We start from the raw sequence: 56090 nt of genomic DNA on the forward strand, positions 1-56090 counted from the left end.
CAATCCGAACAAGAAGAACGTTAGGGAGGGGGTCCGACAATTTAGCGCCGGTGACCTTGGAAGCAGCGAAATTCAAGTTTCCATCGCCTCTGGCATTTTTCTACGCCGGACAGAACAATGAGCCCATGATGTTCGAACACGCAGACGGCAGCCCGATCCTGAACCTGACCGAGGATCAAATCTGGAAACTCATCGAAGGGACCAAACACGGCAGACTCGTCGTCACCGTGGCTGGGGAACCGGACATTTTTCCGGTGAATTATGCGGTCAGCGACCGTAAGCTCTACCTGCGCACGGCGCCCGGCAACAAACTCGCCGAACTGACCATCAATTCCAAGGTGCTATTCGAAACCGACGGCATCCTCTCCGACGAGGCGTGGTCGGTGGTGGTCCGCGGCACGGCCCGCGCCCTCGAGCAGTCATCGGAGATTGCGGCCGCGGAGACGCTGGGGCTCAAACCGTGGGTGCCGACGCTGAAGGACTTCTACGTCGAAATTGAGCCTACGTCGGTCAGCGGCCGCCACTTCCAGTTTGGCGAACACCCCGAGCGGGAAATCTAGGCCAAACGGCCTCCGCTGCCCTGTTGCCCGGCCCCCGCCGAACTCTTCCGGCTCCCTTCCGCCGAACCCGCCGACGCCGCTCCAGCTAGCGCGGCCTAGACTTAAACCATGGCGGACAGTCTGACCCCGGAGCGGCGCAGCTGGAACATGTCACGCATCCGGGGCAAGAACACCAAGCCCGAGTTGCTGGTCCGCCGTATGCTCCACGCCAAGGGCTACCGCTACCGGTTGCACGGCACGGCCCGAGGCGGCAGGCTCCCCGGAAACCCCGATCTGGTCTTTGCCGGCCGCCAGAAGGTCATCTTCGTCAATGGCTGCTTCTGGCATTTCCACGGCTGCCGGGTCGGGCAGCATGCGCCGAAATCCAACACCGAGTTCTGGGAGACCAAGCGGACCCGCACCCGGAACCGCGACGCCGAACAGCACCGCCAGCTCGAGGGCTCGGGCTGGCAGGTGCTCACCGTCTGGGAATGCGAGCTCAAAGACCTATCCGCCCTCGAGCAGCAGCTCGACACTTTCCTGGGCGCACCCCGGCGTGCCCCGCGACGCGAAAATAATTCGTACGCCACATCCGAAATATGATCACGGATCCCGGTAATCTCAGCAGCACCGGCGGGGCAGCCTACGTATAGTCACCGAATTGCCTCGCCGCCGACCCGAGACAGACTGGTCCACCTGGGCTAAAATCGAAACTCGGGGACTAGGACTCTATAGGTCAGTACGTGGGGGTACTACAAACTCCGCAGGAGAAGCACGATGCCACATTTGTTGTTGTCCACCGAGACCCGCACGCGGCACGCTGCCCGGAGCCCCGAGACATCAGACGATCTGGAGCCTCTGCGCAGGCAGGTGTCCGCCATCATCGACGCCATCCTCTCGGAAACCAAACCCGAAGAGGCCCTCGTCCGTGAACAGCTCCGCCGGCATGTAGCCAACAATCCCGGCCAGCCCGAGAAGGCGCTGCTGAACCACCTGCTCTCCATCTCCACGACCGTGCAGGACGACACCGCTTAGGTTCCCCAGAGTCGGCAGTCAGCGGCTGATCGAAGCCTGCCGCACCACTTCGCCCCACGACTGTTGTGCCAGGTCCGCCACGGAGGCCAGGATTTCCGCCGGCGGCAGGGACAGATCCAGCGGGAATTCCACCACGTCGATGTCCGTGTTGAGGATCCGCCGAAGTTTGATCTCCCCCGAACCCGGGTAGACCAGCCACGCCGTCGGCACCCGCAGCGAAGTGCAGTACGCCAGCATCCGGTAGTGGTCGCCGGAGAGGGAGGCGCCGACGTCGGACGCCGCTTTGTACTTCGCGTCGTACACCACCACGGGCCGGCCGCCGAGCAAATGCACCGCGCCCGGTTGCACCATGATCCGGTCGGAATCCCGCACCGCCTCATTGAGCATCGAGTTGTAGCGCAGCCGTGTCTCCCCCGGGTAGGCCGCCATGGCCTCCCGCAGCGCGGTGCCGACGAAGTCCTCGAAGACCTTGGACATGTCCACCACAAACGACGCCGAGTGCTGCTTGCCGTCGCCGGCCTCGGCCGAGGCGTTGCGCAGGATTACCTCGGCGAGCCGCAGGGCCGCGTGGTACCGCACGTTCATCCGGCTGGCCCGCCACTGCGGCAGCGGCGCGCCGGACTGCAGGCCCGTCACGGCGTCGAGCTTGCCCTTCAGCCGACGCAGCCGGCTGAGCACATCGGCCCGCACCCCCGGCACCTGCGACATCCGTTCGAGGGCAGCACGCAGGATGCGGTTTTCCGGGATGTCCTCGGTGAACTCGTCGTAGGACACCTCGAGCGGCACCAGCATCCCGGGCCGCCGCGAGATCTGGTCCGAGATCCGGATCCGGCCTTTAACGGTGCGCAAGGACTCGTCGACGTTCAGGTAGCCCTGCAGCACGCCGCGGCTGAGAGCCCGGTCCGCCAGCTGTGCCAGCGACTCGGCCAGGGCGCTCCACAGGTCGGTGTCCTCGACGGCGGCGACGGCGTCGTCCCGGAAACCCTGGTTCTCCGTGTAACCGAGCAGGAACAGCAGCCGCCCGAGCCCCAGCCGTTCCTTGGGCCGGACTTCCAGCTGCACCGTGGGGGTCCGCACGGACCCGACCTTGCCCACCGGTTCGATCCGGAACAGGCCCATGCCCAGCGGCGAGGCCTTGGCCAGGCCGCTGCCGTTGATGTAGGCGGCGCTGCCGGCGTCGATCCGTTCCACCACTCCCCCGGACAACTCGTCCAGGACGATGTGCCGGACGGCGCCGTCGGGGGCGGGACTAGACGCGCGCAAGGCGGGCCAACAGCTGCTCCAGGCCGAACCGCTCCTCCAGCTGCGCCCGGTTCAGCTGGCCGTGGTAGTGCTCCTCGAGCAGCGGCATCAGCTCGTACTTCCATATCCGGCGCAGTCCGGTGGGGGTCTGGGCTGCTTTCTTCATGAAGTAGGACGGCCCGATCATCAGGTCCCGGTCCCACTCGTCGATGGCGTTGTTCAGTTCATCGAGCAGCAGCGCCGGCGTGGTGTCCAGCTCGCGGGACTGCAGGAAGCGCAGCAGCGTCCCCTTCACCGGCTCGGTCTTGGGGTGCAGTTCGATAAAGGAGAACCGGCGGCGAATGGCGGCATCCATCATCGCGATGGAACGGTCGGCGGTGTTCATGGTGCCGATGATGTACAGGTTGTCCGGCAGCGAGAACGGCTCGGTGGGGCTGTACTGCAGGTAGATCCGGTCGTCGCGGTATTCGAGCAGGAAGTACAGCTCGCCGAAGACCTTCGCCAGGTTGGCCCGGTTCATCTCGTCGATGATCAGGAAGTACGGCTTGCTCTCGTTGCCGGGCTTCGCGGCCTCCTCGGCCAGCCGGCGCAGCGGTCCGGCGACCAATTTGAAGGACACCTGGCCCTCGTCGGTCTTGTCCGGGCGGTAGCCCTCGAAGAAGTCCTCGTAGGCGTAGGAGGGGTGGAACTGGACGAGTTTGACCCGTTCGTCGCCGGTGTCGCCCGCCAATTCGGCCGCGAGGTGCTTGGCCAGGTAGGTCTTTCCGGTGCCGGGAGGACCGTAGAGGACCAGCTGGCGGTTTTCCGCCAGCAGCTCGGCGATTTCCTGCAAGGGCTCAAGATCCATGTGCAGGGACGCGGCGAACTCGGCCGTCAGCGGCCGGAAACCCTCGCAGGGAGGTTCGACGACGGCGTCCGGCTCGGCGGCGTCGTCCGCTTCGGCCTCCGCTTCGGCCGGGAGCAGCGTGTCCAGCGACTGGATCACCCTGGTGACGTCCACGATCAGCCCGGAGCTGGCCAGCTGGCGCTGCACGTGCCTGGGCAGCTCCGCCGTGGAGTGGACCTCATCGAACCAGCGGACCTTGCGGCGCAGCCGGCGGTTGTCCTCATGGTGCTCGGGCTCGCCGAGCACCACGCCCACGCGGACGGCCCCGGAGTGCTGGTACAGCGTGAGGTCCCCCGGTTTCATCACGGTCAGGAACGCGAAGATGGCGGTTTTGGTGTCCTCACGCTCCACATAACTCAAGTGCTTGTAGTCCTCGTCCACGGCGTGCTGCACCAGGCCGGCGGTCACGCCCGGGTCCAGCAGGCGGAGGTGCTCGACGTCGAGCGTCACGGCTTCCTCGCCCTGCCACGCGGCGAGCAGCTCGGCATTGTCGTGGTGGCTGCGCAGCAGCCAGGCGCGGCGGCCGGGGTCGCCCACCTTCCGCCACTGGCTGACCAGCTGCCGGGAGTACCAGTCGATCCGCTGCCCGGCCTGTTCATCCAGGTGCAGCCGGATGCGGTGGATGTCCGCGGAGACTTCCTCGTCGGAATCCCCCTTGGCGCCGCCGACCAGGGAAGCGAAGGCGTCGCGGATTTCCTGGCGTTCGACGTCGGCAACTACGGGTTCGAAATAGCTGGGCCAGACCAGGAACTCGATGCTGCGCCGGATCGCCGGCTGGTCCTCGGGCGTGCCCGCGGTCAGGCTGTGGAAGGCGAGCGGGTCCTTGATGGCGGCCTGGACGACGCCCGCCGGCCGCTGCGCAACGTGCTGGACGAACCGGCACAGCCACTTCAGGTGGTCCCAGATGGTCCAGTTGAATTCGGCGGTGCGGTCCCGGATCACGCCGTGGTCTGTCATCCCGGCGTAGAGCTCCTCCGGCAACTCCAGCGGCGGCTCCAGCCAGGAGGCGGCCTCGGCCACGCGTGCCCGCTTGACCTTGAGCGACTTAACTTCATGCGCGAGCGGCAGCGATTGCAGGAACAACAGTTCCACGGCCAGCTGCTTTGCCCCGCGGGTCGCGCCCTCGAGGTTCTCCCGGAGGTTGGTCATCATGGGAGCCTTGGGGTCGGGGACGCCCCGCTCGAGGCGCTCCAGCAGTTCCGCGGCCGCGGGAACTGACCACGTCCGGGTGCGGCCGTCCAGCGGCGAGGCCTTCCCCAGCAGCCCCGGTCCCAGCACGAACCAGGCCGCGTCTTCGATCTCTTTGGAGACGCCGAGGGCACGGTGCATGGCAGGCTTTTTGGTTGGGGTCATACCCCCAATTTACAGGCTTAAGCTGAACGCCCGCATCATGCGGGGCCCGTGGGCTACCGGAGAGTAGGTTTCTGCCGGAACGCCCGGAGTGCGCCGGCGAGGCGGCCGGAAGGCGCTTACTTCGCGGCCGGCCGGCGCTTGACGCCGAAAGTGAAGTAGGTGCCCGGGCCGACGAAGTTGATGAGGGTGGCGGCCCGCCACAGGGCCTTGCTGCCGCGGATTTCCTCCGCCGGACGCCGCGAAATGTCGCGCTGGGCGGCGACCAGGAGGGAGAGCTGGACGACGGCGGCCGTGATGGTGCCGAACTTCGCCATCGGCGAGAGTTCTTTCCAGGTTTTCTTCCGTGCCCGCGTCTTGCTTCGCTTGGCCATGAGCCCTGCTCCTTGCTTCGAGTATCTAGACCTGTTCAGGCATCCCCCGGGCCTGATCAGTCTAGGACCGATCCCGGCGTCGAGGTAGGGCCTAGCGGGTCTGGCGGGCGGCCGTGAACGGAGCCAGCTTGGCCTTCTGCTCGGGGGTCAGTCGCACCACGCGCCCGGTGGCCTCATCCACAAACGCCAAGTGGCTGCTGGCCTTAACGCAGTCCTCGCCCGTCACGGGGTCCTGCACGAGGTAGTGGATGTCGAAGCTGGCGCCCTTGACCGCACCGACCCACAGCTGCACGACGGCGGGCACATTGCGGTACTCCAGCGTCCGGACGTAGCGGATCTTGTGTTCCACGACGAGCGCCAGCGTCCCTTCCGGGACCTCGTTGAACAGAGACACCTCGGGTTCGACGCCTGGCAGGCCGGCCCCACGGGGCGGCCCGAACGCGGCGATTCGGGCCTCCTCCAGGATCCGGACGAGCTGGACGTTGTTGATGTGGCCGTAGGCGTCCATGTCGCCCCAGCGCATCGGCACCTTGACCTCGAGGCGCGGCGGTTCCGTGGTCCTGGCGTTCTGTCCCCCCGCCGGGGCGGTCCCGGCGGCGCTCAGCTGTGCACCGCCGTCGGCTCGTCCAGGACGGACGCTTCGGCGTCTTCCCCGGCGAACTGGGACATGTACAGGCGGTAGTAGGCGCCCTGCAGTTCCAGGAGCTCCGTGTGCCGTCCCTGCTCGACGATCCGGCCGGCCTCCATCACCAGGATGGTGTCGGCGTCCCGGATGGTGGAGAGCCGGTGGGCGATCACAAAGCTGGTCCGCTCGGTGCGCAGCGCGGCCATGGCTTTCTGGACCAGGACCTCGGTGCGGGTATCCACCGAGCTGGTGGCTTCGTCCAGGATCAGCAGCGAGGGGTTCGCGACGAAGGCCCGGGCGATGGTGATCAGCTGCTTTTCGCCCGCGCTGACGTTGTTGCCCTCCTCGTCGATGACGGTGTCGTAGCCGTCGGGCAGGGCCCGGACAAAGCGGTCCACGAAGGTGGCCTTCGCCGCGGCCATGATCTGTTCCTCGGTGGCGTCGAGCTTGCCGTAGCGGATGTTCTCGTAGATGGTGCCGCCGAACAGCCAGGCGTCCTGCAGGACCATGCCCACCTTGGACCGCAGTTCCGCGCGGCTGAGCTTGGTGATGTCGACGCCGTCGAGGGTGATGCTCCCGGCGTTGAGCTCGTAAAAGCGCATCACGAGGTTCACCAGGGTGGTCTTCCCGGCCCCGGTCGGCCCGACGATCGCCACGGTGTGGCCGGGCTCGGCGGTGAAGGACAGGTCCTCGATCAGCGGCTTGTCCGGGCTGTAGCTGAACGTGACGTGCCGGAACTCCACGTGCCCGTCGGTCTTGGCCGGGAGGTGCTCGGTGGCGGTCTCGGGGTCCTGCTCGTCGGCGTCGAGGAACTCGAAGACCCGCTCGGCGGAGGCCACGCCGGACTGGAGCATGTTGGCCATGCCGGCCATCTGCCCCAGCGGCTGGGTGAATTCGCGCGAGTACTGGATGAACGCCGTGGCGTCGCCCAGGCTCATCCCGCCCGAGGCCACGCGCAGGCCGCCGACGACGGCGATGCCCACGTAGCTGAGGTAGGAGACGAACTGCATGACCGGCATGATCATGCCGGAGACGAACTGGGCGCCGAAGCTGGCCTTGTAGAGTTCCTCGTTGCGCTCGTCGAAGCGGGCCAGCATGTCGGCGTCGCGGCCGAACACGCGGACCAGGTCGTGGCCGGAGAAGGACTCTTCGATCTGGCCGTTGAGCTCGCCGGTGTTCTTCCACTGCGCGGCGAAGAGCTTCTGGCTGCGAGCGCCGATGATGCCGGCGGCCACGCCGGAGAGCGGCAGGGCGATCAGTGCGATCAGGGCCAGCTGCCAGGACACGATGAACATCATGATCACGATGCCGATCACCGTCAGGGCGGAGTTGACCAACTGCGCGAACGCCTGCTGCAGCGCCTGCTGGATGTTGTCGACGTCGTTGGTGACGCGGGAGAGGATGTCTCCGCGCTGGCGGGTGTCAAAGTAGCCCAGCGGGAGCTTGTTGAGCTTCTTCTCGGTGTCGTCGCGGAGCCGGCGGACCACCCGCATGACCAGCACGTTCAGGACGTACCCCTGCAGCCAGAGGAAGATGTTGGCGACGAAGTACATCACCAGCACCACGCTGATCAGGAACGCGAGCTTCTGGAAGTCGATGCCCACCCCGGGGACCACGTCCATCCGGGCCAGCATGTCGGCGAAGTTGTCCTGGCCCTGGGCGCGCAGCCCGGCGATGAACTGGTCCTTCGTGGCGCCGGCCGGCAGCTGCTTGCCGACGACGCCGCCGAAGATCACGTCCATGGCCTGGCCGAGGATGCGCGGCGCGATCACGTTCAGGACGACGGCGACCGTGACCATGGCCAGCACGGCGATGATGCCGGCACGCTCGGGCTTGAGCAGGCCCATGAGCCGTTTCGCCGAGGGCCAGAAGTGCTGGGCCTTTTTGGCCGGAACGGCGCCGAACATGCCGCCGTCGGCCTCACCCGGGGTGAATTCCTCTTCGTAGAAGTCCTCCTCGGGAGCCTCCGTGGTTTCTGGGGCGTCCGTGGGTGCTTTGGGGCTGAGCTTTTCGTTGGTGCTCATGCGATGGCCTCCGCGGTCAGCTGGGATTCGACGATTTCCTGGTAGGTGCTGGAGCTCTCCAGGAGCTCCTCGTGGGTGCCGCGGTCCACGATCCGGCCGTTGTCCAACACGAGGATCTGGTCGGCGTCGGCGATGGTGGAGACGCGCTGGCCCACGATGATCACCGTGGCGTCCGCGGTTTTGGCCTTGAGCGCCTTCCGCAGCCGGGCGTCGGTGGCGACGTCCAGGGCGGAGAAGGAGTCGTCGAAGAGGAAGACCTTGGGTTCGGTGACGAGGGCGCGGGCGATACACAGCCGTTGGCGCTGGCCGCCGGAGACGTTGGTGCCGCCTTGGGCGATGCGGGCGCCGAGCCCGTTTTTCTTCTCAAGGACGAAGTCGGCGGCCTGGGCGACGGTGAGGGCGTCCCAGAGTTCCTCGTCGGTGGCCTCGGGCTTGCCGAAGCGCAGGTTGTGCTCGATGGTGCCGGAGAACAGGTAGGGCCGTTGCGGCACCATCGCGACGCGTCCGGTGATCTCGGCGCGGTCCAGCTTGGTGACCGGGACGCCGTCGAGCAGCACCTCGCCGGAGGCGGCGTCGAAGAGCCGTGGCAACAGGGCCAGCAGGGTGGTCTTGCCTGAGCCGGTGGACCCGATGATCGCCACGGTCTGGCCCGGCTCGGCGGTAAAGCTGATGTCGCTGAGCACCGGCGCCTCGGCGCCCGGGTAGGCGAAGGAGACGTTGCGGAACTCCACCCGGCCGGCCTTGGCGGCGGGGGCCACCGGGGCGGCGGGTTCGTGGATGGAGGGTTCGACGTCGAGCACCTCTCCGATCCGGTCCGCGCAGACCGAGGCGCGCGGAATCATCATCGCCATAAACGTGCCCATCATGACGGCCATCAGGATCTGCAGCAGGTACTGCAGGAACGCCGTCAGCGAGCCCACCTGCATGTCCCCGGCGTCGACCCGCTGGCCGCCGAACCACAGCACCGCGGCCGTTGAGACGTGCAGGATCATGCCGATCGCCGGGAACATCAGCACGAACAGCGAGCCGATCTTCAGCGACACGTCGGTGAGCTCCTGGTTGGCGGCGCCGAAACGCTGCGCCTCGTGCGGTTCGCGGACAAAGGCGCGGACCACCCGGATGCCGATGATCTGCTCGCGGAGGATGCCGTTCAGCCGGTCGATTTTCGCCTGCATGGAGCGGAAGAGCGGCATCAGGCGGACCACGAGGTAGCCGACCACGACCACCAGGAGCGGGACGGAGACCCACACCAGCCAGGACAGGTTGAGGTCCTCGCGCAGGGCCATAACGATGCCGCCGATGCACATGATGGGCGTGGCGACCATAAAGTTCAGCGCCATCAGCATCAGCATCTGGACCTGCTGGACGTCGTTGGTGCCGCGGGTGATCAGCGTCGGGGCGCCGAAGACGTTGACGTCCCGGGCGGAGAAGCTGCTGACCTTGCGGAACACACCCCGGCGCAGGTCCCGGCCGAACGCCATTGCCGCCTTGGACCCAAAGTAGACGCCGGCGATCGCGGTGACCACCTGGATGAGGGCGACGCCGAGCATCAGCGCGCCGGTGCGCCAGATGTAGTCCGTGTCGCCGCGGGAGACCCCCTCATCGATGATCTGAGCATTGAGGCTGGGCAGGTACAGGGCCGCAATGGTGGAGGCCAGCTGGAAAACGATGACGGCCGCAATATACGGCAGATACGGCTGGGAATAGCGCCGTATGAGGGTGACAAGCATGCCCGGGGGTCCTTAGGAACGGTTTACGAAAACGCTGAAGAAAAATAAGGAAAGTAGTAGCAGCCGGGGCTGACAGCCTTAGCTGTCCCACTCTACGAAATCCGGTGCCTGGGTGAAACCTCCGGCACCGAATGTCATCGCGGTGGCGGGGTGGGAACTGGTGGTGACAACGGCCCCGCGGCCTCCCGGTTGGGGAGGCCGCGGGGCCGGAGTGCTGGCTCGCTGCTACTCGCCGCGGTGCCGGCCGTGCGTGGCGATGTAGTCGGCCGCCGCGCGCTGCAGCTTGCGTTCCTTGGCGAGCTGGCGCTTGAGCGAGGTGAGCTGCTCGGCCACCCGGGCCTGTTCGGCAGCAATCGCGCGCTGCTCGGCGGCCTGCTGGTGGACGGCACGCAGCGCCTCGGCCAGCTGAACCTGCTGCTCGGCGAGGAGCCGCTGGGTCTCGAGCAGCAGCGGCATAACGTCGGCGTGGCCGGCGCGGGCCTCGGCCACCATGGTCCGGGCACGGAGCCGGGCGCCTTCACGCTCGGCCCGGGCATCACTGTCGCGCTGGCGGCTCAGGACCTCGATGAACTCGCGGTCGAGGTCCACAATGCCGGAGGCCGGGGCGGGTTCCGCCGTGGGGTCCTCGGCGCGTCCCCCAGCTGCGGGGCCGCCGGCGGCAGCACCGGCGTCGGACCCTGAACCCGTGAGCGACGCGGCGGCGGCGTCCGGCTGGACGTCCACGGTGCGCCGCAGCGGCTTTTCCTTGATGAACAGCACGGCAACCAGGGCGACGACGCCGATCACCGCCGAGATCAGGAAGATCTCCGCCGTCGCGTCACCGTAGGCGGCGCGCATGATGTCCCGGATCTGCGGCGGCAGGTCCTTGAGGTCCATGCTGCCGCCGGCGGATCCCCCTGCGACGGGGATGCCGGCCGCGGCCAGGCCCTCGGTGGCCAGTTCTTTGACCCGGTTGCCCAGGACGGCGCCCAGGACCGAGACGCCGATGGCGCCGCCGACGGAGCGGAAGAAAGCGACAGAGGCGCTGGCGGTGCCGATGTCGGTGGCCCGGACGGTGTTCTGCACGGCCAGCACGAGGTTCTGCATCAGCAGGCCCAGGCCCAGGCCCAGGACGGCCGTGTAGATCCCGGCCAGCCACAGTTCGGTGGTGTGGTCGATCGTGCCGGCGAGGCCGAGGCCGCCGATCAGCAGGATGGAGCCGGCGATCAGGTAGCGCTTCCATTTGCCGGTGCGGCTGATCAGCTGGCCGGAGAGTACCGAGCCGATGAGGTTGCCGGCGATCATCGGCAGCGTCAGCAGGCCTGCCTCGGTGGGGCTGGCGCCCCGGGCCACCTGGAAGTACTGGCCGAGGAAGGTGGAGGAACCGAACATGGCCACGCCCACGGCCACCGAGGCCAGGATGGCGAGCGCCGTGGTGCGCTCGGAGATGATCTTGAGCGGGATGATGGGCTGCGCGACCCGGGATTCCACCAGGACCAGCAGGGCCAACAGTGCGACGCCGCCGCCGACCATCGCGGCCGACTGCCAGGACCACCAGTCGTAGTAGTCCGGGTTGCCGGCGAAGGACACCCAGATCAGCAGCAGGCTGACGCCGGAGGTCAGCAGGATGGAGCCGAGCCAGTCGATCTTGGCGGGGCGCCGGACGTGCGGCAGCTTCAGGGTGATCTGGAGCAGGATGAGGGCGATGATGGCCAGCGGTACGCAGACGAAGAAGGTCCAGCGCCAGCCGAGCGGGCTGTCGACGATAAAGCCGCCCAGGAGCGGCCCGCCGGCGGTGCCGACGGCCATCACGGCGCCCATGTAGCCGGAGTATTTGCCGCGGTCGCGGGGCGGGATGATGGAGCCGATGATGGCCATGGCCAGCGCGGTAAGCCCGCCCATGGCGACGCCCTGGATCACGCGGGCGGTGAGCAGCAGCGGGATGGTTTCGGAGAGCCCGGCCATAACCGATCCGGCGACGAAGATCACGATGCTCAGCTGCACCAGGAACTTCTTGTCGAACAGATCCGCCAGCTTGCCCCAGATCGGGGTGGTGGCGGCGTTGGCCAGCAGCGCGGCCGTGATGACCCAGGCGAAGTCGGTCTGGGTGCCTTTGAGCTCCGACATGATGGTCGGCAGCGCGTTGGCCACGATGGTGCTGCTGATGATCGCGGTGAAGAACGCCGCCAGCAGGCCGGTCAGGGCCTCCATGATCTGGCGGTGGTTCATGGCCACCTGGGGTGCGGGGTGTGGGGTCGGTGCCGGGGCTGGCCCGGCGGCGGCAGCGTGGCTGGCCATGGAATTACTCCTCAACAAAGGTGGTCGTGTCGGTGGATCCGGCCGTCTTTGCCCGGGCTGAACTCCGAAGGGATTCAGCTAGTTTTTTCAGGATGAGCGCCGTCTCCTCGACGTCGTCCTCGCTCCAGTCCTGCAGGAAACCCTGAAGGGTGGCGGCCCGCTGCGCCTCGATGGAGCGGAGCTTTTCCACCCCGGACGGCGAGAGCGCGATCAGCTGCGCCCGGCCGTCCTCGGGATCCGGCCGGCGCAGGACGTAGCCCTGGCCCGCGAGCTCGGCAAGGTGCCGGCTGAGCACGGGGGCACTGACGCCGAGCCGTTCCGCCAGCTGCGTGGCGCGGGTTTCGCCCTCCCCCACAAAGCGGAGCACGCCCTGCAGCGCCACCCCGGTATCGTCGCCGCGCAGATTGGCTGCGGCGACGCACCGGACGGCGCGCTGGAGATCGAAGATGTGGTGGACCAGTTTGGCTGCCGTGGTCGATGCGACTGACATGTGCGGGCGCCCCTTACTTGTTTGCCTGAAGCAACAATATCCTAAATTGATTGCTTTGGGAAACTAAGAACCCCGGCTGAGGGCGCGAACCAACACGTGAGGCCCCAGATCTCAGTGGATTTGGGGCCTCAGGTGTTTATTCGCGCTATTTGGGTGGGCTAGAGGTCGAGGTGTGTGGGGGCGAACATCTTGAGCAGGGTTTCGACGACGACGACGTTCGGCCCGTCGGCCGCGAAGCCCGCCCTGAGCGCGTCCCCGACATCCTCGGGGGCCACCCGGACCGCCGGGACGCCGAAGGCCTCGGCCAGTTTCACGAAATCGGGCCGGGCCAGCTCGGTGGCCGTGGCCTTGCCGAAGGCGCCCACCATGTATTCGCGCAGGATGCCGTAGCCGCCGTCGTCGACGATCAGCCAGGTGACCGGGACATTGTGCTGCTTGGCCGTGGCGAGCTCGGAGATGGAGTACATCGCCGAGCCGTCGCCGGAGACGGCCAGCACCCGGGCTGACCCGCCGGGCGCCCCGGTGGTTTCCAGCCCGACGGCGCCGCCGATGGCCGCCGGGAAGCCGAAGCCGAGGCCGCCGGCGCCCTGGGCCGAGTGGAACTGGCCCTCGCGGGCGTCCCAGCAGCTCCAGGCCCAGTAGGCAGAGATGGTCATGTCCCAGAAGGTTTGCATCGGCGCGGGGACGGCATCGCGGATGTCGGCCATGAACTTCAGCTCTTTGCCGAGGTCCTGGGATTCCAGCCGTGCCTTGACCTTTGCCAGGGTCTCCTTGACCAGCTCCTCGGGTGCGGTTCCATGCCAGTCGGCGCGTTCCCCGTGCGGCTCCACCAGGGCGGCGTCGAGGGCGGCGAGCGCCTGGCCGGCGTCGGCCCGGATGCCGAGGCCCGGGCGGTTGGATTCGAGGACGCGCGGTTCGGCGTCGATCTGGATGATCCGGCCGCGCGGTTCGAAGGTGAAGTAGTTGGAGGTCACTTCGCCGAGCGAGGAGCCGATGACGATCAGCACGTCGGCGTCCTCGAGCAGCTCGGTCATGTACTGGTCTTCGATCCAGGACTGCAGCGAGAGCTCATGGTTCCAAGGGAACGCGCCGTTGCCGCCGGGGGTGCAAATCACCGGCGCCCGGAGCTTCTCCGCAATGGAGAGCAGCGACTTCTCGGCGCGGCCGCGGCGGGTGCCGCCGCCGGCGATGATCGCGGGCCGGCTTGCCTCGGAGAGCCACGTCACGGCTTCGCGGACCAGCTCGATGCGCGGCGGGTTGTCCGCGGCTTCGGCGAGCGCGTCCTCCACCGGCGGGACCATGATGGGATCCAGCAACACGTTCTGCGGGATTTCGATCCACACGGGGCCCTGCGGCGAGGAAATCGCCTCGGTCCAGGCGTCCTGGATGGCCGAGGGGATCCCGGAGGCGTGCTGGATCAGCCGCTGGCTCTTGGTGACGTTCGCGGCCGAGGCCTTCTGGTCATCGAGCTGGTGCAGCATGCCCTTGCGGCGGGCACCGAGGCCCTCAAGCGGGATCTGGCTGGCCACAACCACCATCGGTACGCCGGTGGCGTAGGCCTCCTGCAGCCCGGCCAGGGAGGTCAGCGCGCCGGGGCCGGTGGAGAGGAAGAGGACGCCGACCTCGCCGGTGGCGCGGGAGTAGCCGTCCGCGGCGAAGGCCGAGTTGTTTTCCACCCGCGAGGAGACGAAGTGCAGGTTCCCGCGGCCCATCGCGTCGAAGAGGCCCAGGGCATGCTGGCCGGGGATGCCGAAGACGGTCTTGGCGCCGAGCGCCTCCAGGGTTTCGACAACGAGGTCGCCGCCGTTGCGCACGCCGGTCATCGGGAGGCTCCGGTCTCGACGGGCCGGGACTCCGGCGCAGGCACAGCAGGCGCGGCGAACCCGGCCGGGCGGCGGGCCTCCCGGCCGAGGGCCTGGGCGGCATAGCCGGTGGGCGCGCCGGTCCGGTCGCCGTCGACGGCGCGGTCGGCCATCAGGGTGACGAGCTCGTAGGCGACGTGGCTCGCGGCCACACCGGTGATCTCGGCGTGGTCGTACGCCGGGGCGACCTCGACGACGTCGGCCCCCACGAGGTTCATGCCGCGGAGGCCGCGGATGATTTCCAGCAGTTCGCGGCTGGTGATGCCGCCGGCCTCCGGGGTGCCGGTGCCGGGGGCGTGCGCGGGATCGAGGACGTCGATGTCGACCGAGATGTAGAGCGGGCGGTTGCCGATCCGGTCGCGGACCTTGGCGACGGTTTCCAGCACACCCTGGTAGTAGACATCGGCGGAGGTGACGATGCCGAAGCCGAAGCGGTGGTCGTCGTCGAGGTCCTTTTTGCCGTAGAGCGGGCCGCGGGTGCCGATGTGGCTGATCGCATCGGTGTCCAGGATGCCTTCCTCGACGGCGCGGCGGAACGGCGTGCCGTGGGTGTATTCGGCGCCGAAGTAGGTGTCCCAGGTGTCCAGGTGGGCGTCGAAGTGGAGCATGGCGACGGGCTGGCCGGCGCGTTCGGCGGCGGCTCGCAGCAGCGGCAGGGCGATCGTGTGGTCCCCGCCCAGGGTGACGAGTTTGCTGCCGGCGGAGGTCAGGTCCAGCGCGTTCTGCTGGATGGTTTCGATCGCCTCGTGGATGTTGAACGGGTTGACCGCCATGTCCCCGGCGTCGGCCACCTGGATGTTCTCGAAGGGGCTGACGTCCCAGGCCGGGTTGTACGGCCGCAGCAGTCGGCTGGCCTCGCGGACGTGGTTGGCGCCGAAGCGCGCGCCGGGGCGGTAGGAGACACCGGAGTCGAAGGGCACCCCGACAACGGTGACGTCCGCCTTCGCGACCTGGTCCAGCCGCGGCAGACGGGCAAAGGTGGCAGTGCCGGCGTAGCGCGGGATGCGGGAGGAATCGATGGGCCCAAGGTTGCCATTGGCTTCGATGCGCAGCTCTTCCACGAGAGGCGTCTCCTTCGAGGATTGTCCGACGGGTGTGACTGCCATCATACACTCAAAAGTTGCCTATAGCGCATCAGATGTTTACTTTGCCACCTCGACGGCGGCCCGGGGACTGCGTTCCTGCCCAGTTACCATCCCCCGCAACCGGCCAGCGGCCCGGAGAACCGCGGGAATCCGGGGATCCCTAGCCGAGGGCGGGCGGTGCCGCGCCTGGTAACTGGGCTGGAACGCAGGCCTGACCGACGGTGGGGACACCCCGACCACCCGAAAGTAATCCAGATAGCCCACGTGACTGGTTTCCCGGCCGCTCACAAGCCATTGAACTGGCCTGATGGAACACCTGGAATACCTGGCCCGGCTGGGCGGCGTCGCCCGGACCGGGCAGCTGCTCGCAGCCGGCTACTCCAGGACGGACGTTGCCCGGCTGGCCGCGACCGTCCGCCAGCCGAAGCGGGGTGTCTTCGTCCTGCCGGGATGCCCGCCCGAGTTCGAGGCCGCACTCCGGAATAACGCCCGGGTCAGCTGCGCCAGCGCCGCCGGGCACTATGGACTCTGGCTTCGGGAGCCGCCGGCACAGCACCATCTGGCCTGCAACCACGGCCACGGCCGCGGCTTCATCCGGCACCGGACGGTCCGGTTTGACGCCCACCCGGCGCTGCCCGTGGCCGCCGTCGAGGATGTGGTGCTGCATGCCCTGGGGTGCCTGGCGCCGCCGGCCGCGGCGGCCATCACCACCTCAGCCATGCGGCTGCACAGCGTTCCGATGGAGTTGCTCACGGCCCAGCTCACCGCCGACCGGTTGGGCCGGGTCAGAAAGTCTCTGCACCTCGTGGATCTGCGGGCAGAGTCCATCGTCGAGGTCGACGCCCAGTACCTGTTCAGGAGCAACGGAATCGGCTATGACGCCCAGGTCTACCTCCCCGGGATCGGCCGGGTGGACTTCCTGATCGCCGGGTTCCTGATCGTCGAGGTGGACGGTTTCGCGTTCCACTCGAGCCGCGAGTCGCTGCGCCGGGACCTGGGCCGGAACAACGCCTCGACCGTGGGCGGTTTTGCCGTGCTCCGGTACATGCCCGAGCACATCTGGTTCGAACCGGAGCGCGTTGTGGCCGAGATCCGGGCCGTACTGGCCTGGCGGGGGCGGTCAATCCGCTGACGCTCCCGCCCAGTTACTTCCCTGCCCGCATCCCCGCGCCCGCGGATTTCCGGGGGCCACCTGCCTCGCCGGACCGGCCCGGCGCCGGCAACTGGGCGGGAGCGCTGGGCCTGGAAACGCAGAGCCCGCTGCCGCGCTGCGACCTACCGGCTGGCGGCGGGGACGAGGACCCAGAGTACCTCGACCGGCTCGTCGGTGGGGTTTACCCAGGTGTGCGGCTCCCGGCCGGGGAAGGTGACGGTGTCGCCGGTCTCCAGCTCGAACTCCTCGTTCGTGAGGATGAGCCGGATCCTGCCTTTGACGACGTGGAGCACGTCGACGTCGCAGTCCACGGCATAGAGCTCCGATTCGCCGCGGCCGCGGGGGGCGATCACGGCCTGGATGATCTGGACCCGTCGTTCCGAGCGTGCGGTCAGCAGGCGTTCAACGATCCCCTCGCCGCCGAGGGAGATGCGGGGGCCCTCGCCGGCCTTGGTCAGGTGCGTTTCCGGCGCGGCGAACAGCTCGCCGATCGAGATGGAGAGGACTTGGCACAGCGTGACGAGCGAGGCGACGGAGGGCGAGGTGAGATCACGCTCAACCCTGCTGAGGAATCCCTTGGTCAGGCCTGTGGCGTCTGCGACCTGTTCGATGGTGAGCCGCTGGGACTGCCGGGCGGCACGGATCCTGGAGCCAATGGCCACCGGCACATTGCTCGGTTCAACGGGTAGAGCCTTCATAAGGGAACCTTTCACGGCCGGCCGCGCGGCCCCAGCTTTGGAGCCAATCCTAGCTGGAGTGGGGCGCCGGAGCGGCAGTCGGGACACGCCGCGGTAAGACCCTTGACTGTTACCGACATCACATCATACTGTTTGGCAACAACTGTTGCCTACTGGGCAATGAAGGAGCGTTTCACCCCCTGAGCCCTCCCGCAGTTAACCGTCAAGCAGCCAACGACGCCGACCGCAATGCCGCGGCCAGGCGGGCGGCGGCTGCTCCTGAACCGCTCCAAGGAGCCCTCAATGGACGCAAGTTTCGTCAACATTGCCATCGTGGTGGTGTATCTCGTTGCCATGCTGGCCTTCGGCTGGTGGGGCAAGTCCCGCACCAAGAACAACAGCGATTACCTCGTGGCCGGCCGCCGGCTCGGACCTCTCCTCTACACCGGCACCATGGCTGCAGTGGTCCTCGGCGGCGCCTCGACTGTGGGCGGCGTCGGGCTCGGCTACAAATTCGGCATCTCCGGCATGTGGCTCGTGGTCGCAATCGGTGTAGGCGTGCTCCTGCTTAGCCTGCTCTTCGCCAGCACCATCCAGAAGCTCAGAATCTATACGGTCTCGCAGATGCTGAGCCTGCGTTATGGCAGCCGGGCCACCCAGACCTCTGGCATTGTCATGCTCGCCTACACACTGATGCTCTGCGCCACCTCGACCGGTGCCTACGCCACGATCTTTGTTGTCCTCTTCGGCTGGGACCGCGCCCTCGCCATCGCCATCGGCGGCGCCATCGTGCTGGTGTACTCGACTATCGGCGGCATGTGGTCCATCACCCTGGCGGACCAGGTCCAGTTCGTCATCAAGACGGTCGGTATCTTCCTGCTGATGCTGCCCTTCACGCTCAACGCCGCGGGCGGACTCGACGGCATTCGGAGCCGCGTCGACGCCACCTTCTTCCAGATCGACGGCATCGGACTCCAGACGATCATCACCTACTTCGTCGTCTACACGCTCGGCCTGCTGATCGGCCAGGACATCTGGCAGCGCGTGTTCACCGCCAAGACCCCCTCCGTCGCCAAATGGGGCGGGGCCACGGCCGGCGTGTACTGCATTCTTTACGGTGCCGCCGGCGCCCTGATCGGCTTGGGCGCCCGTGTCGCGCTGCCCGCCATCGACGTGAAGGCCCTCGGCAAGGACGTTGTCTACGCCGAGGTCGCGACCAACCTGCTGCCCATCGGCATCGGCGGCCTCGTGCTTGCCGCGGCCGTCGCCGCCATGATGTCCACCGCCTCCGGCGCCCTGATCGCCGCCGCCACCGTGGCCCGCGCCGACGTCCTGCCGTTCGTCGCAGGCTGGTTCGGCAAGACGGTCAACACCGACGACACGGACAACCCCGAGCACGACGTCAAGGCCAACCGCCTTTGGGTTTTGGGGCTCGGCGTCGTGGCGATCGTGATCGCCATCATCACCAAGGATGTCGTTGCAGCACTCACCATCGCCTATGACATCCTTGTGGGCGGACTGCTGGTGGCGATCCTGGGCGGCCTGGTGTGGAAACGCGGCACCGGCATCGCCGCGGCCGCGTCGATGGCGGTCGGCTCGCTGATCACCCTCGGCACCATGATCGTCCTCGAAATCAACGCCGAGGTACCGTTGGACGGCATCTACGCCAACGAACCGATCTACTACGGCCTGCTGGCCTCCGCAGCGGTCTACGTCGCCGTGTCGCTGCTGACGAAACCGACCGATCCCGCCGTCATGACGACCTGGCGCGACCGGGTGGCCGGCGGAGCCGCAACGGAGGATGAGAAGATTCCGGCCCTGACCCACTAATCCCGGGCCTCCTCCAGCCCTGGGCATGGACCTGCTCGGCCACGCTCAAAGCCCTGACGACGGCGGTGCCTCCCCCGGAGGTGCCGCCGTCGCGCTTTCCCGGGGTCCCCAGAACCTATGACCCGGCTATTCCTCGTCCTGCTCCGGCCCGCGAAACTCATCGGCATCGACGGGCTCTATCGGCTGCTCGTCGCCGAGGAAATCCTCCGTATCCAAGGGGACGAGCCGGTCGGCCTCCTCCAGCAGTTCCTCCTCCACGGTCTCCGCGGCCCCAACCGGGGCATCCTCGGCGAAATCGTAGGCGGGGTCCGACTCCACGGAGTCCCTGCCCGGCTGGCCGGCCTTCGATCCGGTGTTGTCCATGGTGCAACCTCCGTGCGCTTGCGCTGCGGCAGTGGTGCGTGCCGGCCGGACCCGTCGTCGGCGCCCGGTAAACGGCAGGGCCGGCCTGCCGGAGAACCCGCCCTGGTCTTTATTCGAACACCGCGCCGGGTGGGGGTCAAGGGCCGTCGTGCCCGCCTCGCGGCGGCCCGCGCCAGCCTCTTCTTTGCGGCCAGCCTCAACTTCCAGCTGAGGACTGCCAGCCGAAAATCCGCGGAATTACGGGGTACGCTGGAGTCGCAATGGGGCCGAACCATGCCCGATCCAGCCCAGGAGTTTTCGTGTCTCAGCACGCCCCGTCCGATCCAAACCGTTCCGCCCACGGCGCTGCCGCAGGTTCCGCGATGAACCCGGTGAACCCCGAAGTGCGCCCCGAGGTGAGCCCGGCGGCGCGCCCCGCCGACATCAAGCGCTGGCGGCAGTACCTCGCCGACGAACGCGCCGAGGCCCGCGTCTACCGAGAGCTTGCCCAGAACCGCAGCGGCGAAGAGCGCGAGATCCTGCTGGCCCTGGCCGAGGCGGAGGGCCGCCACGAGGCGCACTGGCTGCAGCTGCTCGGCGAACATGCCGGCCGGCCGCGGCCGGCCTCGCTCCGGAGCCAGTTCCTCGGCTTCCTGGCCCGGCACTTCGGCTCCGTGTTTGTCCTTGCCTTGGCCCAGCGGGCCGAGAGCCGCTCGCCGTACGCCAAGGACCCGGCCGCTACGCCGGCCATGGTGGCCGACGAACAGATCCACGAAGAGGTGGTGCGCGGGCTCGCGACACGGGGCCGCAACCGCCTGGCGGGCACATTCCGCGCCGCCGTGTTCGGCGCCAACGACGGGCTGGTCAGCAACCTCTCGCTCGTGATGGGCATGGCGGCCTCGGGCGTGGGCAGTTCTGTGGTGCTCCTCAGCGGCGTGGCCGGCCTGCTGGCCGGGGCGCTCTCGATGGGCGCCGGGGAGTTCATCTCGGTGCGCTCCCAGCGTGAGCTGCTGGCCGCGACCCGGCCCACGCAGATCACGCTCTCGGCCGCACCGTCGCTGGACATCGAACACAACGAACTCCTCCTCGTCTATCTGGCCCGCGGCATGTCCCGCGAAGCCGCCGAGCACCGCGTCGCCGAGCGCATGGGCCTACTCGACTGCGACTGCGATCCAAGCCTGTCCCTGCAGCCGGAGCTTCCCGAGACCGAGGACCAGCATGAAGCCGTCGGCACGGCGTGGGGCGCCGCAGCGTCGAGTTTCTGCTTCTTCGCCTCCGGCGCGATCGTGCCGATCATTCCCTTTGTGCTGGGCATGACCGGGATCGCCGCCCTGGTGGTCTCCGCCGCCCTGGTGGGGATCGCGCTGCTGTTGACCGGCGGCGTCGTCGGGCTGCTCTCGGGCACCTCCCCCGTCACCCGCGGGCTCCGCCAGCTCGGCATCGGCCTTGGCGCCGCCGCTGTGACCTACCTGCTCGGCATGGCGTTCGGCGCGGTGGTCGCCTAGTGGACGACCCCGGGTTCCCGGAGCGCGGCCCGCGGCACAGCCGCGTCAACGGAGCGTTCCGGGCTGTCCGGAACCTGGCCGTGGTGGTCCTCATTGCCGGTGCCGCCTTCCTGACCGCGGGGCTGGTCTACGGGGATCCCCGTTTTGTGGGCCTTTTCGACTCCATCGGCGGAGCGAACCCGCACTCCCGCGGCCCGGCGAACCATCCGACGGCCGTCCCGGGCGGCCGGCAGGCCGGCGTCCCCGAGGACGGGACGCAGATGGCAGTCCCGCCGCCCGGCTTCGAAGAGCAGGACCAGCCCCTGGGGCAGCCGCGGAAGACCGCGTCGGACAGCACGTCCTATAAGTTCCTGGCCACCAACGCCGATGGCAGCCCGGTGGGCTACTCGCCGTGCCGGCCGCTGCACTACGTGGTCAACGCCGCGCTGGCGCCCAAGGGCGCCGAGCAACTGGTCGAAAAGGCGATCAAAACGGTCTCCGAGGCCACCGGAATCAAGTTCGTCAATGACGGGCCCACCACCGAGGTGCCGTCCCAGTCACGCGCCCCGTACCAAAAGGAAGCGTACGGCGACCGCTGGGCTCCACTGCTGATCGCCTGGACGACGCCGGAGCAGGCGCCCCAGCTCCAAGGTCCGGTGATCGGCACCGGCGGCAGCACCCACTTCAGCTTCGGCGACGGTCCCAAGAGCTTCGTCACCGGCAGCCTGGAGCTGGACGCGCCGCAGATCAGCGAAGACCTCGGCCGCGGGGACGGCTCGGCGTACGCCACGGCGGTGATCCTGCACGAGCTTGGCCACGTCATGGGGTTGGAGCACGTCGAGGACCCCAAGCAGCTGATGTACCCGGAGATCGGCGCGCCGGACGGACTGGCCGACGGCGACCTGAACGGCCTGCACGAGCTGGGCCGCGCCGCCTGCCGCAAGGACCTCTAGGACCGAGCCTGGCCTTCCAGGCCTGATTTAGACTTCCAGCACGGCGAGGGCTTCCTCGACGCTGTCCACCAGGAAAATCCGGTTCTCCATCCGCCGTCCCGCGGCCAGGCTCTGCAGCAGCGGCCAGGCCGGGAAGCGGCGCAGCCAGTGTTCCGTGCCCACCAGCACCATGGGTGTGATGGTTTCCGGGGCGCCGTAGTAGTTTTCGCAGGCGTCCTGGAAAATTTCCTGCACGGTGCCGCCGGAGCCGGGCAGGAAGATGATCCCGCCGTTGCACAGCTCCAGCAGGACCGCCTCACGGATTGCGTTGGCGAAGTACTTGGCGATGTGGGTGGCAAAGAAGTTGGGCGGCTCGTGGCCGTAGAACCAGGTGGGAATGCCGAGCGACGGCGTTCCGTCCGGATGGCGTTCGACGACGGCGGCCGCGGTCCGCGCCCACGCCGAGACCGAGGGCCGGAAGCCTGGCACCACGGCGAGGTCCGCCAGCGCACGCTGGAAATCCGCCTCGTCCGCCGTGCTCAGGTAGGCGCCGAGGTTGGCGGCCTCCATGGTGCCCGGGCCGCCGCCGGTGGCGACCACCCGTCCGTTCCGTGCCAGCAGCCGGCCCAGCAGCGCCGCCTCGGTGAAACCGGCCGAGCCGCGGCTCGCGGCGTGCCCGCCCATCACGCCCACCATGGACCGGCCGCGGCACAGCTCCGAGCGGGTCAGCTCCTCGAGCGCATCGCCGATCGAGTGGTCGTGCAGGGCCGCCGCGAGCGTCGCGTCCAGCCGGTGCCGCTGGCCCGGCCGGATGCTCCACTGGTACACCTTGGCGTCCAGGGTGTCCTCGTACCGGGTCTCTGCCACGCCCGCGTAGAGTTCCTGCGGGGTGTAGAGCCGGCCGCGGTAGGGGTCGAATGGAACCTTCTCCAGTTTGGGAAAGATCAGGGCACCGCGGGCGCGCAGCGACTCCTCCACCCCGGCGTCGAAGGTGCAGCCCAGGAAGATGGCGCCCTGCGCGTCGAGGGACTCCAGCGGCTCGCGGCGGCCGCGTAGGTCCAGCGACTGGAGGTGCCAGCCGTGCATGGACCGGGCTCCCCCTGCGACCAGCGTCTCGAAGCTGTCGAGGCTCTCGACCTCGAGCGTGCGCGGACTCGGGTGCAGGCTGCGGGCTGCGCTCATCCGGCGGCCCTAGTCCCGGGGATCCGCTGCCGGGCCGGCGGCGGAGTCCGTGGTGGAGCCTGCGGGCCGGCCGGTGCTGCCGAGGTAAGCGTCAAGCTTGGCCAGGGTTTGCTCCAGGTTGGCCGGGTGGCGGCGGAGGTAGCCGGCCAGCCTGAGGAAGATCTTGCCCCGGACCTGCCGGGCGTCCCACTGCTCGGTGACCAGCGTGCCCGCCCGGCCCGCCGCGTCGGTGGAGGGCTCCAGCAGGTAGCGCCAGACGTGGCCGTAGAAGTGGCACCAGGCGATGCGCCGGCCTTCGTCGAACTCACAGACGGTATTGAGGATTTTGTAGTCGACGCCGACCTTCATGTCCATGCCGAACTTCGCGCCCGGGCCCAGCCGTTCCGGCCCGCGGGGCTGGGCGCCCTTGACCGTGTCCGAGCCGTCGATCACGCTGTGCAGGGCCGGGGTGGCGAGCACCTCGAAGACTGCTTCCGGGGCGGCAGCGATGAAGCGGCTGCGGGACACGAGATACCTGTTGTTCATCCGGCAATCCTAGTCCTGCGTGCTGGCGCGGAAGTCGTGGTGCAATATGAGTCATGCAGACTCCAGCCCGGCCCGTCAGCGGCCGCCCCCGCATCGGCATTCCGGTCCGGCTCAGCAGTTCCGAAGACCCCGATCCGCGGGTGGGTGAGGCCAACGGCCTCTTCGATTACATCGTCGGCCTGCTCCGCGACGGCGGCGCCGACCCCGTGCTGCTCACCTCCGCCGAGGGCCTGGCCGGGCTCGACGGCGCGGTGCTCCCCGGCGGCGGGGACCTGGACCCGCGGCTGTACGGCGAGGAACCCGGCGAGGCCTGCTACGACGTCAACCACGGCCAGGACGCCCTGGACCTGGCCGTCGCCCGGCAGTCCATCGACGCGGGGCTGCCGGTGCTGGGCATCTGCCGCGGGCACCAGTTGCTGAACGTGCTTTACGGCGGATCCCTGGTCCAGGACATGGATCCGGGCGCCGTGGCGCACCGGGAACCCTCACCCCGGCATGGCGCCGGCCCTTGGGCCTGGCACGAGGTCGGGATTGCCGCCGGGTCGAAGGTGGCCGGCCTCTACGGGTCCGGTGGCGCTGCGGCCGCGGTCACCGTCAAGATCGCCTCGGGCCACCACCAGGCCGTGGCCCGGGTGGCCGACGGACTCGTGGTGAGCGCGGTGGCCGACGACGGCACCGTGGAGGCGCTGGAAGATCCGGCCCGCTGGGTCGCCTCCGTCCAGTGGCATCCGGAGGCGCTAGAATTGCCCGCCGCGGAGCGGCTGGCGCCGTTCCGGGCCTTTGTGGAGGTCTGCCGGAACCGCGCGGCCTCGCGTTAAAGCCGCTGCAGCTCGGCGTCCGCCCTGACGGCTTCCGACCCGGCGGCGGACGGCGCCGGCCGCCCGGCGTCGTCGGCCATAACGCCGCGCTGGGTGTCTTTTTTGGCGGCCACGGCAGCGAAGGCCATCACGCCCAGACCCAGCAGGGTGATGCCGGCGCCGGCCCAGATCGGCGAGGTGTAGCCGAGCCCGGCGGTGATGGTCACGCCGCCGATCCAGGCACCCAGCGCGTTGCCCACGTTGAAGGCTCCGATGTTCGCACCGGAGGCGAGGGTGGGCGCTCCGTCGGCGTACTTCATCACACGCATCTGCAGCCCAGGCACCGTGGCAAAGCCAAAGCCGCCCAGCAGCACCATGGAGCCGATGGTCATCGGCTGGTTGGCCGAGGTGAGGGCGAAGACCACCAGCACCACCACGAGGGCGGCCAGCACCACAAGCAGGGTGCGGTCCACGTTGCGGTCCGCGGCCTTGCCGCCGAGGGTGTTGCCGATGAACAGGCCCACACCGAAGAGGATCAGCAGCCACGGGACGGTGGCCGCGGAGAAGCCGGTGACCTCGGTCAGGGTGAAGGCGATGTAGGTGAAGGCGCCGAACATCCCGCCGTAGCCCAGGATGGTCACGAAGATGGACAGCCAGACCTGGCCGGACCGGAAGGCCCGCAGTTCTCCGCGCAATCCGCCGGCGGCAGCGTCCCCGCCGCCGGTTTTGGGCACCAGTGCCACAATGCCGACCAGGGCCAGCACGCCGATCCCGGTGATGGCCCAGAACGTGGAGCGCCAGCCCGCGGCCTGGCCGAGCATGGTGCCGAACGGCACCCCCAGCACGTTGGCTGCGGTCAGCCCGGTGAACATGATGGCGATGGCGCCGGCCTTTTTGGTGGGGGCGACCATACTGGCGGCCACCACCGCGCCGATCCCGAAGAACGCGCCGTGGGCCAGGGCCGCAATGATCCGGCCAACCATCATCAGCGTGTAGTCGGGGGCGGTCGCGGAGACGAGGTTGCCGGCGATGAACAACACCATCAGCGCCGCCAGCACCGGTTTGCGGTCAAAGCGCGTCACCGCGGCGGTCAGGAGCAGCGCCCCGACGACGACGGCGAGCGCGTAGCCGGAGATCAGCCAGCCGGCGGTGGCTTCGGTGACGCGGAAGTCTGCTGCCACCTCGGGCAGCAGGCCCATAATGACGAACTCGGTAAGTCCGATTCCGAACCCGCCGAGCGCGAGTGCAATCAGGCCGATAGGCATGGGGGCTCCTTCAAAACTGTACGGGAAGATTTGCGGGGCGTAAGCTAATAGTTGCAGACGCGTTATTTATTGTTGCACACGCAACTATAGCGCGCAAGCAACTACTTTGTGGGCTCACGCTCCCGCTGGCCGGGACGCGGGTGCCCGAGCTGGAAGGAGCACAACTGATGGGCATCAAGGACGACGCCGTCGAGGTCCGGGCGCAGGGCTGGCGGACGCTCGCGGCGCTGCACGGCCTGATTGAGGCGGAGCTGGAGCGTTCCCTCCAGGCCGAGGCGCAGCTCTCGGTGGTGGAGTACACCGTGCTGGATGCGCTGAGCCGGCAGGACGGCTGGCACATGCGGATGCAGCAGCTTGCCCGGGCCACCGCCCTGAGCGCGAGCGCCACCACCCGGCTGGTGAACCGGCTGGAGGAACGCGCGCTGCTGACCCGTATCCTCTGTGCAGACGACCGGCGCGGGATCTACACCGAGCTCACGCCCAGCGGCATCGCCCTGCTGGAGCAGGCCCGGCCGGTCCATGATGCCACCCTGGAGCGCGCCCTCGCCCAGGCCCAGGAGGTTCCGGAGCTCGCTCCCCTGGTGGACGCGCTCCCCCGGTTGCACGCAGGAGTCTGAACCCGGGAGTCTGAACCCGGGAGCCTGAACCCAGGCATTAACGCAGCAGAGGCGCCGGAGGCAGCTCGGGAGCTGCCTCCGGCGCCTTGCCGGGTCGGGGCGGTCGGGACTAGACGGTCAGGGCGGAAGTCCGGGCCGTGCCGTCGTAGCCCCCGGCGGGTGCCTTGAGCCCGTAGAGCCGGCCGATGGTGGGTGCCACGTCGGCGGTCCGGGCGGGTTCCGAGGAGACGGACTGCTTGACCACGGCCGGGCTGCCGCCGGACACGAAGAAGGGGATCGGCTCGGTGGCCGGGTGTCCGTGGTTGCCGGGGATGGGGTTGGAGATCACGTAAGGGTCGGAGAACCGCCAGCCCGCCCGGCAGTACGCCACCAGGTCGCCCGCTTCTGCCCCGAGCCGCAGGTCCGCCGGCTTGTTGACCGACAGGACGCCTTCGTGGGCCGCGACCAGCTGCTCGACGGCGGCCAGGCCGGCCGTCCGGTCGGCGTCGGACCCGGTCCAGTAGAGCAGGTCCGCCCCGCCGTTCTGGGCGATCTTGACGCTGGACCGCAGCTCCGGCCGGGACTGCAGGATCAGGTCGATCGAGATGACGTTGCTCGGCAGCGACCAGTCCATCGAGTGGTCGGCCAGCACCATCACCACACTGGAATCCCACTTGCCGGTGCTCTTGAGGTGATCGATGAATCGGCCCACCTGCACGTCGGTGTCCGCGAGGGCAGCTTCCCGCGCGGCCCGCAGCGTGGTTCCGGTGAGGTCGGAGTGCCCCACGCGGTCGATGTCGCCCAGGTTGGTGAAGACGAAGTCCGGGTCCGGCCCGGACACCATGGCGAGCAGCGCGTCCATGGTGGCGGCGTCGGGCGCGTGCCCTGTGACCGGCAGCAGCGGCTGGGGTTCCCAGCGGTAGCTGGCGCGGGTGCCGAAGATGCCGTAAAGGTACTTCTTGCTCAGCACCGAGCCGGTGGTGAGCCCGCGTTCCTGCAGCCGCTCCAGGAGCGTCGGAAAGTGCAGGTCGGTGGGGCGGTCGAGGTCCCGGACCGCACCCTCGGCGCGGTCGAAAATCGCGTTGGCCGGCACGCCCGAGCGGTCCGGGCGGACCCCGGTCATCATCATGACGTGGTTGGGGATGGTCTCCATCACGGGCAGGGACCGGGCCGACGGGAAGTTGGTGCCGGCGGCGCGCAGGGCGGCCAGCCGCGGTGTCAGGGCCGGCGTGATCTCGTCCGGGCGGCAGCCGTCCACCACAAGGACGTAGCTTCGCGTGCGTCGGGCCGCCGGGGCGGCCCAGACGGCCCCGGGCGCGGCGGACAGCACGACGGCGGCGCCGCCGGCTGCGGCGAGTTGCAGGAACTGCCGGCGGCCCGGCGTCGGCTGGTTGTTGGATAAACGGCTCATGCGAGACCTCCCTGGGCAGGTGTGACCTTGCCCGTGTTGCTTTGGACATTGAAGGACGTGGACAGGGTCGATCCGGATCCGGCGGCGGTGCGCTCGGCGAGGACGTACCAGTCCATCCGCACGCCGGCGGGGGTCACGTCCAGGACGGAGTAGCCGTGCGAGTCGAAGTCCAGGTACTTCACGTGCGGGTTGGCCGCCTTGATGGCATTTTCGACGCCGACGGAACCGGTGCGGGGCGGGACGTTGAGGATGTCGTCGAGGTTGTCACTCGTGACGGAGGTGCAAACCAGTTCCGCGGCGACCGAATCGCCGGTGAACGGGTAGGTGGCCGGATCGGCCGGGACGTCGCAGGCCCAGCCGGAGTGGATGTCGCCGGTGAGGAACACCGTGTCTTTGATGCTGTTGTCGCGCAGGTGGCGCACCACGCGGTTGCGGTCCGCCTCGTAGCCGTCCCACTGGTCAACGTTGTAGGGCACGCCGCTGATGCTCGTGCCGCCCATCAGCTTCTGCACACCGGCCAGCTCCGCGGTGCTCAGGGTCGAGGGAACCCGGACCGGGGCGATCATGACGGGATTGCCGACCAGCTTCCACTGCGGGCCCGCGGAGTTGAGGTTGCCCAGCAGCCAGTCCATCTGGGGGGCGCCGGTGATGGTCCGGGCCGGGCTGCTGATCGAGGAGTCCGAACCGTTGGCGGCCTGCTGGTCGCGGTAGGTGCGCAGGTCCAGCATGGACAGGCTGGCCAGCGAGCCGAAGTCCAGACGGCGGTAGATCTGGCCGCCCGGTTCGTAGCGGACGGGCATCCACTCCGCGTAGGCCCGGTGCGCGGCGGCGAAGCGCTCGCTCCAGGCGCCCTCGACGCCCGGCGTGTGGTTCTCGGCGCCGCCCTTCCAGGCGTCGTTGGCCGACTCGTGGTCGTCCCAGGTCACGATGAACGGGGCGGCTGCGTGCAGGGCCTGCAGGTCCGGGTCGGTCTTGTACTGGGCGTGGCGCCGGCGGTAGTGCTCCAGCTGGGTCATTTCGACGGCGGGGTCGTGCGGGCGGACCACCACGTCGCGGGCCTGGTAATCGCCGGGCGCGTATTCGTAGAGGTAGTCCCCCAGGTGAAGGACGGCGTCGAGGTCGCCCCGGGCGGCCAGGTGGCGGTACGAGGAGAAGTAGCCGGCCTGCCAGTTGGCGCAGGACACCACACCGAACTTCAGGCGGTCCACCGCGGCGCCGGCGGCCGGCGCGGTCCGGGTGCGGCCCGCCGGGGACACGGCCGCCCCCAGGGTGAAGCGGTACCAGTAGGTGGTGCCGGGGGCGAGCCGGCCGGCGATGACCTTGACCGTGTGGTCCCGGGCCGCGCCGGTGGCGGCAGTGCCCCTGGCCACGACTTTCCTAAAGCCGGCGTCGGCGGCCACTTCCCAGCCAACGGAAACGTCGGGCCCCACCCCGCTGCCGGGCAGGGCATCCGGAGCCGGAGTGACCCGGGTCCACAGCAGCACGCTGCCGGGCATCGGGTCTCCGGAGGCGATGCCGTGGCCGAACGGCCCTGCGGTGGGGGCCGAAAAGGCGCCTGCGGGGGTGCTGTTGGCCAGGGCGCCGGCGACGGCGGCGACCCCGGCGGAGCGCAGTACTTGACGACGAGTAAAGGTAGTCATGCATTCCAGTATCTCCACGCCGGAGCGCCAGAATGCCCGTTTTTCCGCCGCATTGGCCGGACGTTCACCGAGAGTTAACCGTGGCGCAGTGCCGCCGCGGGCCCCGCCGGCGCTAGGCCTCTTGCCGTCCGCAAGACCCCGGAGTACGCTTAAACAACCAAGACATTGATCAACCTATAGGTTGAATAACGAGGGGTATGGGGCCCCGTGGCCAACGACGACGAACACCTCGACTCCGCCTTCCTGGCGCTGGCCGATCCCTTCCGCCGCCGCATCATCGCCCGGCTCAGCCGGGGCCCTGCCACAGTCAACGAATTGGCGGAACCCTTCGCGATCACCAAGCAGGCGGTCTCGAAGCACATCCAGGTCCTCGAGCAGGCGGGCCTCGTCACGCGCACGCGGGACGCCCAGCGCCGGCCCGTCCACCTGAATCCCGCACGGCTGGAGGCACTCACCGCATGGATCGACCAGTACCGGTTGGTCCGCGAAGAGCAGTTCCGCAGCCTCGAGGCCGTGCTCCAATCCCAGGCCGCTGCACGCGGCACCCAGGCAAAGGACTCATCATGAGCAACGCCCTGAAACTCACGGTTCCGGAAGGCCTGCCCTTCATCGACTTCGAGCGGGAGTTCGACTTCCCCGTCGCCGAGGTGTTCCGGGCCCACAAGGAACCCGAGCTCGTCGCCCAGTGGCTCGGACCCCGGCGGCTCACCATGGACGTGGACCACTACGACTTCCGCACCGGCGGCAGCTACCGCTACACGCACACCGGACCCGACGGCGTCGCCCACCGCTTCAGCGGCGTCTTCCACACCGTGCGGGAGAACGACTTCGCCATCCAGACGTTCGAATACGGCGGTTACCCTGACGTGGTCAGCATCGAGGCCATCACCTTCCAGGATCTGGGCGGCGGCCGCACCCGGCTGAGCGCCCACGCGGTCTACCCCAGCATGGAGGCCCGCGACGGCATGGCCTCCTCGGGGATGGAGGGCGGATTGACCGAGGCCTACAAGCGGCTCGAGGAGTTGCTGGCCGGCGCGAAAGTCTAGGACCGCCGTCGTCCTTAAACCAACAACGCGGGGTCACTCCGCGCCCATCCCAGCGAGTGGAATGGGCGGACGTGACCCCGCGTTGGTGCTCCGGGAACGGAGCGGTGAAGCTTAGAGCGCTGCGAAGACTTCGCGCAGGAGCTTGGCGGTCTCGGACGGTGTCTTGCCGACCTTGACGCCGGCAGCCTCGAGGGCTTCCTTCTTGGCCTGGGCGGTGCCCGCGGAGCCGGAGACGATGGCGCCGGCGTGGCCCATGGTCTTGCCTTCCGGAGCGGTGAAGCCGGCCACGTAGCCGACGACCGGCTTGGTGACGTGGGCCTTGATGTAGTCGGCGGCACGCTCTTCGGCGTCGCCGCCGATTTCGCCGATCATCACGATCGCCTTGGTCTCGGGGTCAGCTTCGAAGGCTTCGAGGGCGTCGATGTGGGTGGTGCCGATGACCGGGTCGCCGCCGATGCCGATGGCGGTGGAGAAGCCGAGGTCGCGCAGTTCGTACATCATCTGGTAGGTCAGGGTGCCCGACTTGGAGACGAGGCCGATGGGGCCCTTGCCGGTGATGTTGGCCGGGGTGATGCCGACGAGGGCCTCGCCCGGGGTGATGATGCCGGGGCAGTTCGGCCCGATGATGCGGGTGACCTGCTTGCCGTTGGCGTCGACCTTGGACTGGGCCAGGGCCCAGAACTCGGCCGAGTCCTGGACCGGCACGCCTTCGGTGATGACAACGACCAGGCCAATGCCGGCCTCGATGGCTTCGACGACGGCGTCCTTGGTGAAGGCCGGCGGCACGAAGACGATGGAGACGTCGGCGCCGGTCTCGGCCATGGCTTCCTTGACGGTGCCGAAGACGGTGATTTCGTTGTCACCGTGCAGGACCGTGGTGCCGGCCTTGCGGGCATTGACGCCGCCGACAATGTTGGTGCCGGCCTTGAGCATCAGGGCGGTGTGCTTGGTGCCTTCGCCGCCGGTGATGCCCTGGACGATGACCTTGGAGTCCTTGTTCAGATAGATAGACATAGTCGGGTCCCTTTACTTCGCTGCGTTGGCGAGCTCGGCAGCCTTGTCGGCGCCCTCGTCCATGGTGGCGGCCAGGGTAACCAGCGGGTGGTTGGCCTCGGCCAGGATGCGGCGGCCTTCCTCGACGTTGTTGCCGTCGAGGCGGACGACCAGCGGCTTGTTCGCGGAGTGGCCGAGTTCGGCGAGTGCGCCGACGATGCCCTTGGCGACAGCGTCACAGGCGGTGATGCCGCCGAAGACGTTGACGAAGACGGACTTGACCTGCTCGTCACCGAGGATGACGTCGAGGCCTGCAGCCATGACCTCGGCGGAAGCTCCACCGCCGATGTCCAGGAAGTTGGCGGGCTTGACGTTGCCGTGGTTCTCGCCGGCGTAGGCAACGACGTCGAGCGTGGACATGACCAGGCCGGCACCGTTACCGATGATGCCGACTTCGCCGTCGAGCTTGACGTAGTTCAGGTCCTGCGCCTTGGCCTTGGCCTCCAGCGGGTCCGCGGCGTCCTTGTCTTCAAGCTGGGCGTGCTTGGGGTGGCGGAAGTCGGCGTTCTCGTCGAGGGAGACCTTGCCGTCGAGGGCAACGATGTCGCCGGCGCCGGTCTTGACCAGCGGGTTGACCTCTACGAGGGTGGCGTCTTCCTTCTTGAAGACGTCCCAGAGCTTGAGGATCACGGCGGCGACCTTGCCGCGCAGTTCCTCGGCGAAGCCTGCGGCGGCAGCGATCTCGTCGGCCTTGGCCTGGTCGATGCCGACGGCCGGGTCGATGGCGATCTTGGCCAGGGCTTCGGGACGCTCGACGGCGAGCTGCTCGATTTCCATGCCGCCTTCCACCGAGCACATGGCCAGGTAGTTGCGGTTGGCGCGGTCCAGCAGGACGGAGAAGTAGTATTCCTCGGCGATGTCGGCACCCTGGGCAATCATCACCTTGTTGACGGTGTGGCCCTTGATGTCCATGCCGAGGATGTTGGTGGAGTGCTCCAGCGCCTCATCGGCGGTCTTGGCGACCTTTACGCCGCCAGCCTTGCCGCGGCCACCGGCCTTAACCTGTGCCTTGACGACAGTTACGCCGCCGATCTTCTCGGCAGCTGCCTTTGCTTCTTCAGGGGTGTGCGCCACGATGCCAGCAAGCACGGGTACACCGTGCGCCTCGAACATATCGCGCGCCTGATATTCAAACAGGTCCACGGTTTAGTGTCCTTCTACGTCGAAGTAGTTTCTGTACAGCCGGACCCCACGTACTCGCGGTTACCGGGCTGCGGAATAAACGCACCCTGCGACAAGCTTGGAAACGAGCCACACGGCGCAATGCTCCTTGTTCGAACTCTAGTCCTTCCTGCGGACCAGCCCGTCCCAGAGTACCCGTTATGTGAGTAAGGACACTATTCTATTGGGCGTAGAAAAACCGCTAGATTACGGGGTTTTTGGGGCCTCCGACGGCGTCGGGGAGCCCGTTGTGGGGGCCGGTGAGATTAGCTCGTAACGGTCGCGCGAAATGAAGAAAGCCACGCCGGCGGAGACGTTTCCGCAGGCGATGCCGCCGTTGTACGCGGAGCAGCGCAGCCCGTTGCGCTCGACGTTTTGTCCCTCCGCAAGGACCGGCAACTGGGATATCGGGCCGGTCCGGCTGCCCCTCGGCCCGAATTCGGCCTCCTGTTCTGTGACACCGGAGCGGCACTCGCCATAGACGGCAGAGTCCGGGGTCAGCAGGGCGGTGCCGCCAAGGTAGCCCAGGCCGGTGCCGCCGCAGTTGTCCCGGATGTCCTGGGGGTCCGGCTTCGGGTAGGCCGCGAGCTCGCAGTGGGCCACCGGCACGGTCGCGAACTTGCTGTTGCCGCCGGCGGAGAATCCGTTCTGTTCGTAGGGCAGGTTGATGTGGCCGCCGCGGGCGGAGGTCAACGAGCAGACGGCGTTGCGGTCCTCGGTGACAAAGCTGAGGTAGTCCTGCCCGCCGCCCAGCGCCGCCGGGTCTGTCAGGGGCGCCCCCTTGAGCTGTTCCAGGACCGGTAGCGGCGCGGGCGGAACGTAGTCCGGGTCCTTCTGCGTGACGGTGCAGGCAGTGGCGGCCAGCAGCACGAGGGCGGCCAAGATCCCCAGAAGTGTCCGTCGCATGGGGTCCATTATGCCTGCACGTTTCACCCGCCCCGACGGGAAAGCGATGCCACCTCAGGCAAGGGTTCCGGGCGTCCCGCCGGCGGCGACGGTCGCCTTGATGACCTCGACGGCGGCGCCGACGCTGTCGTCCGCCTCGAACTGCTCGGCCATGGCCTGCGCCCGTGCGCGCCACGACGGATCGCCCAGCACGGTGTCGACGGCCGACCGGATGGCCGCGGCGCTGGGCGTCTCGGTCTTCAGGTTCACTCCGACGCCGGCGTACTCCACCCGCGCATTGACGTCGTTCTTCCCCTCGTTCAGTCCGGCGGTCACGAGCGGCACCCCGTGCGAGAGGGCCAGCAGCACGCCGCCGAACCCGCCGTTGGTGACAAATACGTCCGTGCCGGGGAACACCTGGGCGAAGTCGATGTAGTCCTCGACGACGACGTTGGGCTGCGGGTAGCGGCGCCTCAGTTCATCCGAGCCCACCCCACCGGTTGCCACGATGACCTGGGTATCCGTGTCCTTGAACGCCTCGATGGTGGGGATCATGAGTTTTGCCGGGTCCCGGTTGTCCACGGTGCCCTGGGTGACGACGACCCTCCTGCGGTACTCCCCGGCCGCCGTGGGAGCCGCCGCCATGGGAGCCGCCACCGGAGCGCGGCCGGAGTCCCCGGCGCGGTGTGGCAGCAGGGCACCAACGTAGTGGACTTTCGGGTTGGTGTGCCGCCGCGGGAAGTCCAGGGACGCGGTGCCCGTCTGGATCACCGCGTGCGACCACCGGTAGGTTTCATCGAGGATGGCGGCCTCTTTGGGGGTCTGGAGTCCGTAGTTTTGCAGTTGCCGCACGTAGCTGACCCGGGCGGGCTTTGTGACGAACTGGTCCGAGACCAGCCGGGCGCCGGCGTGAAGGATCCGGTGGGCGGGCGTCCGTGCCGGGGCGAAGCCGAAAAACATCGGAGGCACCAGCGGGTCCGTTTCCATGTTGCCGATCGGCACAAAACTGACCACGGGTTTGCCCAGCACCACCGCCACGAGCCGCTGGATGAACATGGTGTTGTCGAGGACCACCCCGTCGAAAGGGAAGCGCTCGTGCACATCGCGGATGTCTTCGAAGAAGTTGCTGACGTTGCTCGCGAAGATCCGCTCGCCGTCGAACCTGATCGCCAGCGGCCCCTTGAGCCTGGCGCGTCGCGGGTAGAGCTCGTTGAGGTTGTCCGCGGTGTGCTCAACCGCCCGGTTGAACGGATAGTGCGGGATGCCCAGCTGGTCGAGTTTGGGCGCGAGTGTGGAGCCGGTGTACCAGCCAACCTCGTGGCCTTCGTCCCGCAGACGGACGCCGATGCCAGTCAGGGGGTTGAAGTGCCCGGCGATGGCCTGGCTGGCCAAGAGGATTTTCATGCCTTATTTTAGGCGCCGATCTTGGTGAGCGGGGCGTACCGCAGCAGGAGCCTTTTCTCGCCGATGTCGAACTTCACCTTCGCGACGGTCTTGTCCCCGGCGCCTTCCACGGCCAGTACGGTGCCGTTGCCAAAGCTGGTGTGGTTGACCTTGTCCCCTACGCTGACGGCGACGATTTCCTTCTGGGGCTGGACCCGGTTTTTGGCGATCGCGGCCGGGACGTCGGCGTTGAAGCCTGCCGAGGAGTCCGCGCCGGTGCCGCGCGCGGTGCCGGCGCCCCAGAAGGATCCGCTGTAACGGCTGGAACCGATCGATCCGCCGCCGCCCCAGCTGCTTGCCTGGCGGGTGGATCCTTCGCGCTTCCACTCGACCAGTTCGGCCGGGATTTCCTCGATGAACTGGCTCGCGGGGTTGTACTGGCTCTGGCCCCACATGCTGCGCACTTCGGACCGGGTCAGGTAGAGCCGTTTCCGGGCCCGGGTGAGGCCCACGTAGGCGAGCCGGCGTTCCTCCGCCAGTTCCTTGGGGTCGGTCGCGGAGCGCTGGTGCGGGAACAGCCCGTGCTCCATGCCGGTCAGGAACACCACCGGGAACTCGAGGCCCTTGGCGGTGTGCAGCGTCATCAGGGTGACGACGCCGAGCCGTTTGGCTTCGGCGACGGCGGCGTCAATATCTGCCCCGGGGGCGTCCGGGATCTGGTCGGCGTCGGCCACCAGGGAGACCTGCTCCAGGAAGGCGCCGAGCGAGCCTTCCGGGTTGTCGCGTTCGTATTCGCGGACGACGGCGACGAGTTCGGCGAGGTTCTCCACCCGGGATTCGTCCTGCGGGTCGGTGCTCGAGCGCAGGGTGGCGAGGTAGCCGGTCTGTTCGAGGACGGCTTCCAGGGCCGCGGCGGCGCCGGAGCCGGCGGCAACTTCGGCGAGGTCGTCGAGGAGTTTCACGAAGCCCAGCACGGCGTTCACGGAGCGCGTGGCCATGCCGGGCGCTTCCTCGGCGCGGCGGGCGGCGGCCATAAAGGAGGTCCGGTCGCGCTGCGCCAGCGAGGCGATGGCCCCCTCGGCCCGGTCCCCGATGCCGCGCTTGGGCTCGTTGAGGATCCGGCGCAGGTTGACGTCGTCGTCCGGGTTGACCAGCACCCGCAGGTAGGCGAGGGCGTCCTTAATTTCCTTGCGCTCGTAGAAGCGGGTGCCCCCGACCACCTTATAGGGCAGTCCGACGCGGACCAGGACGTCCTCGATCGAGCGGGACTGGGCATTGGTGCGGTAGAAGATGGCGACGTCGCCGGGGCGGAGGTTCCCCTCATCCTGCAGCCGGTCGATTTCCTTGGCGATGAACTGCGCCTCGTCGTGCTCGTTCTCGCCGACGTAGCCAACGATCTTCTCGCCGTCGCCCTCGGCGGTCCAGAGCCGCTTCTCGGGCCGGTTGGGATTGCGGGAGATCACCGAGTTGGCGGCGCTGAGAATCGTCTGGGTGGAGCGGTAGTTCTGCTCCAGCTTGATGGTCCGGGCGTCCGGATAGTCCTTCTCGAACTCCACGATGTTGCGGATGTCCGCGCCGCGGAACGCGTAGATGGACTGGTCCGAGTCGCCAACGACGGTGAGTTCCGCCGCGCCGGGGCCTTCGCCGACGATCTCGCGCACCAGGGCGTACTGGGCGTGGTTGGTGTCCTGATATTCGTCCACCAGCACGTGCCGGAAGCGGCGCCGGTAGGAGTCGGCGAGCGCCGGGAAGGCGCGGAACATGTACACCGTCTCGGCGATCAGGTCATCAAAGTCCATCGCGTTGGCCTGCCGCAGCCGCTGGGTGTAGCCCTTGAAGACCTCGGCGACGGCCTGCTCGAAGGGGTCGTTGTAGTTGGCGCTAGAGGCGTAGCTGTCCGCGTCGATCAGCTCGTTCTTCAGGGCCGAGATCTTGTGCTGGATGGCCCTGGGGGCGAAGCGCTTCGGGTCCAGGTCCAGGTTCTTCGCCACCAGCGTGATCAGGCGCAGCGAGTCCGCGGAGTCATAGATGGAGAAGTTGGAGTTCAGGCCCACGTTGGCCGCCTCGCGCCGCAGGATGCGCACGCAGGAGGAGTGGAAGGTGGAGATCCACATGGTCTTGGCGCGGCCGCCGACCAGGAGTTCGATCCGCTCGCGCATTTCCGCGGCGGCCTTGTTGGTGAAGGTAATGGCCAGGATCTCGCCGTGGTGTGCCCGCCGGGTGGCGATCAGGTAGGCGATCCGGTTACTGAGCACCCGGGTCTTGCCCGAGCCTGCACCCGCCACGATCAGCAGGGCGCCCCCGGCGTGCTTGACCGCATCCTCCTGCTGGGGGTTCAGTCCCTGCAGCAGTTCCTCCGCGTTGGGCAGCCGCGGGCGGTCCCCCTCGTCGTCGTGCCCCGCACTGCTTCCGCTGTAGGAGCCGCCGTGGGAACCGAACCCGGACGCGGCCGTCAGGGGCGGCATCCCGCTGCCGGCCCCCGGGTCTCCGGACGCTTTCGCGGTCGCGGCCGCCTTCGGTGCAGCTTGGAAGGGGCCGTCGGCGTAGGGGTCAAACAACATATCCATGGTGTTAACCAGTCTAGGCGGTGCCACTGACAGCACGGTCCGGGGCCGCCCCAACCCCGACGGACATGCCCGTCCTTTGGGCGCAGGCGTGGACATATTGCCATTGTGTCCACGCTTAGGGCTGACGGATGAGCATGTCCATCCCTACTGCTCCTGGGGAATGAGCATGTCCATCGGTTGCGGCGGGGATTGAGCATGTCCGTCCGGTCCTGCGAGCCGTGAGCATGTCCAACCGTGCCAGGCTCGGGGAATGGGCATGTCCATCCGCTGCGGCGAGGAGCGAGCATGCCCATTGCTGCCGGGCACGGGAACTGAGCATGCCCATCCCTGGCGGCCCCGGGACTTCCTACCCGACCGAGCCGGACTCCAGCGCGGCGCGGAGCTGACGGACCGCCGTCGTGCCCCCGGCGACGTACCACTCAAGGCCGTTGACGCGGACGACGTCGGTGGCGCCGCCGGCGGCGTGCACGATCGCCTGGCCCGGCAGCCAGTCCCACTCCGGGGAGCTGTGCTGGAACCAGCAGTCGAGTTCGCCGTCGGCCACCCGGCCGAGGTCGCACGAACCGGAGCCGAACATGCGCAGCGCCGCCGCCGCGGTCGCCGCGGCATGCCAGGGCATGGCACACATCGGGTCGGCAAGCCAGGTCGGATGGATGTAGGTGGCGGCTCCCAGCTCGGCCAGCTGCGCCTCAGCCCGGCCCCGGCCGCCGTCGTCGCGGGGCCGGAAACTGGTCAGCGCCTCACCGTTCAGAGTCGCGGCCCGCATGGTGCCGCCCAGCCAGAGCTTGTCCGCCTCCGGCTGGAAGATGGCGCCGAGCAGCGGGCCGGACGAATCCTTGAGCGCGATCGCCGAACACCAGTAGCTGGAGCCGTGCAGGAAGTTGTAGGTGCCGTCCACCGGGTCGATTACCCAGGTCCGGCCACTGCTGCCCTGCCGGGAGGCGCCCTCCTCGCCCAGGATGCCGTCCTCGGGCCGGCAGCGCTGGAGCTGTTCGAGCACGTAGGCCTCGGCGGCGTGGTCCGCGGCGGTCACGACGTCGGAGACAGAAGTCTTTTGCTGCCCCTCCAAGCCGCCCTGCCGCATCAGCAGCGCCAGGTTGCCGGCTTCCCGCACCAGGGCCTCTGCCAGCTGGTAGTCGTCCAGTTCGGGGCTGAGATCCGCGGTGCTGTGCCGGCCCGTCCGGTGTCTGCCAAGTTCGTTACTGCGTAGTTCGCTCACGCGTTCAGCCTAGCTGGCGCCGTGCGACGCTGAACAGGCGGTCGGCCGCCGCCGCGCTCCCGGCCGGAGACGGGCCGGAGCGGCCCGGGGAAAGGGCGATAATGGTGCCATGGCCAAGACACCCGCCCAGCGGATCAAGAAGCACGGCGCCAGCGCGGCCGTCCCCCAGCACCACCTGCCCCCGGTGATCAACCCCAGCACCACGCGGACCCCGCAGAAGGCACAGAGCAACAGCAACCTGATCCTGATCGCGGGAGTCGTGGCCAGCCTGTTCCTGTTCTGGTACGTCCACTTGCTCACCCTGAACCAGCTCACGCAGCTGAGCGGCGGACTCCCGATGCCCGATTCGCTGGTTGGCGGCTTCAGCCAGGGCTTTGTGGAGCAGTTGCGCTCGGGGATGGACACCGACGCACGCGGACAGCTCAACTACGTGCACAAGACCGCCGGAACGCTGTTCCCGCTGATCTTCGGCTTTACCTGGTTGCTGCTGATCGGGACGAACGTCGCCCGGAAGGGACTGCGCTGGGCTTTGTGGGCGGTGCCGCTGCTGTTCGCGGGGGTGCGGCTGTGGGGGAATGCCGCGATCGACGCCATGATGTCCGCGGACACGCTCGACGGCGGCCAGGTCGCCCTGGCGTCCGGGCTCACGCTGGCCGGCTGGGTCCTGCTGGTCCTCAGCCTGGTGGTCGGCGGCGCGGCGGTGTTCCTGGGCCGGAAGTCGGCCTCGGCGCGGGCTGAGACGACGCGTTAGGTGCGGTCGAAGCCCGTAACGCGGACCAGCCAGGACCAGAAGGAACCCCTGCCGAGTTCGGATTTGAGAAAGTCCCGGGCTTGCTGGGCTCTGTGAGGAGCTCCGGAAGCATCAAAGTGGTCCGCAGACTTAGCCAGACTCTCCCGGGCCCGCACTCTGTCCCCGGTCGCAACGTAGGCCCGGCCGAGGAGGAAGCAGGCTTCGCCGGCTCGCTGTGGCATCAGCAGATCGTTACGGCCGGGAAAGTCCTGCAAGAGTTGAATCGCGGCAACCGGTTCCCCCGCCAACAGGCTCCAGTGCGCGCGGTTAAGTTTGAGCAGCATACGGTCATTGGCGCTCCCGCCAATTATGTCAGTGGCCAATTCGGCGCGCTCTATGCAACGGAGGGTGTCGGCATCCGCAATATTTGCGGCAAGCCGCATAGCTGCGGACGCTTTGTTGAATTTGGCCCACACATCAAGGTTCTTGGCGGGGGAAAATGTCGCGGCCGCGTGCTCATGGTACTTCAGGCCTTCTTGAACCTTGTCGCACAAGAAGGCCACATTGCCAATGACCCAATAGGCCTTGCCAGCAAGCTGATCCTCGACTTCTTCCGAGATTACCTCGGCCAGAAGCTTGCTCTCTTTCCATGCCGAGTCGAGTCTCCCACCATCGGCCAACGCAGATATCAGCGCCTGCCGGGCCTTGATATTGATGTCTAGGTCCATTTCACCGGGCGTGAGATCTACCGCTATGAGTGCAGATTGGGCCGCTTCTTCCAGCAACCCGGCCCCTTGGCGCGCTTTTGCCAGCAAGATATGGGCGCGTGCCTGATCGTGTGGATTCGGCTGGTGATCCAGTCCCGAAATCAGCTCGGTGGCAAGATCTGCACATTCTTCGAAGCGTTCCGCGTCAAGGAGATTTTCGGCCTGGAGGAAGGTCATGTTCCACCAAGATGCGGAGTCGCCGTCTCGTCGCGCAATTTCGGCCGCTTGTTTCGCGCTGCCAGCCGCCTCGGCGAAGGCATGGTTGCTTCGGTGCTCGCGGGCCCGGAGCTCAGCTTCTGCGTACAACGGCGAAACAAAGTGCATGAATCAATTATCAGGCGCCCTACGGGTGATTATGACCACGGCGCGCACACAATCCCTCGTATCAACCGCAGCGGCAGTGCACAATTAGCACAGGGTTTAGCTAGTTGGCATAAATCGTTACCTGACGGCGTGTCCTAACGACCTATACTGAGCTCGTATCACATGAGTAACACTAGCCCCTCACATAACAGGAGTCTCAAAATGAAGAAAACCCTCGCAGCGCTTCTCGTCGCCGGCGCCCTGGCCGCAGCGGGCATGTCCGCCGCTTCCGCTGTGTCCGCGAGCAGCACCACCTCCGGCCAGAGCACAGTCGTGGCCGTCGACTGGTGGCCGAACTCCCTCCGCAAGTAACGGAGTCAGCAACCGCAAAGGGCGGGAACCGGATTTTGTCTCCAGTTCCCGCCCTTTGTTATGCCCGGGGACACCAGGCCCTCGGACCGCCGCCGTCGTCCTTGCCGGCGTGCGTCTTATTCCGAAACGGCACTCCACTGCGCCAGGGTTTCCTCAAAGGATTCCGCGGGCGCCGGGCGCCCAAAGTAGTAGCCCTGGCCGCTGCCGCAGCCCAGCCGGACCAGTTCCTCGGCCTGCTCGGCGGTCTCGATCCCCTCGGCCACCGCCTTGAGCCCGCAGGCGTGGATCAGGTGCAGCACGGCTTCGACAAACCTTCCCTGCTCCTCATCCGTCCCGAGGCCGGCTATCAGGCTCCGGTCGATCTTGACGACATTCACCGGGAGCCGCCGCAGGTAGCTGATCGAGGAGTAGCCCGTGCCAAAGTCGTCGATTTCGAGCTGCACGCCGAGCTGACGCAGCCCGCTGAGGGAGTACTTGTCCACATCCCCGCCGGTGACGGCCATGGACTCCGTCAGCTCGATGATGAGGTTCGCAGCATCAACCCCGGTCTCCCGCAGGATGTCCTGGACGTGTTCAATCAGCTCAAGGTTCTGCAACTCGGTAGTAGAGATGTTGACCCGGACGGAGAACTGGCTGTCCAGCGGCAACCGGTCCTGCCAGTCGCGCAGCTGACGGACGGCGTTGCGCAGGACCCAGTGGCCCAGCTCCACGATCATTCCGGTCTCCTCGGCCAGCGGAATGAACTGGTCCGGCATCAGGAGCCCGCGCTCGGGGTGGTTCCAGCGCACCAGCGCCTCAACTCCCTCAATCCGCCCGGTGGCGAGCTCCACCACCGGCTGATAGTGCAGCGTTAACTGGTCATGCAGGATTGCCTCGCGCATCTCGGTGACCATCAGGCTCTGCAGCCGCCGGGCGTAGAGCAGCGCCGGCTCAAAGACCTTGATCCCGCTGTGCGGCTGGGCCTTGGCGGCGTACATGGCCGTGTCGGCTTCCATCACGAGGTCGTCGACGGACTGTCCGGGTTCAGCCACGCGCACGCCGATGCTGGTGCCGCAGGTGATCCGGAGATCGCCGATGTCCAGGCTCTCACTGAGTGCCTTGAGGATCCTGTTGGCGACCCGCCGGGCACGCACGAGGTTGGATTTCGGCAGCATCACGGCAAATTCGTCGCCGCCCAGCCTGGCCACGGTATCGGTCACCCGGACCGCGTCCTGGAGCCGCCGGGCGATCACGCGCAGGACGTCGTCCCCCGCGCTGTGCCCCAGCGTGTCGTTGATGCCCTTGAAGGAGTCGAGGTCGAGAATCAGCAGCGCCGGCGGCAGCTCGCCGCGAGAGGTCTCGGCGAGGGCGTGGCTGAGCACCGAATTCAGCGCGGTGCGGTTGGCCAGCTGGGTCAGCGGATCGGTGAGCGCCATCCGTTCCAGCTCCACCTGCGCCTGTCGCAGCATGGCCGTCCGGCTCTCCACGCGCTCTTCGAGCTCCTGGTAGATGGTCTGCAGGTCGTCGGCCATCAGGTTGATGCCGGCAATCACCGCAGCGACGTCGTCGCGCGCACCGGAGTGGGGAATCCTGGTGCTGAGGTCGCCGCTGGCGATCCGGACGATGCCCTCGACGAGGCTATGGAGCCGGGGGTCTGGAACTTCACTATTCACTCGTATACGGCCTTAACCACTCGAGGGCTTCCGCGCGCGAAAGGAAAAACTCCGCCGGGATTGTTTCGGATCTTGAACGCAGCAGGTAGTGGGCGATCACGCGGTCCACGGGGCTCTCCCCCACCAGCGCGAACGCTGCGGCGGCAATCGAACCGGCATAGACCTGGCGCGCTTCCACGCTGACGCCAACGACGCCGGAGATGATCAGCACCACCGGCAGGCGCCTGCCGTCGGCGAGTGCGCGTACGGCCGCTCCGGCCACCCGGGCTTCGGGGCCCCCGATCTCGCGGTTCGGCGGCAGCGCTACTTCGATGATGCCGCCGTCGAGCTGCCGGACGCCGATCACCGGCTCCGCGGCCGGCTCCCTGGTCAACAAGGACGGCGCCGCGCCGGCAGGCGCCGCTGCAGGGGTTGGGGGTTCTGCGGGGAGTTCCTCATCGGGTGCGTCCGGCGCGACCGGCGCTTCAACCGTCATCGGAGCGCAGCCCGGCAGGCCGCGGCCGGGAGCGGACGAGTCGCTGCCGGGTCGCCGAAAACTGTCGTTGCCGGTCCCGGCACAACTAGCTGATCAGACATTTGTCCCCAAAGACTACAAAGTCGGCAATTCGGCGTGCGCTGGAGCCAGGTCCTGCACGAGGCACCGGACCGTTCCGGCGAATGCCCTCATGATAGTGCAAGCCAGCGGGCAGATGAGACATAAGACACCCCGCGCCCCAGATTCTCCAAAAGTGCCGCCGCCAACCCGCCGCCGGCAATCCCAGAAGCCGCACGGACCAGTCCGGGTGTCCTATTCCCCTCCCCCAAACGCGCGCTTTCGGGCAACGAGCTCCTGCCGGACGCGCTGGGCGACCACCAGCCCCAGCGCCGCCATGCCGATGGTGATGGGGTACCCCATCAGCCGTTCCAGCGTTCCCGGTTCCGGCACCCGCATTCCCGTCAGCCCTCCGGCCACCAGCGCGGCCAGCGAGACGGCACCGCAGGCCAGGATGAACCAGCCCAGGGGTGTCTGGCGGCGCCACAGCCAGCCGACCAGCAGCAGCGCCAGGCCACCCGCGGCGAAGTACATCAGTGCGCCCACCAGATGCCAGCCGGAGCCGGCGTCTTCGGGCACCAGCCCCACCACCACGGTCCCGGCGCCGGCGGTCAGGCTCAGCGAGCGGGCGGCCAACGCGGCGGCCGACGGCGAGCGCCGCCCCGGGGCCACGGCCAGCCGTGCCCCGGCCCGGGCCGCGACGCCGATCACGGCGGAGCTCAGCAGCAGCGCCCCGACCATCATCCCGATCCCCTGGACCACGAACGAGGCGTTCATCAGCAGGTGGGCGGGTGAGCAGACGTCCCGGCCGGAGAACTCGCCGCAGTGCAGCGCGCCGAGGTCACTGATGTAGCCGGCGCGCCGGCTGTACCGTTCCGGGCCCGCCCAGGCGCCAATGACGGCGGCCTCCGCGACGAAGTACTGCAGCACGCTCAGTTTGGCGAGGGCGCCGAGGTAGAACCGGGTGGAGGCAACGTCGGGGATGTAGATGAGCTCCCGGGAGGCGGTCGCGGCAGAGGCTGTCATGCGAAGAGCGTAGTACGTGCCCTCACCTTGTATGCTGGTATCCGTGTCCGGACGGGCCGGCCGACCGCCGCCCACCCGCACGCCCGCCCTCGTAGCTCAGTGGATAGAGCACGGCTCTCCTAAAGCCGGTGTCGTTGGTTCGATTCCAATCGAGGGCACTTGAACTCCCAGATGCCAGGCGCCGGGCACCCTGAAGAACGGCGCTTTGACCTGCGAAACTACCTGCGCGGCAACTGGCAGGTGGACCGCACCCTGGTGGACCGCGCGGACGGCAGCCACGGAACCTTTACCGGCGTCGTCAGCTTCACCGGAACCGACGACGGCGGTCTCCGCCTCCGCGAAGAAGGCACCGTGGCGTGGACCCCTGCCGGCGGCGCGCCGTTTGCAGGGCCGGCCAGCCGGGAGTACCTTCTCCGGCCCGGGGCAACGCCGGACACCATGGACGTGTTCTTCCCCGACGGCCGCCCGTTCCACCGCATCGGCTTCGGCGGCGAGGACCACCGGGATGAGCACTGGTGCGACCCCGACACCTACCGGGTCAAGTACACGAGGCTCGGGCCGGACGAATTCCACTACCGCTGGGACGTCACCGGCCCGGCCAAGGACCTGCTCCTCGACTCGGTGCTGCACAGGGCCGCGAATCCCCGGATTGTAGTCTCCGCCGTCTGCGTCTTTGACGACGCCGGGCGCCTGCTGACCGTCCGCAAGCGCGGCACGGACAAGTTCATGCACCCGGGAGGAAAACCCGAAGCCGGCGAAACCGCCGCCCAGGCAGCCTCCCGCGAACTCGAGGAGGAAGTGGGAATCATCGTCGCAGCGCAGGACCTGGAGCCCTTCGGCAGCTGGCTGGCCCACGCCGCGAACGAGGCCGCCACGCAGATCGAGGCCACGGTGTTCACGGCCCCCGGACGCTGGACCGCCCACCCTTCGGCCGAGATCGCCGAGATCCGCTGGCTGGACCTGTCCGCCGAGCTGCCGGACGATCTGGCGCCCCTGCTGACGGACTATGTGCTGCCCGTCCTCGCGGCGAGGACCAAGCGGGACTAGAGTTCCGGCACTGCCTCCGCGGCCACCGCGGTGGCCTCGGCGAACTGGGTGCGGTACAGCTCCGCATAGCGCCCCTCGGCGGCGAGCAGCTCGTTGTGAGTGCCGCGTTCCACAATTTGGCCGTCCTCGACCACCAGAATGGCGTCGGCGGCGCGGATCGTGGAGAGCCGGTGGGCGATCACGACGGCGGTGCGGCCCTCGAGCGCGGCGCCGAGCGCTTCCTGCACCGCGGCTTCGTTGGTCGAGTCCAGCGCGGCCGTGGCCTCGTCGAGGATCACGATCCGCGGCTGGGCGATCAGCAGCCGGGCGATGGTGAGCCGCTGCCGTTCGCCGCCGGAAAGCCGGTAGCCGCGCTCCCCCACCACGGTGTCCAGCCCGTCCGGCAGGGACCGGATCATGTCCTCGAGCCGGGCCTGGCGCAGCACGTCCCACATCAGCTCCTCGCTCGCGCCGGGCCGGGCCAGGCGCAGGTTGGAGGCGATGCTCTCGTGGAACAGGTGCCCGTCCTGGGTGACCATGCCCAGGGTTTGCCGCATCGAATCGAAGGTGAGGTCGCGGACGTCCACGCCCGTGCCGGGCACCGTTCCGCCGAAGCGGACGGCGCCCGAATCGACGTCGTAGAGCCGGGAGAGCAACTGGGCGATGGTGGACTTCCCGGCGCCCGAGGAACCCACCAAGGCCACGGTCTGGCCCGGTTCCACCCGGAAGCTGATGCCGTGCAGCACTTCCTCGCCGCCGCGGGTATCCAGGGTGGAGACGTCCTCGAGGGAGGCCAGCGAGACCTTGTCCGCCGAGGGGTAGGAGAAGCGGACGTCGTCGAACTCCACGGACAGCGGGCCGCGCGGCGATTCCACCGCGTCCGGCTTCTGCTGGATGAGCGGCTTGAGATCCAGGATCTCGAAGACACGCTCGAAGCTGACCAGGGCGCTCATAATTTCCACCCGGGCATTGGACAAGGCGGTGAGCGGCGCATAGAGGCGGGTCAGGAGCAGCGCCAACACGACGACGTCGCCCGCGGCGAGCTGCCCGCCGAGGGCGAGCCAGCCGCCCAGGCCGTAGACCAGGGCCAGGGCCAGGGCGGAGACGAGGGTCAGGGCCGTGACGAAGGTGAACTGCAGCATCGCGGTGCGGACGCCAATGTCCCGGACCCGGCCGGCCCGGAGCGCGAACTCCCGGGATTCCTCGTCCGGGCGGCCGAAGAGCTTCACGAGGGTGGCGCCGGGGGCGGAGAAGCGTTCAGTCATCTGGGTGCCCATGGCCGCGTTGTGCTCGGCGGCTTCGCGGCGCAGCTCGGCCAGTTTGGAGCCCATCCGGCGGGCAGGGATCAGGAAGATCGGCAGCAGGATCATGGCCAGGACGGTCACCAGCCAGGACTTGTTCAGCATCACCACCAGGGTGAGGGCCAGCGCCACCACATTGCTGACGACGCCGGAGAGCGTGCCGGCGAAGGCGGACTGCGCGCCAATCACATCGTTATTAAGCCGGCTGACGAGGGCCCCGGTGCGGGTGCGGGTGAAGAACGCGATCGGCATCTTCTGCACGTGGTCGAAGACCTTGGTGCGCAGGTCCACGATGACGCCTTCGCCGATCGTGGAGGACAGCCAGCGCGTCACCAGGCCCAGTCCGGCCTCGGCGACGGCCACCACCGCGATCAGCGCGGCGAGCCAGAGCACCGTTCCGGCCTCCGCCTTGGCAATGATCGCGTCCACCACCTGGCCGGCGAGCACGGGCGTCGCGACCGCCAGGACCGCCATCACGATGGAGAGCAGCACAAAGGCGATCAGCCGGGCGCGGTGCGGCCGCGCGAATCCGAAGACGCGCTTGAGGAGTTCCTTGGAGAACGGCTTGGAGCCGGACGAGGCGCGGGTGATGTTGTAGAGGGAGCTCCAGGCAACCCGGTCCATGCTCATGTGTTGGTGCCTTTCGGGGCGCTCGCGCCCTGCAGTTCGGTGACGACGCCGTCGACGACGTGCCAGCGCACGTCCAGGCGGACGTTTTCCAGCAGCCGGCGGTCGTGCGTGACCAGCAGCAGGGCGCCGTCATAGCTTTCGAGGGCTTCCTCGAGCTGTTCGATCGCGGGAAGATCCAGGTGGTTGGTCGGTTCGTCGAGGACCAGCAGGTTCACGCCACGGGCCTGCAGCAGGGCCAGCGCGGCCCGGGTCCGTTCGCCGGGCGACAGCGAATCCACGGTCCGGGCGGTGTGGTCGGCTTTGAGGCCGAACTTGGCCAGCAGGGTGCGGACCTCGGCCGGGGTTTGGTCTGTCAGGACGGCCTCGACGGCGTCGGCAAGTTTGAGGTGCCCGGCCAGCAGCCCGCGGGCCTGGTCGATTTCCCCCACCGCCACGGAGGCGCCCATGGAGGCGTCGCCGGCGTCGGGCCTGGTGACCCCGAGGAGGAGGCGCAGCAGGGTGGACTTGCCGGCGCCGTTGGGCCCGGTGATGCCGATCCGCTCGCCGGCGTTCAGTTGCAGGTTCACCGGGCCCAGGGTGAAGTCCCCCTGGTGCACCACGGCGTCGCGCAGGGTGGCGACGACGGCGCTGGAGCGCGGCGCCGCCCCGATGCTGAACTGCAGCTGCCACTCCTTCCGGGGTTCCTCGACTTCCTCAAGCCGGGCGATCCGGGATTCCATCTGCCGGACCTTCTGGCCCTGTTTCTCGGAGGACTCGGTATTCGCGGCGCGGCGGATCTTGTCATTGTCCGGGCTTTTTTTCATGGCGTTCCGGACGCCCTGGGAGCTCCATTCGCGCTGCGTGCGGGCCCGGGCGACGAGGTCTGCCTTGGTGTTGGCGAACTCCTCGTAGCGTTCGCGGGCGTGCCGGCGCGCGACGGCGCGTTCCTCCAGGTAGGCCTCGTAGCCGCCGTCGTACACCGCGACGGCGTTTTGCGCGAGGTCCAGTTCCACCACCGTGGTGACGCAGCGGGCCAGGAATTCCCGGTCGTGTGAGACCAGCACAACGCCGCCGCGGAGCCCCTGGACAAAGGCCTCCAGCTTGGCCAGGCCGCCGAGGTCCAGGTCGTTGGTGGGCTCGTCCAGCAGCACGATGTCGAAGCGGCTCAGCAGCAGCGCAGCGAGGGCCACCCTGGCGGCCTGACCGCCGGAGAGCCCGGTCATCGCGGCGTCGGGTCCCACCTCCAGGCCCAGGTCCGCCAGCACCGGGGGAATCCGCTCCTCGAGGTCCGCGGCGCCGGAGGCCATCCAGCTGTCGAACGCCACGGAGTAGGCGTCCTCGGAGCCGGGGGCGCCGGTCCCCAGCGCCTCCGCGGTGGCTTCCATCTCCGCCGTCGCCGGTCCGCAGCCGGTGCGCCGGGCGATGTAGCCAGCGACCGTTTCGCCGTCGATCCGTTCGTGTTCCTGCGGCAGCCAGCCGACAAACGCGTCGGCCGGGGCCAGGCTGACCGTGCCCTCCTGCGGTTCGTCGACGCCGGCGAGCAGCCGCAGCAGCGTGGACTTGCCGGCGCCGTTGGCGCCCACGACGCCGACGACGTCGCCGGGCGCGACGGTGAGGGAGAGTTTGGAGAAGAGGGTGCGGTGGTCGTGACCACCGGAAAGGTCCTTGGCAACAAGGGTTGCAGTCATTAGTCCATTCTCTCACCGGGGGCCAAAACGGACGGCCGCGGGCGGCCGGGTGGGAGGGAATCCCCGCGAAAATCCACGGACCTGCTGCGGGGCATAGAAGAACCCGCTGGTCCGGACTTGGGGGGTGTACGGACCAGCGGGTTCGAGCATCTAGCATAGTTGAAGAACACGAGCAGGTAAAATCGCAAGCTAGCCCCGCTCTTTGATTCCACGACGCAGGAAGCCCCTAGATGCCATTACCCGCCAAGGCGTTCCAACACTGGCTTCACCGTGTCGCCCCGGCGATGAGCACCGCCGACATTTGTCGCATCTCCGGCGTCAAACGAACCACCTTGGCGCAGCAACTGGTGCGCGGCAAGGTCGCGGAATCCTCGGTCGTGAGCATCAGCCGGGCCCTGGGCCTCAACCCCCTGGACGGCCTCGCCAGCTTCGAGAGCTATGCCGGTCTGACGGGTCCACCGCGGCCGCCCACGCCTGCCGAGCTGGTCAGCCAGATCGCGACCACGGATTTGCTGCACGCCGTGATCGCACGCACCGCGCCGGGCGGCGCGGCCACCCCGGCGCTGCGTCCGGCCCCGCACGCCACCTCGGTGCGGAACTGGGTGGACGCCATCGACGACGGCGACCTCCGGCACCGGGTGTCGGCGGCCACCGGGATCGCGCCACAGAACTACTCTGCACAACTGACCGCCAACCGGCTCTCCCCCGAACTCGCCGTGGCGACCTCGCGCGCCGCGGGCGTCGGTTTCACCGGCGGGCTCGTCGCCACGGGGCTGGTCACCGAAGCCGAGGCCGGCTGGCTGCCCGGCGCGCGGCAGGCGGCGCTGGATGCACTCTCCGACGGTGAACTCACCGTGCTGGCCGGCGACCGGTTGCAGGCGCTGGGAAGGACGCTGCGCCGCCAGGAACAAGAACAAGCGCAAACGGAAAAAATTTGGGAGAACCTGGGATGATCGAAATCCTGCAATGGTCCACCCTGGCCGTCTGCGGCGCGTTGGCCGCGGCCAGGATCCCGAGCGCACGCCGCGGCGAGAACCGCCTGCTCTTTGGCATCCTGCTGCTGATGACCGTAGCGATCCTGCTCAGCATGCGGGCGCCTTATGTGGCCATCGACCAGGTGCTGGGAGGCCGCAACCTGGCCAACCTGATCCTCCGCTTCATCATTTTTGGCGCCATCCTCCTGGTGGGCATCCGCGTTGCGAGGGCTTTCGGGGGACGTCGCGCGCTGACGCTGATCACCGGCCGGGCCGGGGCCGTTGCCCTCGCCATTGCCGGCGTGGCCGTGATCGTGACGTTCCTGTTCATGGACACGGCGGGGTCCTCTGCCGGGCTGGAGGCGATCGCCGCGAAGGATGCCCGCAACGCCATGCTGGTCGAGTACTACGGGGCGGCGGGACGGCTGTACCCCAGCTACGTCGCGCTCGTCCTCCTGCCGGCCACGATCGGGGTGCTCCGCAGCCGCCTCCCGGCCCTCATCCGGACGGCGGCGCTGCTCCTGTCCGTGGGTGCCGTGGCCATCGCCTTGAGCCTGCTGTTTCCGATGATCCCGCCGGGCCTGGGCATCCTGCGGTTCATTGTGAACTACACCGCTATCCTCTGCTACGTATTGGGACTGGCCCTGATCTGGATGGCCAAACTCCGGGCCCACCCGTCGCCGCGGAACCGGCGCCCCGATCCAGCGGCCACGGCACCGGATTAGGAGTGCAGAAACATGGCAGTGCTTCAGTGGGGGACGCTGATCGTTTGCGGCCTCGCCACGGTCGTCCGGATTCCCGACGCCCTGCGCGGGCGCAACCGGACTGTTTTCGGGATCCTCTTCCTCGCCACGCTGTGCAGCCTGCTCAGCATCCCGGAGCCCTACTTGGCGATCGACGGGGCGCTGGGGAGCTGGAACCTGACCAACCTGATCCTGCGCTTCTTCGTTTTCGGAATGGTCTTCCTGGTCGGCGTACGGCTGGCCAAGGGGCTTGGCGCCGCCCGCGCCCGGCGCCTGATCACCGGCGCCCCGGGACGTTGGGGGCGGGCCGCGGCATGCCTCGCGGTGACAGTGACATTCGTGCTGATGGACACCGGAGGTTCCTCGGCGGGACTTGAGGCCCAGTCCGACGACAGCGGCCTGAACGCCGCTCTTGCCCCGTTCTACGCGGCGGCCGGGCGGAGCTACCCGGCGTTTGTCTCGCTCATCATGCTGCCTCCGCTGGCCGCCGCGATCGGGACACAGTTGCCGTGGCTCGTGCGGGCCGGAGCGGCAATGACCCTGGTGGGGGCGGCCGCGGCGATCGTCAGCGTGCCGGCGTCGTTCGCCCCGGACCCGTGGGATCCGGCCCGCATGCTCGTCAACTATGTTGCGGTGCTCGGCTACGTACTGGGCCTGCTTATTTTCTGGTTGTCCGGCCGGATCGCGGCCCCGCCAGATAACACTCCCGCAACGTTCCGTAAAAACTAGGCCTGGGCGTTCACAAAATCATTAGAGCGTGGCAGAATCATAAATGTGTGAAAACGCCAGCCGGGTTCGTGAATGGGGATTCAGTCTTACGGAGCCGAGCGACACGTCCAAGCGCCATTGGGGGGATGAGTGGTAGCGGTCCGGAAGGACCGCTCCCACTCAGCCTGTTTAACGGGCAGGTAGGTTCCGCCGCCGCCCGACTGGCCCGCAGGCGTCAGCTGGAACCGCAGGGTCACCAGCTGGAAGGGCCGCAGCGCCAGTTCTGCGGCGCTGTCCCGGGCGGTGACCCCCGGGGCATCCACGGGCCGCTCCAGCAGATCCACGGTGTGCACCCCCGTAGCTGCAAAATTGGCCGAAACCGTGCCGGAGGAGCGTTCCCCCAGGGATTCGTAGACCCGCACGATCACATCGCCCGAGCCGTCCTCGGCAAGTTTGACCGCTTCGACCACCAGGGCGGGATGGGAGACGGAGACAAGCGGTTCCACTCCGCGGGCCCCCTTGACCACCCGCGGGGCGAGGTTGGTGCGGTAGCCCTCCTCGACGGCGTCGGCAATGGCGGCGCCGGGACGCACGGTGACGGTCAGTTCGTGCGGGCCGCGGTCCGCGTTCGGGTCCGGGAACTTGGGCGCCCGCAGCAGCGAGACACGGACCGTGGTGGTGGTGCCGCCGTCGTCCTCGCGGATGGCGCGGGTGACGTCGTGGCCGTAGCTCGCGGCGTTGGAGACCGCGACGCCGTAGCCGGGCTCGGCCACGTGGATCCAGCGGTGCGCGCAGATCTCGAATTTGGCCGCCTCCCACGAGGTGTTGAGGTGGGCGGGCCGGAAGACGTGGCCGAACTGCGTTTCCGAGGCGGAGCGGTCGGCCCGGACGTCGAACGCGAAGCCGAGCTTGAGCAGCTTCTCGCGTTCCTGCCAGTCCACCGCGGTGGAGATGGCCAGCGACGGCGCGCCTGGTTCCAGCCGAATCCGCTGGGTCACGGCGGAGCCGCCGGCCAGCCGTTTCACCACAACGACGGCGGCGTCCCCGTCGCGTTCCAGCGTCACGGAACGGGCCTCGGTCAGTGCGGTGACGTTGCGGCGGTAGAACGCGTCGATGTCCCAGGCGTCCCATTCGTTCGGGGTGTCCCGGTGCAGTTCGAGGAGGTTGCCGAACTCCCCCGGCGCAATAGCCTCGCGGCCGCTGGCGTGGTCCGTAAACGAGACCAGCAGGCCGTGGTCGTTGACCTCGGCGCGGATGATCCCGTTGTCGAGCACGAAGCCGCCCCGGGCATCCGTGGCCTGCACGGGGACCGCGGCGCGGGCAGGGACGGCGGCCGCGAGCGCCGGGACACCGAGGCGGCTGTGCGGGGCGGCGTTCAGCAGAAACTCCTGGCTGCCCTCCCCCAGGACGGCCGCGGCGGCCTGGGCGATGATCGCCTCCAGGTCGCGGGCGACGGCGGCGTAATTCCGCTCGGCGTCCTGGTGCACCCAGGCGATCGAGCTGCCCGGAAGGATGTCGTGGAACTGCTGCAGCAGCACCAGCCGCCAGAGCCGCTTCAGCTCCGCCGCCGGGTAGCGGGCGCCGGCGCGGACGGCCGCGGTGGCGCACCACAGCTCGGCTTCGCGGAGCAGGTGTTCGCTGCGCCGGTTGCCCCGTTTGGTATTCGCCTGGCTGGTGTAGGTGCCCCGGTGCAGCTCGAGGTACATTTCGCCCACCCAGACCGGGAGCCCCGGGTACTCCGCCTCGGCGGCGGCGAAGAAGTCCGCGGCCGCGCCGATCCGGACCCGCGGGGACCCTTCGAGGTCCGCGGTGCGCCGTGCCGCGGCGAGCATTTCGCGGGTGGGCCCGCCGCCGCCGTCGCCGTAGCCGAAGGGCAGCAGGGACATGGTGCCCCGGCCGTGGTCCCGGTAGTTGCGCTCGGCATGCGCGAGTTCCCGGCCGCTGATTTCGGAACTGTAGGTGTCCACCGGGGGGAAGTGCGTGAAGATCCGAGTGCCGTCGATCCCTTCCCAGTTAAAAGTGTGGTGCGGCATCCGGTTGACCTGGTTCCAGGAAATCTTTTGGGTCAGGAACCAGCGGCTCCCGGCGGCCTTGACAATCTGCGGCATGGCGGCGGAGTAGCCGAAGGTGTCCGGCAGCCAAGCTTCCCGGCACTCGACGCCGAACTCGGCCAGGAAGAAGCTCTTGCCTTCCAGGAACTGGCGGGCCATGGCTTCGCCTCCCGGCATATTGCTGTCGGACTCGACCCACATGCCGCCCACCGGGACGAATTGGCCGGTCTTGACCTTTTCCCGGATGCGCCCGAACAGCTCAGGGTAGTACTCCCTCATCCAGGCCAGCTGCTGCGCCGAGGAGCAGGAGAAGACGAATTCGGGGTCCTCGTCCATCAGCGCGACGACGTTGGAGAACGTCCGCGCGCACTTGCGGATGGTTTCCCGGACCGGCCACAGCCAGGCGGAGTCGATATGCGCGTGGCCGGTGGCAAGGAGCTGGTGGGCGGAGGCGTAGGACGGCCGGGCCAGCACGTCGGCGAGCGCCGCCCGGCCCACAGCCGCCGTGCCGGGTACGTCGTCGGGGTCCATGACGTCGAGCATCCGTTCGAGCGCGCGGAGGATCTCGTGCCGGCGCGGCAGCTCCATCGGCAGTTCGTGCATCAGCCCGCTGAGGGTCCAGATGTCCTGCCGCAGCTCCCACACCCCCTGGTTGAGCTCGGCGATGACGATCGGGCCCAGCCGGTACTGCGGCTCGGACCCGGCGGTCGCCTTGTCGCCGTAGGGGGTAGCCGCGAAGGTCCAGCCCTGGGACAGGTCCGGGTTGGCCGCCGCCTCGACGTAAAAGTCCACGGACATCCCGCTGCCCAACAGCTTCAAGGGAATGTACTGGTTCCGCGGCGAGATCGCCTTGATCACGGTGCCGTCGGCCCGCCACGCCGTGCCCTCGCATTGGAAACCCGGCAGGTCGATGCTGAAGCCAAGGTCCACCAGGATCTCCACGGACGTGTCCGGTGCGTTGCCCCAGGAATCGGGCACGTCCCCCTGCAGCCGCAGCCACTTCGTGCTCCAGGGCCTCCCCCAGGCCTCGCCCGGCTCCTGCGGCGTGAAGTGTTGCCGCAGTGCCTCCAGCGCCGGGACCGGTTCGCCGGGTGCGTCCCAGCTGCTCAGCGTGAGCGGCGCGGTGCGCGGGTAGACCGCGGGGGTGATGCGTTCGCGCACAAAGCGGTCCAGCCGGACTTCCGTGAGACGGCGGTCGTCGTGCAATGTGATCCTCTTCGCGCTGGTGCCGGTGGTTCGTGATCAGTTCGAGTCGCGTATCCAGTCGATGGATAAAATCTACGTCGGCCGCCGCGGTTAAGCCAACGCGCGCCTAGGCGGTGGCTTCCGGCGGGGACACGCGTTCGTGGCCGGCGTAGACGTTGAGGGTGGTGCCCCGGCTGAACCCGGCGAGCGTCATCCCGCTGGCCTCGGCCAGTTCCACGGCCAGGCTGGAGGGCGCACTGACGGCGGCCAGCACCGGGATCCCGGCCAGCGAGGCCTTCTGCACCAGTTCGAAGGATGCCCGGCCGGAGACCTGGAGCACGGTGCCGCTCAGGGGCAACAGGCCCTCGCGGAGCGCCCAACCCACCACCTTGTCCACCGCGTTGTGGCGGCCCACGTCTTCGCGCAGGCAGAGCAACTCGGCGTCGCCGTCGTCGGAAATCCGGAAGAGTCCCGCTGCATGGACGCCGCCGGTGACGTCGAAGACGGCCTGGGCTTCGCGCAGCCGGTCCGGCAGCGAGGCGAGCGTCTCCACCGGGACGGTCAGCGGGTCGCCGGCGGGGCTGAAGTGCGAGGACTTGCGCACGGCATCGATCGAGTCGGTGCCGCAGATCCCGCACGAGCTGGAGGTGAAAAAGTTACGCCCGGTGTCGGGCCGAACGACGTCGGGGCGCAGCTGCGCCTCCACCACGTTGAACGTCTGGGCTCCGTCCTCATCCTCGCCGGCGCAGAACCGCAATGAGACGAGCTGCTCCGGTTCCCAGATGACCCCTTCGGAGACCAGGAAACCGGCGACGAGGTCGAAGTCGCTGCCCGGCGTCCGCATCGTGACGGAGTAGGAGAGGCTGCCGAGACGGATTTCGAGCGGCTCCTCGACCGCCAGCACGTCCTCCCGGTGCCGGACCGGAAACTCCAGCGCCTGCGGCGAGCCGTCCAGGACAAATTTGTGCACCTTGCGGCGCTGTGTCACGCGGCCCATTGGATACTCCTCATCAGCATTGCATTTGGGTCCGGCCGCCCGCGGCGGCCCGCCCCTGGATCCATCATGAACTGCCTCCGCGCCTCAGCCAAGCAGCGCGCTCCAGTCCACCGGGCCGTCCGCGGCCGGCTTCCGGGCGGCACGTTTCGTGGCCGGCTTCGCGGCCGTCTTGGCCGGGGTGGCCTGGGGCAGGGCCGCGCCCCACGGCAGCGCGAACGCCGGCACCGGCTCGCCCAGCTGCACGCCGTGCGGCGGGACCACCAGGACGCCGTCGGCCGCGGCCAGCCCGCGCATCATGCCCGGGCCGGTGTACTGGGCCGGGGAGGCCATCCCGTACAGCATGCGGAACGGCATCAGCCGGGTCCGGCCCGGGTCGGGATCGATCATGGTCCCGCACGGGACTTCAACCACCGGCGGGGCAGAGCGGTGCCCGAGGGCGGCCAGCAGCGGGGCGCCGAGGGTGGACAGCGCCATCATGGCCGCCAGGGGATTCCCGGGCAGCCCGATCACAAAACGCCCGTCGGGCAGTTCGGCCAGCACGGCAGGGTGGCCCGGTCGCATGGCGATGCCGTCGATGAGCAGCCGGCCGCCCAGTGCCGCGACCGTGCGCCGGAGATGGTCGGTGCCGGAGCGGCCCGTGCCGCCGGTGGTGATGACGACGTCGGCCGGCAGCGGCTCCGCGGCGTCGCCGGCGGCCGTGCCCCGCTCCGCCGCCGGGGCGTCGGTGTCCTCGAGGGCGGCGAGCCAGTCGGCGTCGGC

Annotated in this window: 49 protein-coding genes, 1 tRNA gene and 1 pseudogene (1 of these 51 only partly in view); 19 read left to right on the plus strand and 32 right to left on the minus strand. The window is 68.4% G+C overall.

Features of this window, described 5'->3' with window-relative positions; translation table 11 throughout:
• Positions 1-125: 125 nt before the first annotated feature.
• From E7Y32_RS01940 to E7Y32_RS01950, 3 genes are all read left to right on the plus strand, one after another.
• The gene (locus E7Y32_RS01940; protein ID WP_146335599.1) at positions 126-560 is read left to right on the plus strand and encodes a pyridoxamine 5'-phosphate oxidase family protein; all 435 of its coding nucleotides are present in this window, start codon (positions 126-128) and stop codon (positions 558-560) included.
• A 108-nt stretch (positions 561-668) separates the two neighbouring features.
• Positions 669-1142, plus strand: coding sequence for a very short patch repair endonuclease (locus E7Y32_RS01945; protein WP_146335600.1), 474 nt, complete (start codon positions 669-671; stop codon positions 1140-1142).
• Between the two features lie 174 nt (positions 1143-1316).
• Positions 1317-1574 (plus strand): hypothetical protein, encoded by a 258-nt coding sequence (locus E7Y32_RS01950; RefSeq protein WP_261382513.1) that lies wholly within the window; start codon positions 1317-1319, stop codon positions 1572-1574.
• A gap of 18 nt (positions 1575-1592) precedes the next feature.
• Here the strand turns inward: E7Y32_RS01950 and E7Y32_RS01955 are convergent, their stop codons facing one another.
• The 10 genes from E7Y32_RS01955 to speB all read right to left on the minus strand — a co-directional run bounded on the left by E7Y32_RS01955 (position 1593) and on the right by speB (position 15495).
• Entirely contained in the window at positions 1593-2837 is a 1245-nt protein-coding gene (locus E7Y32_RS01955) for an McrC family protein (RefSeq protein WP_261382514.1), read from the minus strand.
• Entirely contained in the window at positions 2824-5055 is a 2232-nt protein-coding gene (locus E7Y32_RS01960; protein ID WP_146335601.1) for an McrB family protein, read from the minus strand. Before E7Y32_RS01960 ends, E7Y32_RS01955 begins: the two co-directional genes overlap by 14 nt.
• A 116-nt stretch (positions 5056-5171) precedes the next feature.
• A complete protein-coding gene (locus E7Y32_RS01965) occupies positions 5172-5426 on the minus strand; it encodes a hypothetical protein (protein ID WP_146335602.1) in 255 nt (84 codons plus the stop codon).
• A 91-nt stretch (positions 5427-5517) separates the two neighbouring features.
• Positions 5518-5949 carry a thioesterase family protein gene (locus tag E7Y32_RS01970; RefSeq protein WP_146335603.1) on the minus strand — a complete coding sequence of 144 codons (432 nt, stop codon included), beginning with the start codon at positions 5947-5949 and terminating at the stop codon, positions 5518-5520.
• A 77-nt stretch (positions 5950-6026) separates the two neighbouring features.
• Positions 6027-8075 carry an ABC transporter ATP-binding protein gene (locus tag E7Y32_RS01975; RefSeq protein ID WP_146335604.1) on the minus strand — a complete coding sequence of 683 codons (2049 nt, stop codon included), beginning with the start codon at positions 8073-8075 and terminating at the stop codon, positions 6027-6029.
• Entirely contained in the window at positions 8072-9805 is a 1734-nt protein-coding gene (locus tag E7Y32_RS01980) for an ABC transporter ATP-binding protein (protein WP_146335605.1), read from the minus strand. Before E7Y32_RS01980 ends, E7Y32_RS01975 begins: the two co-directional genes overlap by 4 nt.
• 225 nt (positions 9806-10030) lie before the next feature.
• Positions 10031-12082 (minus strand): MFS transporter, encoded by a 2052-nt coding sequence (locus E7Y32_RS01985; protein WP_146335606.1) that lies wholly within the window; start codon positions 12080-12082, stop codon positions 10031-10033.
• Between the two features lie 4 nt (positions 12083-12086).
• Positions 12087-12572 carry a MarR family winged helix-turn-helix transcriptional regulator gene (locus E7Y32_RS01990; RefSeq protein WP_146335607.1) on the minus strand — a complete coding sequence of 162 codons (486 nt, stop codon included), beginning with the start codon at positions 12570-12572 and terminating at the stop codon, positions 12087-12089.
• Positions 12573-12730: 158 nt separating this feature from the next.
• Positions 12731-14395 carry a thiamine pyrophosphate-binding protein gene (locus E7Y32_RS01995; protein ID WP_146335608.1) on the minus strand — a complete coding sequence of 555 codons (1665 nt, stop codon included), beginning with the start codon at positions 14393-14395 and terminating at the stop codon, positions 12731-12733.
• Positions 14392-15495, minus strand: a complete 1104-nt coding sequence (gene speB / locus E7Y32_RS02000; RefSeq protein ID WP_146335609.1) for an agmatinase — start codon at positions 15493-15495, stop codon at positions 14392-14394. The genes E7Y32_RS01995 and speB overlap by 4 nt, the downstream gene beginning before the upstream one ends.
• 331 nt (positions 15496-15826) lie before the next feature.
• On the opposite strand from speB, the gene E7Y32_RS02005 reads away from it, so the two are divergent.
• On the plus strand, positions 15827-16651 hold the full coding sequence (locus E7Y32_RS02005; RefSeq protein WP_146335610.1) for a type IV toxin-antitoxin system AbiEi family antitoxin domain-containing protein: 825 nt from the start codon (positions 15827-15829) through the stop codon (positions 16649-16651).
• Between the two features lie 143 nt (positions 16652-16794).
• Here E7Y32_RS02005 and E7Y32_RS02010 read toward each other — a convergent pair whose 3' ends face one another.
• On the minus strand, positions 16795-17370 hold the full coding sequence (locus tag E7Y32_RS02010; protein ID WP_146335611.1) for a helix-turn-helix domain-containing protein: 576 nt from the start codon (positions 17368-17370) through the stop codon (positions 16795-16797).
• A 282-nt stretch (positions 17371-17652) separates the two neighbouring features.
• Between E7Y32_RS02010 and E7Y32_RS02015 the strand changes: the two genes are divergently transcribed.
• Positions 17653-19179, plus strand: coding sequence for a sodium:solute symporter (locus E7Y32_RS02015; RefSeq protein ID WP_186467026.1), 1527 nt, complete (start codon positions 17653-17655; stop codon positions 19177-19179).
• 126 nt (positions 19180-19305) lie between these two features.
• On the opposite strand, the gene E7Y32_RS02020 is transcribed toward E7Y32_RS02015, so the two are convergent.
• Complete coding sequence (locus E7Y32_RS02020; RefSeq protein ID WP_146335612.1) at positions 19306-19542, minus strand: hypothetical protein; 237 nt, start codon at positions 19540-19542, stop codon at positions 19306-19308.
• Between the two features lie 299 nt (positions 19543-19841).
• On the opposite strand from E7Y32_RS02020, the gene E7Y32_RS02025 reads away from it, so the two are divergent.
• Positions 19842-21026 carry a VIT1/CCC1 transporter family protein gene (locus tag E7Y32_RS02025; RefSeq protein ID WP_146335613.1) on the plus strand — a complete coding sequence of 395 codons (1185 nt, stop codon included), beginning with the start codon at positions 19842-19844 and terminating at the stop codon, positions 21024-21026.
• Positions 21026-21958: a matrixin family metalloprotease gene (locus E7Y32_RS02030; RefSeq protein WP_146335614.1), complete on the plus strand. Its 933-nt coding sequence runs from the start codon at positions 21026-21028 to the stop codon at positions 21956-21958. Before E7Y32_RS02025 ends, E7Y32_RS02030 begins: the two co-directional genes overlap by 1 nt.
• 27 nt (positions 21959-21985) lie before the next feature.
• Here E7Y32_RS02030 and E7Y32_RS02035 read toward each other — a convergent pair whose 3' ends face one another.
• Both E7Y32_RS02035 and E7Y32_RS02040 read right to left on the minus strand, forming a co-directional pair.
• Complete coding sequence (locus E7Y32_RS02035; RefSeq protein ID WP_146335615.1) at positions 21986-23119, minus strand: LOG family protein; 1134 nt, start codon at positions 23117-23119, stop codon at positions 21986-21988.
• 9 nt (positions 23120-23128) lie between these two features.
• Complete coding sequence (locus E7Y32_RS02040) at positions 23129-23644, minus strand: SRPBCC family protein (RefSeq protein WP_146335616.1); 516 nt, start codon at positions 23642-23644, stop codon at positions 23129-23131.
• Between the two features lie 53 nt (positions 23645-23697).
• On the opposite strand from E7Y32_RS02040, the gene E7Y32_RS02045 reads away from it, so the two are divergent.
• The gene (locus tag E7Y32_RS02045; RefSeq protein ID WP_146335617.1) at positions 23698-24462 is read left to right on the plus strand and encodes a gamma-glutamyl-gamma-aminobutyrate hydrolase family protein; all 765 of its coding nucleotides are present in this window, start codon (positions 23698-23700) and stop codon (positions 24460-24462) included.
• Here E7Y32_RS02045 and E7Y32_RS02050 read toward each other — a convergent pair.
• Positions 24459-25706 carry an MFS transporter gene (locus E7Y32_RS02050; RefSeq protein ID WP_261382515.1) on the minus strand — a complete coding sequence of 416 codons (1248 nt, stop codon included), beginning with the start codon at positions 25704-25706 and terminating at the stop codon, positions 24459-24461. The genes E7Y32_RS02045 and E7Y32_RS02050 overlap by 4 nt on opposite strands.
• 167 nt (positions 25707-25873) lie before the next feature.
• On the opposite strand from E7Y32_RS02050, the gene E7Y32_RS02055 reads away from it, so the two are divergent.
• A complete protein-coding gene (locus E7Y32_RS02055) occupies positions 25874-26323 on the plus strand; it encodes a MarR family winged helix-turn-helix transcriptional regulator (protein ID WP_146335618.1) in 450 nt (149 codons plus the stop codon).
• Between the two features lie 109 nt (positions 26324-26432).
• Here the strand turns inward: E7Y32_RS02055 and E7Y32_RS02060 are convergent, their stop codons facing one another.
• Both E7Y32_RS02060 and E7Y32_RS02065 read right to left on the minus strand, forming a co-directional pair.
• Complete coding sequence (locus E7Y32_RS02060; RefSeq protein WP_146335619.1) at positions 26433-27713, minus strand: alkaline phosphatase family protein; 1281 nt, start codon at positions 27711-27713, stop codon at positions 26433-26435.
• Positions 27710-29353 carry an alkaline phosphatase gene (locus E7Y32_RS02065; protein ID WP_146335620.1) on the minus strand — a complete coding sequence of 548 codons (1644 nt, stop codon included), beginning with the start codon at positions 29351-29353 and terminating at the stop codon, positions 27710-27712. The genes E7Y32_RS02060 and E7Y32_RS02065 overlap by 4 nt, the downstream gene beginning before the upstream one ends.
• A 207-nt stretch (positions 29354-29560) precedes the next feature.
• Here E7Y32_RS02065 and E7Y32_RS02070 point away from each other — a divergent pair, with 207 nt between their 5' ends.
• A complete protein-coding gene (locus E7Y32_RS02070; protein WP_146335621.1) occupies positions 29561-29920 on the plus strand; it encodes a helix-turn-helix transcriptional regulator in 360 nt (119 codons plus the stop codon).
• The gene (locus tag E7Y32_RS02075) at positions 29917-30399 is read left to right on the plus strand and encodes an SRPBCC family protein (RefSeq protein ID WP_146335622.1); all 483 of its coding nucleotides are present in this window, start codon (positions 29917-29919) and stop codon (positions 30397-30399) included. Before E7Y32_RS02070 ends, E7Y32_RS02075 begins: the two co-directional genes overlap by 4 nt.
• A gap of 111 nt (positions 30400-30510) precedes the next feature.
• On the opposite strand, the gene sucD is transcribed toward E7Y32_RS02075, so the two are convergent.
• The 6 genes from sucD to E7Y32_RS02105 all read right to left on the minus strand — a co-directional run bounded on the left by sucD (position 30511) and on the right by E7Y32_RS02105 (position 38667).
• The gene (sucD, locus tag E7Y32_RS02080; RefSeq protein WP_146335623.1) at positions 30511-31413 is read right to left on the minus strand and encodes a succinate--CoA ligase subunit alpha; all 903 of its coding nucleotides are present in this window, start codon (positions 31411-31413) and stop codon (positions 30511-30513) included.
• A 12-nt stretch (positions 31414-31425) separates the two neighbouring features.
• A complete protein-coding gene (sucC, locus tag E7Y32_RS02085; RefSeq protein ID WP_146335624.1) occupies positions 31426-32595 on the minus strand; it encodes an ADP-forming succinate--CoA ligase subunit beta in 1170 nt (389 codons plus the stop codon).
• A gap of 225 nt (positions 32596-32820) precedes the next feature.
• The gene (locus E7Y32_RS02090; RefSeq protein ID WP_146335625.1) at positions 32821-33528 is read right to left on the minus strand and encodes a hypothetical protein; all 708 of its coding nucleotides are present in this window, start codon (positions 33526-33528) and stop codon (positions 32821-32823) included.
• 45 nt (positions 33529-33573) lie between these two features.
• A complete protein-coding gene (locus tag E7Y32_RS02095) occupies positions 33574-34902 on the minus strand; it encodes a glycosyltransferase (RefSeq protein WP_146335626.1) in 1329 nt (442 codons plus the stop codon).
• An 8-nt stretch (positions 34903-34910) separates the two neighbouring features.
• Entirely contained in the window at positions 34911-37442 is a 2532-nt protein-coding gene (gene pcrA, locus E7Y32_RS02100) for a DNA helicase PcrA (protein ID WP_395940446.1), read from the minus strand.
• A 352-nt stretch (positions 37443-37794) separates the two neighbouring features.
• The gene (locus E7Y32_RS02105) at positions 37795-38667 is read right to left on the minus strand and encodes an inositol monophosphatase family protein (RefSeq protein WP_146335628.1); all 873 of its coding nucleotides are present in this window, start codon (positions 38665-38667) and stop codon (positions 37795-37797) included.
• Between the two features lie 109 nt (positions 38668-38776).
• Here E7Y32_RS02105 and E7Y32_RS02110 point away from each other — a divergent pair, with 109 nt between their 5' ends.
• Entirely contained in the window at positions 38777-39418 is a 642-nt protein-coding gene (locus E7Y32_RS02110) for a hypothetical protein (RefSeq protein ID WP_146335629.1), read from the plus strand.
• On the opposite strand, the gene E7Y32_RS02115 is transcribed toward E7Y32_RS02110, so the two are convergent.
• Complete coding sequence (locus tag E7Y32_RS02115; RefSeq protein ID WP_146335630.1) at positions 39415-40488, minus strand: hypothetical protein; 1074 nt, start codon at positions 40486-40488, stop codon at positions 39415-39417. The genes E7Y32_RS02110 and E7Y32_RS02115 overlap by 4 nt on opposite strands.
• A 201-nt stretch (positions 40489-40689) precedes the next feature.
• Between E7Y32_RS02115 and E7Y32_RS16225 the strand changes: the two genes are divergently transcribed.
• Positions 40690-40839, plus strand: a complete 150-nt coding sequence (locus E7Y32_RS16225; RefSeq protein ID WP_186467027.1) for a hypothetical protein — start codon at positions 40690-40692, stop codon at positions 40837-40839.
• Positions 40840-40955: 116 nt separating this feature from the next.
• Here the strand turns inward: E7Y32_RS16225 and E7Y32_RS02120 are convergent, their stop codons facing one another.
• From E7Y32_RS02120 to E7Y32_RS02130, 3 genes are all read right to left on the minus strand, one after another.
• Complete coding sequence (locus tag E7Y32_RS02120) at positions 40956-42491, minus strand: bifunctional diguanylate cyclase/phosphodiesterase (protein ID WP_146335631.1); 1536 nt, start codon at positions 42489-42491, stop codon at positions 40956-40958.
• Positions 42484-42966 (minus strand): hypothetical protein, encoded by a 483-nt coding sequence (locus E7Y32_RS02125; RefSeq protein WP_146335632.1) that lies wholly within the window; start codon positions 42964-42966, stop codon positions 42484-42486. The genes E7Y32_RS02120 and E7Y32_RS02125 overlap by 8 nt, the downstream gene beginning before the upstream one ends.
• A gap of 312 nt (positions 42967-43278) precedes the next feature.
• Entirely contained in the window at positions 43279-44049 is a 771-nt protein-coding gene (locus E7Y32_RS02130; RefSeq protein WP_146335633.1) for a DUF998 domain-containing protein, read from the minus strand.
• Positions 44050-44134: 85 nt separating this feature from the next.
• On the opposite strand from E7Y32_RS02130, the gene E7Y32_RS02135 reads away from it, so the two are divergent.
• The 3 genes and pseudogenes from E7Y32_RS02135 (at position 44135) to E7Y32_RS16230 (ending at position 45096) form a co-directional block, all read left to right on the plus strand.
• A tRNA-Arg gene (locus E7Y32_RS02135) sits at positions 44135-44207 on the plus strand.
• A gap of 13 nt (positions 44208-44220) precedes the next feature.
• A pseudogene (locus tag E7Y32_RS02140) lies at positions 44221-44682 on the plus strand (DUF6314 family protein); the annotation flags it as partial.
• Positions 44674-45096, plus strand: coding sequence for an NUDIX domain-containing protein (locus tag E7Y32_RS16230; RefSeq protein ID WP_186467088.1), 423 nt, complete (start codon positions 44674-44676; stop codon positions 45094-45096). The pseudogene E7Y32_RS02140 and the gene E7Y32_RS16230, both read left to right, overlap by 9 nt.
• On the opposite strand, the gene E7Y32_RS02145 is transcribed toward E7Y32_RS16230, so the two are convergent.
• Together E7Y32_RS02145 and E7Y32_RS02150 are read right to left on the minus strand one after the other, a co-directional pair.
• A complete protein-coding gene (locus E7Y32_RS02145; protein ID WP_146335634.1) occupies positions 45093-47006 on the minus strand; it encodes an ABC transporter ATP-binding protein in 1914 nt (637 codons plus the stop codon). The two genes, E7Y32_RS16230 and E7Y32_RS02145, sit on opposite strands and share 4 nt — an antisense overlap.
• A complete protein-coding gene (locus E7Y32_RS02150) occupies positions 47003-48673 on the minus strand; it encodes an ABC-F family ATP-binding cassette domain-containing protein (protein ID WP_146335635.1) in 1671 nt (556 codons plus the stop codon). The genes E7Y32_RS02145 and E7Y32_RS02150 overlap by 4 nt, the downstream gene beginning before the upstream one ends.
• A gap of 230 nt (positions 48674-48903) precedes the next feature.
• Here E7Y32_RS02150 and E7Y32_RS02155 point away from each other — a divergent pair, with 230 nt between their 5' ends.
• From E7Y32_RS02155 to E7Y32_RS02165, 3 genes are read left to right on the plus strand one after another with little or no spacing between them, the layout of a single operon-like run.
• A complete protein-coding gene (locus tag E7Y32_RS02155; protein WP_146335636.1) occupies positions 48904-49626 on the plus strand; it encodes a hypothetical protein in 723 nt (240 codons plus the stop codon).
• Complete coding sequence (locus tag E7Y32_RS02160) at positions 49623-50372, plus strand: hypothetical protein (RefSeq protein WP_146335637.1); 750 nt, start codon at positions 49623-49625, stop codon at positions 50370-50372. The genes E7Y32_RS02155 and E7Y32_RS02160 overlap by 4 nt, the downstream gene beginning before the upstream one ends.
• A gap of 12 nt (positions 50373-50384) precedes the next feature.
• The gene (locus E7Y32_RS02165) at positions 50385-51119 is read left to right on the plus strand and encodes a hypothetical protein (protein ID WP_146335638.1); all 735 of its coding nucleotides are present in this window, start codon (positions 50385-50387) and stop codon (positions 51117-51119) included.
• Positions 51120-51205: 86 nt separating this feature from the next.
• Here E7Y32_RS02165 and E7Y32_RS02170 read toward each other — a convergent pair whose 3' ends face one another.
• The 3 genes from E7Y32_RS02170 to E7Y32_RS02180 all read right to left on the minus strand — a co-directional run.
• A complete protein-coding gene (locus E7Y32_RS02170) occupies positions 51206-54355 on the minus strand; it encodes a glycoside hydrolase family 38 C-terminal domain-containing protein (protein ID WP_146335639.1) in 3150 nt (1049 codons plus the stop codon).
• Between the two features lie 106 nt (positions 54356-54461).
• Entirely contained in the window at positions 54462-55331 is an 870-nt protein-coding gene (gene fdhD / locus E7Y32_RS02175; protein WP_146335640.1) for a formate dehydrogenase accessory sulfurtransferase FdhD, read from the minus strand.
• A gap of 84 nt (positions 55332-55415) precedes the next feature.
• Positions 55416-56090 carry the 3' portion of a molybdopterin molybdotransferase MoeA gene (locus tag E7Y32_RS02180; protein ID WP_146335641.1) on the minus strand. 738 nt of this gene lie beyond the right edge of the window, so 675 of the gene's 1413 nt are visible here — the last part of the coding sequence; its start codon lies beyond the right edge, outside the window; the stop codon is at positions 55416-55418.

The organism is Arthrobacter sp. UKPF54-2, assembly GCF_007858535.1.
Classification (GTDB): Bacteria; Actinomycetota; Actinomycetes; order Actinomycetales; family Micrococcaceae; genus Arthrobacter.

Bases quoted from the DNA above. Each gene is read 5' to 3' on its own strand.
- E7Y32_RS02005 (WP_146335610.1), top strand. From the start codon at position 15,827: ATGGAACACCTGGAATACCTGGCCCGGCTGGGCGGCGTCGCCCGGACC.
- E7Y32_RS02125 (WP_146335632.1), bottom strand. From the start codon at position 42,966: ATGACGGTTGAAGCGCCGGTCGCGCCGGACGCACCCGATGAGGAACTC.
- E7Y32_RS01980 (WP_146335605.1), bottom strand. From the start codon at position 9,805: ATGCTTGTCACCCTCATACGGCGCTATTCCCAGCCGTATCTGCCGTAT.
- E7Y32_RS02130 (WP_146335633.1), bottom strand. From the start codon at position 44,049: ATGACAGCCTCTGCCGCGACCGCCTCCCGGGAGCTCATCTACATCCCC.
- E7Y32_RS01965 (WP_146335602.1), bottom strand. From the start codon at position 5,426: ATGGCCAAGCGAAGCAAGACGCGGGCACGGAAGAAAACCTGGAAAGAA.
- E7Y32_RS02015 (WP_186467026.1), top strand. From the start codon at position 17,653: ATGGACGCAAGTTTCGTCAACATTGCCATCGTGGTGGTGTATCTCGTT.
- fdhD (WP_146335640.1), bottom strand. From the start codon at position 55,331: ATGGGCCGCGTGACACAGCGCCGCAAGGTGCACAAATTTGTCCTGGAC.
- pcrA (WP_395940446.1), bottom strand. From the start codon at position 37,442: ATGTTGTTTGACCCCTACGCCGACGGCCCCTTCCAAGCTGCACCGAAG.
- E7Y32_RS02110 (WP_146335629.1), top strand. From the start codon at position 38,777: ATGGCCAAGACACCCGCCCAGCGGATCAAGAAGCACGGCGCCAGCGCG.
- E7Y32_RS02145 (WP_146335634.1), bottom strand. From the start codon at position 47,006: ATGAGCATGGACCGGGTTGCCTGGAGCTCCCTCTACAACATCACCCGC.
- E7Y32_RS02035 (WP_146335615.1), bottom strand. From the start codon at position 23,119: ATGAGCGCAGCCCGCAGCCTGCACCCGAGTCCGCGCACGCTCGAGGTC.
- E7Y32_RS02020 (WP_146335612.1), bottom strand. From the start codon at position 19,542: ATGGACAACACCGGATCGAAGGCCGGCCAGCCGGGCAGGGACTCCGTG.
- E7Y32_RS02050 (WP_261382515.1), bottom strand. From the start codon at position 25,706: ATGCCTATCGGCCTGATTGCACTCGCGCTCGGCGGGTTCGGAATCGGA.
- sucD (WP_146335623.1), bottom strand. From the start codon at position 31,413: ATGTCTATCTATCTGAACAAGGACTCCAAGGTCATCGTCCAGGGCATC.
- E7Y32_RS02040 (WP_146335616.1), bottom strand. From the start codon at position 23,644: ATGAACAACAGGTATCTCGTGTCCCGCAGCCGCTTCATCGCTGCCGCC.
- E7Y32_RS01990 (WP_146335607.1), bottom strand. From the start codon at position 12,572: ATGTCAGTCGCATCGACCACGGCAGCCAAACTGGTCCACCACATCTTC.
- E7Y32_RS16225 (WP_186467027.1), top strand. From the start codon at position 40,690: ATGAAGAAAACCCTCGCAGCGCTTCTCGTCGCCGGCGCCCTGGCCGCA.
- E7Y32_RS01985 (WP_146335606.1), bottom strand. From the start codon at position 12,082: ATGGCCAGCCACGCTGCCGCCGCCGGGCCAGCCCCGGCACCGACCCCA.
- E7Y32_RS02150 (WP_146335635.1), bottom strand. From the start codon at position 48,673: ATGACTGCAACCCTTGTTGCCAAGGACCTTTCCGGTGGTCACGACCAC.
- E7Y32_RS01970 (WP_146335603.1), bottom strand. From the start codon at position 5,949: ATGCGCTGGGGCGACATGGACGCCTACGGCCACATCAACAACGTCCAG.
- E7Y32_RS02095 (WP_146335626.1), bottom strand. From the start codon at position 34,902: ATGAAAATCCTCTTGGCCAGCCAGGCCATCGCCGGGCACTTCAACCCC.
- E7Y32_RS02075 (WP_146335622.1), top strand. From the start codon at position 29,917: ATGAGCAACGCCCTGAAACTCACGGTTCCGGAAGGCCTGCCCTTCATC.
- E7Y32_RS02060 (WP_146335619.1), bottom strand. From the start codon at position 27,713: ATGAGCCGTTTATCCAACAACCAGCCGACGCCGGGCCGCCGGCAGTTC.
- E7Y32_RS02065 (WP_146335620.1), bottom strand. From the start codon at position 29,353: ATGACTACCTTTACTCGTCGTCAAGTACTGCGCTCCGCCGGGGTCGCC.
- E7Y32_RS01975 (WP_146335604.1), bottom strand. From the start codon at position 8,075: ATGAGCACCAACGAAAAGCTCAGCCCCAAAGCACCCACGGACGCCCCA.
- E7Y32_RS02115 (WP_146335630.1), bottom strand. From the start codon at position 40,488: ATGCACTTTGTTTCGCCGTTGTACGCAGAAGCTGAGCTCCGGGCCCGC.
- E7Y32_RS02160 (WP_146335637.1), top strand. From the start codon at position 49,623: ATGATCGAAATCCTGCAATGGTCCACCCTGGCCGTCTGCGGCGCGTTG.
- E7Y32_RS01940 (WP_146335599.1), top strand. From the start codon at position 126: ATGATGTTCGAACACGCAGACGGCAGCCCGATCCTGAACCTGACCGAG.
- E7Y32_RS01960 (WP_146335601.1), bottom strand. From the start codon at position 5,055: ATGACCCCAACCAAAAAGCCTGCCATGCACCGTGCCCTCGGCGTCTCC.
- E7Y32_RS02165 (WP_146335638.1), top strand. From the start codon at position 50,385: ATGGCAGTGCTTCAGTGGGGGACGCTGATCGTTTGCGGCCTCGCCACG.
- E7Y32_RS01950 (WP_261382513.1), top strand. From the start codon at position 1,317: ATGCCACATTTGTTGTTGTCCACCGAGACCCGCACGCGGCACGCTGCC.
- E7Y32_RS02055 (WP_146335618.1), top strand. From the start codon at position 25,874: ATGGGCATCAAGGACGACGCCGTCGAGGTCCGGGCGCAGGGCTGGCGG.
- E7Y32_RS01945 (WP_146335600.1), top strand. From the start codon at position 669: ATGGCGGACAGTCTGACCCCGGAGCGGCGCAGCTGGAACATGTCACGC.
- E7Y32_RS02045 (WP_146335617.1), top strand. From the start codon at position 23,698: ATGCAGACTCCAGCCCGGCCCGTCAGCGGCCGCCCCCGCATCGGCATT.
- E7Y32_RS02090 (WP_146335625.1), bottom strand. From the start codon at position 33,528: ATGGACCCCATGCGACGGACACTTCTGGGGATCTTGGCCGCCCTCGTG.
- E7Y32_RS02155 (WP_146335636.1), top strand. From the start codon at position 48,904: ATGCCATTACCCGCCAAGGCGTTCCAACACTGGCTTCACCGTGTCGCC.
- E7Y32_RS01995 (WP_146335608.1), bottom strand. From the start codon at position 14,395: ATGACCGGCGTGCGCAACGGCGGCGACCTCGTTGTCGAAACCCTGGAG.
- E7Y32_RS02010 (WP_146335611.1), bottom strand. From the start codon at position 17,370: ATGAAGGCTCTACCCGTTGAACCGAGCAATGTGCCGGTGGCCATTGGC.